Source organism: Cellulomonas rhizosphaerae, assembly GCF_003470205.1.
Lineage (GTDB): Bacteria > Actinomycetota > Actinomycetes > Actinomycetales > Cellulomonadaceae > Cellulomonas > Cellulomonas rhizosphaerae.
The window spans coordinates 1-56946 of sequence record NZ_QWKP01000219.1; the positions used below are offsets into that span (position 1 = coordinate 1).

The following is a 56946-nucleotide window of genomic DNA, read 5'->3' on the forward strand; positions in this document are numbered from 1 at the left end:
AGGTCCGGCGTGATGAGGCCCGCGCCGCCCGCCGACGCGAGGTCGCGGGCGTAGGCCTCGACGCCGTAGCGCAGCACGAGGTTCCAGTACGTCATCACGAGCACGGGTGCGCCCCGGCCGGAGATCTGCTCGACCGCGGCGATCGTGTCGCGCACGCGCGTGCCACCCCGCAGCGCCGCGTCCGCAGCGCGCTGGATGATCGGCCCGTCCATGACGGGGTCGCTGTAGGGCATGCCGAGCTCGACGACGTCCACGCCGGCGTCGATCATCGTGCGGACGGCCGTGATCGAGCCGGGGACGCTCGGGTAGCCGACCGGCAGGTAGCCGATCAGCGCCGCGCGGCCCTGGGCCTTGAGGCCGTCGAGGTGCGCACCGACCTGCGATGCGACGCCCACCGTCATAGTTGCTCTCCCTCGTCGGCCTTCACCACGGGCTCGTCCTCGATGAGGTCGAACCACGCGGCGGCGGTCGCCACGTCCTTGTCCCCGCGTCCCGACAGGTTGACCAGGATGACGGGCTCGTCCGACCACTCCCGTGCCTCGCGGCCCAGCTGGATCGCACCGGCCAGCGCGTGAGCGGACTCGATCGCCGGGATGATGCCTTCCGTGCGGCACAGGATGCGGAACGCCTCCATGGCCTCGTCGTCGCCGACGGGCCGGTACTCGGCGCGCCCGATGTCGTGCAGCCAGGCGTGCTCGGGGCCCACGCTCGGGTAGTCCAGGCCGGCCGAGACCGAGTGGCTGGGCAGCGTCTGCCCGTCCTCGTCCTGCAGCAGGTAGGACCGCGAGCCGTGCAGCACGCCGGGCTCGCCGCCCGAGAACCGTGCGGCGTGCTTGCCCGACGAGATGCCGTGGCCGCCCGCCTCGAAGCCGAACAGGCGCACGGCCGGGTCGTCGAGGAACGCGTTGAAGATGCCCATCGCGTTCGACCCGCCGCCGACGCACGCCACGACCGCGTCCGGGAGCCGGCCGATCTCGGTGGCGAGCTGCGCGCGCGCCTCCTCGCCGATGATCTTGTGGAAGTCGCGCACCATCTCGGGGAACGGGTGCGGACCCGTGACCGTGCCGAGCAGGTAGTGCGTGGTCTCGACGTTGGCGACCCAGTCGCGCAGCGCCTCGTTGATCGCGTCCTTGAGCGTGCGGGTGCCGACCGTGACGGGCACGACCGTGGCGCCGAGGAGCTCCATGCGGGCGACGTTGAGCGCCTGCCGCTGCGTGTCCTCCTCGCCCATGTACACGACGCACTCGAGGTCCATGAGCGCGGCCGCGGTCGCCGTGGCGACGCCGTGCTGGCCGGCGCCGGTCTCGGCGATCAGGCGCGTCTTGCCCATGCGCTTGACCAGCAGCGCCTGGCCCAGCACGTTGTTGATCTTGTGCGAGCCCGTGTGGTTGAGGTCCTCGCGCTTGAGGAACACGCGCACGCCCTCCCCGACGTGCGCGGCGAACCGCGGCACCTCGGTCAGCGGGCTCGGCCGGCCCGTGTACGTGCGGTGCAGGCGGGCGAGCTCGGCGCCGAACGCCGGGTCGGTCTGCGCCCTGTGGTACGCCGTGTCGAGCTCGTCGAGCGCGGCGATCAGCGCCTCGGGCACGAACCGCCCGCCGAAGTCGCCGAAGTACGGGCCGGTGTGCGTGGCGAGCGGGCCGGTCGAGCGCTCGGGCTCCACCTCGGGGCGTCCAGTCACTGCCGCACCGCCCGCAGGGACGGGTGCGCGCCGGCGGCGACGAGGTCCGCGACGGACTCGCGGGGCGCGTCGTCCGTCACGAGCGCCTCGCCGACGAGCACGGTGTCCGCGCCTGCGCGGGCGTAGTCCATGACGTCGTGCGGGCCGCGGACACCCGACTCGGCGATCTTGACGATGTCCGACGGGATCGAGGGGGCGACCCGCGAGAACGTGGTGCGGTCCACCTCGAGCGACTTGAGGTTGCGCGCGTTGACGCCGATCACCCGGGCGCCGGCGTCGACTGCCCGGGCGACCTCCTCGGTGTCGTGCACCTCGACGAGCGCGGTCATGCCGAGCGAGTGGACGCGCTCGACGAGCGACTCCAGCACGGTCTGCTCGAGCGCCGCGACGATGAGCAGGCAGAGGTCGGCGCCGTGCGCCCGCGCCTCCCACACCTGGTAGGGCGTGACGACGAAGTCCTTGCGCAGGACCGGGATGTCGACCTTGGCGCGCACGGCGTCCAGGTCGGCCAGCGAGCCGTGGAACCGGCGCTGCTCGGTGAGCACGGAGATGGCGGTCGCGCCGCCCTTCTCGTACTCGGCGGCGAGCGCGGCCGGGTCGGCGATCTTCGCCAGCGCACCCTTGCTCGGGCTCGACCGCTTGACCTCGGCGATCACCGTGACCGCGTCCTCGACGCGGAGCCGGTTGATGCACTCGATGGCCGAGGGCCGCTTGAGCGCGGCCGCCTTCAGCACGTCGAGCGACGTGGTCGCTTGCCTTGCTGCCAGGTCCTCACGGACACCGGCGACGATGTCGTCCAGCACGGTCATCGAGGCCTCACCCCTTCCCCCGGGTCACGTCTCCCGCTCAGCCGACGACCGGGGCGGGATCCATCGGCCATCGTACGGGGGCGCGCGCGTGACCCCGACCACAGGCCGAAACGTGGGACCGAGGTCCTCAGGGCGCCAGCCAGGGGCCGAGTGCCGGGATGTTCCTGGCGACCCAGAACGCGAGCACGAGGCCGAGGAAGACGTTGATCCAGAGCGCGGGGATCACCCGTTGGCGCGGCGTGCCGCGCCAGCTGCGCACGGTCCACGCGACCCAGAAGGCCAGCAGGACCGGGACGACGAGCACCAGCAGCGGGTTCATTCCCCAGGCGCCGACGACGTCGAGGTGGGTCAGGTCGTGGAGGGCGCGCAGCGAGCCGCAGCCCGGGCAGTACATGCCCGTGAGGAACAGGAACGGGCACGTCGGGTAGTGCCCCGGCTGGTTCGGGTCGACCTTCGCGAGGACGACGAGGGCTCCCCCGGCCGTCAGCGCGACGGCGGCGGGGCCGACGAGAGCGGCCGCGCCGCGACGCCTCGGCGGGCCGGACGAGGGCGTGGTGCCGACCGCGAGCTGCCCGGTCGACACCACGTCACTCATCGGGGCTCAGGAGCTCGGAGCTCAGTAGTTCGAGTTCTCGGAGAACCCGCCCGCGATGCCGGCGATGAACGCGATGACGATGAAGACGCCACCGACGATCGCGCTCCACATCGCGAACTGCTTCGCCTTGTTCGACGAGCTGGCAGCGCCCGCGTAGTCGCCCTGCGCGAACTTCGAGTTCACCTGCGACGAGAACACGATCGACGCGATGCCGAGCGGGAGGCAGCACAGGACCGTCGTGAGGATCGCCCACACGAGGTAGTTCGGCGGCGGCGTCGGGCCGTAGCCGCCCTGGTACGGCGGGGCCGCCGGGTACTGCGGCCCACCCGGGTACTGCGGCGTCCCGGGGTACTGCGGGGCGCCGTACTGGGGCGCCTGGGGAGCACCGTAGCCCGGTGCGCCGTACTGCGGCGCGGCCGGCGGCTCCGGGCTGGGGTCGGCCTTGCGGAACGGGTCTTCGGGGTTCTGCGGCTGCTCGCCGTAGGGGTTCTGGGGCTCGTTCGGCGTCGACATCGGTCCTCCTGGATCGCGGTGCGGCCACCCGGTACCTGGCCGGGTGGTCGTCGTGGGAACGGCGGTGTTACCTCGGTCGTGCGGTCCTGCGGGTGGCGCCCGTCCGTCCGGCCCGGGCACCCAGCGGGTCAGTGCCCGCCGTGCTCCTTCTGGCGCGCGAGCGTCGCCGCGCCGCCCTGGCCGTAGCCCATCGACTTCAGCACCCAACCGGCGACGAGCCCGGCGAGGCAGATGCCGATACCGACCCAGAAGAGCCAGACGACGGCGAACGCGACGGCGAGGCCGGCGATCGTGCCGCCGGCGACGATCACCCAGGAGGTGACCCACGCGGCGAGCGTCTTGCCGTGGTTCGTCGGCGCCGCGGTGGGCGGCAGGTGCACGGCCTCGGTCGTGGTCGCGTGCTGCGCGCGGTGCGCAAGGGTGTTGTCAGCCATCAGGTGGTGCCCTTCGTGCGAAGTTCGGCCTTCACCCTAGCCGACCGCGGGGCGGCGGACCCGCACGTCACGACGGGTCGTCGCCGCGGGAAAGCGCGTCCCACGCGGTGCGCTCGTCCTCGACCTCGGGTCGGGCCTGCGTGGTGCCCGCGGTGGTCCCTTCGTGGCGACGGGACGGCCCGGCCCACGAGCGCGAGGCGCGTGCGAGCCAGAGCGCCACGAGCACGACGACCGCGCCGACCCCCACCGCGAGGTAGGGCCACACGGAGACGGTCACGGGCGAGCGGTCCTCACCCACGCTCGTCGCGTCGACCACCTGCTGGTGCAGGCCCGAGCCCCACGGGTCGCCGATCGCCTGGAGCGCGGCGGCCACGACCAGGACGCCGGCACCCGCGACGACCGCGAGGACGACCCAGCGCGCGACCCTACCGACCAGCGCGATCGCCGCGGCGCAGGCCAGCAGCACGAGTGCGGCCGCCGGGACGGCGGGAGCCACGTCCGCGCCGCTCGCGGTGACCACGACGCTCGGGTCGAGCGCGGTGGCCGCCGTCGTGGTGAACCACGTGGGCAGCGAGACGAGGCCAGTCAGGGCGGCGAGCAGGAGCAGGACGCCGGCGGCCCGGCCTCTGCCTGAGGCTCGGCGCTTCGGGGCCGCTGCGGGCTCGCTCACGCGCCCGCCCGGCGCAGGCGCGAGGCGATCTGCACCGCGCGGACCGCGGCCGCGGCCTTGTTCCGCGACTCCTCGTACTCCAGGGCGGGGACCGAGTCGGCGACGATGCCGCCGCCGGCCTGCACGCTCGCGCGGCCGTCGCGGATCAGGGCCGTGCGGATCGCGATGGCCATGTCCATGTCACCGGCGAAGTCGAAGTAGCCGACCGTTCCGCCGTAGATGCCGCGGCGCGCGGGCTCGACCTCGTCGATCAGGGCGATCGCGCGCGGCTTGGGTGCCCCGGACAGAGTGCCTGCCGGGAACGTCGCGGTGAGCGTCTGCAGTGCCGTGGCGCCCGGACGCAGGCGCCCGACGACGGTCGACGTGATGTGCATGATGTGCGAGTAGCGGCTGATGGCCATGAAGTCGACCACCTCGACGCTGCTCGGCTCGCACACCTTGACCAGGTCGTTGCGCGACAGGTCGACGAGCATGATGTGCTCCGCGCGCTCCTTGGGATCGGCGAGGACCTCGTCGGCCAGGGCGCGGTCCTCCTCCGGGGTCGCTCCGCGCGGGCGCGAGCCGGCGATCGGGAACGTCGTGACGTGCCCGTCGCTCACCTTGACGAGCGTCTCCGGCGACGAGCCGACCACGGCGAAGTCACGGCCGTCCGGGTCCTGCAGCTGCACGTAGTACATGTACGGGCTCGGGTTGATCGTGCGCAGCACGCGGTAGACGTCGAGCGGGTCCGCCGGGCAGTCGAGGTCGAGGCGCTGGGAGATGACGACCTGGAACACCTCGCCGTCGCGGATCGCCTCCTTGCCGAACCGGACCTGCTGCTCGAACTCGTCGCGGGTCGAGCGGAACCGCAGCGCCGGCTCGGCCTCGTCGACCAGGACGGCGACGCCCGGGTCCGTGGGGCGCACGAGCGTGGCCTGCATCGCGTCGAGGCGGCCGACGGCGTCGGCCCGGGCCTCGTCGACGTGCGCGTCGGTGCCGTCGAAGTTGATCGCGTTGGCGATCAGCCACACCGAGCCGTCGTGGTGGTCGACGACGGCCAGGTCGGTCGCGAGCAGCAGGGTCAGCTCGGGGACGTCGAGCTCCTCGGGCGCCTTCTTGGGCAGCGTCGGCTCCCAGTGGTGCACCACGTCCCAGCCGAGCGCACCCACCAGGCCGCCGGTGAGCGGGGGCAGGCCGGGCAGCGCGGGGGTGCGCAGCACGTCGAGCGTCTCGGCGAGCACGTCGAGGACGTCGCCCTCGGCCGGGACGCCCACGGGCACGTCGCCCGACCAGGCGGCCTGACCGTCGCGCACGCTGAGCGTGGCGCGCGACCGGACGCCGACGAACGAGTACCGGCCCCACGTGCCGTCGCTCTCGGCGGACTCGAGGATGAACGTGCCCGGGCGGCCCGCGCACAGCGTGCGGTAAAGCCCGACGGGCGTGGTGTCGTCGGCCAGCAGCCGGCGCACGACAGGGATGACGCGGCGGTCGCGGGCCAGCTCGCGGAACCCGTCGACGGACGGCCAGGTGCCGCCCCAGGTGACCTCGACGTGCGGGGTCTGCTGGGTGGGCGCGGTCATGCCTGTCCTCCGGTGGTGGTGTCGTCTCGATGGCCGACGACGGCGGCGAGGCCACCGCCCGCTTCGAAGCAGGTGTGGGCGCCCGTGTGGCAGGCGGCGCCGATCTGGTCGACCTCGACCAGGAGCGCGTCGCCGTCGCAGTCGATGCTGACCGACTTCACGTACTGACGGTGGCCCGAGGTGTCGCCCTTGCGCCAGTACTCCTGGCGCGAGCGGCTCCAGAACGTCACGCGCCCGGAGGTCAGCGTGCGCCGCAGCGCCTCGTCGTCCATCCAGCCGAGCATGAGCACCTCGCGCGAGTCGTGCTGCTGCACGACGGCGGCGACGAGGCCGTGCTCGTCGCGCTTGAGACGCGCGGCGACGGCGGGGTCCAGTGGGGTGTCGAGCTCAGGCACGTGCCGATCCTGCCACGCGCGCGCGTGCGCCCGGGGCGAGGTCCGCGCCCGGCCTCAGCGCGTCTGCGAGACCCACGCGCGGTGCATCGCCGCGTAGACCCCGTCGAGGGCGACCAGCTCGTGGTGGTGACCGTGCTCGACCACGACGCCGTCCTCGACCACGACGACCGCGTCGGCGGCCTCGGCGGTCGACAGGCGGTGGGCGATCGTCAACGTGCTGCGGCCCTGGGTCAGCGACGCGAGCGCGCGGGCGATCCGCACCTCGGTCGCCGGGTCGACCGCGGAGGTCGCCTCGTCGAGCAGCAGCAGGTCCGGCGACGCGAGGTGTGCGCGGACGAGGGCGACCAGCTGCCGCTCTCCTGCCGAGAGCGACTCGCCGCGCTGGCCGACCGGGGTGTCCAGCCCGGCGGCGAGCTCGTCGACCCAGGTGTCGAGGCCCAGCGCGTCGACGGCCTCGCGGACGCGAAGCTCTTCGTCGTTCTCGCCCTCACTGCCGTCGCGCAGCCCGTAGGCCATGTTCTGCGCGAGCGTGCCGTCGAACAGGAAGCCCTCCTGCGGCACGAGCACGACCCGCTCGCGCAGGGTCGCGAGCTCGACGTCACGCAGGTCCGCGCCGTCGAGCAGCACCGCGCCCGCGGACGGGTCCATGAACCGCGCGACGAGCCGCGCGATCGTCGTCTTGCCGGAGCCGGTCGCGCCGACGACCGCGACCGACGAGCCGGCCGGGACGCTCAGGTGCACGTCCTGCAGCACGGGCGGGCCGTCGGGGTAGGAGAAGTCGACGCCGACGAGCTCGACGCGCGCGGGCCCGCGCGGCGAGGGCACGCCGTCCTTGCCGGGGTCGACCACGGTCACGGGCGTCTCGATGACGCCGAGCACGCGCCGCCAGCCCGCGATCGCGTTCTGCAGCTCGTTGAGCACCTCGGTGGCCATCTGCACCGGGCCGGTGAAGAGCTGGACGAGGAACAGGAACGCGAGCAGCTGGCCCGCGGTCACCTCGCCCGTGACGCCGAGGTGCGTGCCGACCACGACGACCACCGCGAGCACGAGGTTCGCGACCAGCACGCCCGACGCGAACACGGTCGCGACCAGGTTCTGCGCCCGGACCATCGCGCGGCGCGTGCCGCCGATCGAGGCGTCGATCTTGCGCTGCGTGCGGTCCGCGACGCCGTACGCGCGGATCGTCTCGGCGCCGACGACGGCCTCCGACACCGCACCGAGCATCGCGCCGTACCGCTCGCGCACGGCGGTGTACCGGGTGTTGACCCGCTTCTGCAGCGGCTGCAGCACCACGACGAGCGGCACGAAGCACAGCCACACCAGGAGCGTGAGCTGCCACGAGTAGAACGCCATCAGGACCGTCGCGACCAGGATCTGCAGGCCCGAGACGAGCAGCATGATGCCGCCCCACTGGACGAACAGGGAGATCGTGTCGACGTCCGAGGTGACCCGGGAGACGAGGGAGCCGCGCCGCTCGGTGTTCTGCGTGAGGACCGACAGGTCGTGCACGTGCCGGAACGCCCGCGTGCGCAGCGCGAGCAGTCCGGCCTCGCTCGAGCGGAACAGGCGCACGTTGACGTAGGCCGAGCACACCGCTCCGACGAGCAGCACGGCCGTCGCCGCGACGGCCAGCCACACGACGCGCTCCACCTGCGGGCCCTCGGGCGCGAGGATGCCGGTGTCGACGGTCTGCTGCACGGCGATGGGCACCACGATCCGACCGACGGCCGCGACGACGGCCAGCAGAACCGTGATGACGAGGCCGTCGAGCAGCTGAGGCGAGACCTGCGTGCCGCGGCGCAGGGTCGCGAACACGCCGAGCGTGCTCGCGGGAGCCATGCGGTGGTCGGTGTCGCTCATCGGGCCACCTCGATCTCGAGGACGTCCTCGTCGGCCGCCTCGCTGCGCCGACGCTCGGTCTCCTGCTCGTAGGCCGTGGCCAGCTCGCGGTACCCGGGGTCGCGCGCGAGCAGCTCCGTGTGCGTCCCGCGGTCCACCACGCGCCCGCCCTCGACGTGCACCACCTCGTCCGCCAGCAGCACCGAGGACATGCGGTAGGCGACGAGCAGCACGGTGGGCGAACCCGAGGCGCCGCGCAGACCCGTGAGGATCGCCTGCTCGATGCGCGGGTCGACCGCCGACGTCGCGTCGTCGAGCACGAGCACCTTGGGGCGCCGCACGAGCGCGCGGGCGAGCGCGAGCCGCTGCCGCTGGCCCCCGGAGAGGTTGGCACCCCGCTCGCCGAGCGGCGAGTCGAGGCCGTCCGGCAGTGCGTGGACGACGTCGTCGACGCGCGCGAGGCGCAGCGCGTCCCAGACCTCGTCGTCGCTCGCGGCGCCGGGGTCGCCGGGGTCAGCGAGGGCGACGTTGCCGCGGACCGTGTCCTCGAAGACGAACGCCTGCTGGGCGACGAACGCGACGTTGGCGCTGAGGTCCGCCGGGACGACGTCGCGCAGGTCGAGCCCGTCCACCCGCACCGCTCCGGCGCTCGGGTCGGCCAGCCGCGCGACGAGGCCGACGAGGCTCGTCTTTCCCGCGCCGGTCGAGCCGACGATCGCGACCGTCCTGCCGGCGGCGATGTCGAGGTGGACGTCGCGCACCAGGTCGAGGTCGCCCTGGGGGGTCGCGACCGTGCGGGTCACGCCGTCCAGCTCGACACGTGCGCCCGAGGCCGCCGGCCGCCACGGCTGGTCGCCCGGCGGCAGGTCGGCACGCGCGTCGAGCACCCGGGACACCCGGGCGTAGCCGACCAGCGCGCGCGGCATCTCCCCCAGCACCCAGCCGAAGGCCCGGACCGGGAACGCGAGGAGGGTGAGCAGGTACGCCGCGGCGACGACGTCCCCGGTGTCGATGTCGCCGTGCAGCACGCGGGACGTCCCGACGACCAGGACGGCGAGGGTCCCGATGCTCGGCAGCAGGTCGATGACCGGGTCGAAGAACGCCCGCACGGTGCCGACACGCACGTTGGCCGCCGCGAGCTCGGCCGCCTTCGCGGTGAACCGCTCCTCCTCGCGCGCCTCGGTGCCGAGAGACTTGACCAGCACCGCGGCCTCGAAGCTCTCGTGCGCGACGTCGGCGACCTCGGCGCGCAGCTGCTGCGCGCGCGTGATGGCCGGGGACATGTGCTTCTGGAAGACCACGTTGGCGACGAGGGTGAGCGGCAGCGCGGCCAGGGCGGCGATCGCCAGGTAGACGTCGGTGCGGAACAGCTGGACGGCCGCGACCAGGATCATCGCGAGCACGCCGAGCGCGAACGGCAGCGGGTTGAACACCGAGGTCGACGCCTCGACGTCCGATCCGGCGTTGGACAGCAGCTGGCCCGCGGGGTGACGGCGGTGCCACGAGAGCGGCAGGCGCAGGTACTGCCGGGTGACCGCGAGCCGGTGGTCCTCCTGCAGGAGGGCGAAGCCGAGGCCCGCGAAGACCCGGCGCAGCGCGACCGAGACGGCCAGCGTGACGGCCACGGCGACCACGATGAGGCCCGCGAGCCAGATCCGGTCGCGCGCCGCCTCGTCGCCGTCGAGGGCCGGGACGACGACCTCGTCGGTCGCCCAGCCGAGCACCCGGCTGACGGCCACGGTCGCCACACCGAACACCGCGGAGATGCTGATCGCGGCGGTGTAGACCCACGGGTGCGCACGCAGCGCCCGGCCGACGAGGCGCGCGCCACGGGCCGCCGAGGACCCCTGCAACGTGGCAGGTCGGCGGGATGACGGGGCGCTGGAGGGCACGACGATTCCTTCTGTCCTACGGGTTCCTGGGAAGTCCCCATGGTCTCACGCGCCACCGACACGCAGCCGTGCGAGCATGCGGGGATGACCTGGCACCAGATCCTGCGCGAACGCCTCGCCGACGTCCTGCTCGAGGCCGCGCCCGATGCGCCGACACTCTGCGAGGGGTGGGAGGCGCGCCACGTCGCGGCGCACGTCGTGCTGCGGGAGTCCTCGCTCGTCGTCGGCGCCGGCCTCGTCGTCCCCGGCATGTCCGGACGCGCCGACCGCGCCATCGACACCCTGGCCGACACGGCACGGACCGAGGGCGCCTACCGCGACCTCGTCGCGCGCGTGGCCGACCAGCCCGCGCGCTGGCACCCGATGTCCTGGGCCGGTGAGGCCGCCAACGTGGTCGAGCTCTTCGTGCACGCGGAGGACGTGCGCCGCGGCGCGGGTCCGGTGCCGGCGCCCGACATCGACCCCGAGCTCGTCGAGGTGCTGTGGGGACAGACCGTCCGGGCGAGCGGGCTGCAGCTGCGCAAGGCCCCCGTCGGGGTCGTGCTCGTGCGCGACGACGGGATCCGGCACCTGGCCCGCAAGCCGCGCGGGGTGCACGGGACCGTGGTGGTGCGCGGCGCGGTGCCCGAGATCGTGCTGTGGGCGCTCGGCCGGGGCGCGGCTGCCGACGTGCGGCTCGAGGGCGACGCCGTGGACGTCGCGCTGCTCAGCGCGCGACTGCCCGTGGTGTGAGCGTCAGCGGACGGTGATGCCCGACTCGCGCAGCGCGTCCTTGACGTCGGCCACCGTGAGGGTGCCGAAGTGGAAGACGCTCGCTGCCAGGACGGCGTCCGCGCCGGCGCGCGCGGCCTCGACGAAGTGCGCCGGGGTGCCGGCGCCACCGCTCGCGATGAGCGGGACGGCGACCTCGGCACGCACGTCGCGCAGCATCTGCAGGTCGAAGCCGTCCTTGGTGCCGTCGGCGTCCATCGAGTTGAGCAGGATCTCGCCGGCGCCGAGCCGTGCGGCGCGCGCGGCCCACTCGACCGCGTCGATCCCGGTGCCCTGGCGTCCACCGTGCGTCGTGACCTCGTAGCCCGAGTCCGTGCGCGTCTCCCCCGTGACCCGCCGCGCGTCGACCGACAGCACGAGCACCTGGCTGCCGAACCGCTGGGCGATCTCCTCGATGAGATCCGGGCGGGCGATCGCCGCGGTGTTCACACCGACCTTGTCCGCACCCGCGCGCAGCAGCAGGTCCACGTCGTCGGCGGTCCGCACTCCCCCGCCCACCGTGAGCGGGACGAAGACCTCCTCGGCCGTGCGGCGCACGACGTCGTAGGTCGTCGCGCGGTTGCCCGACGAGGCCGACACGTCGAGGAACGTGAGCTCGTCGGCCCCCTCCGCGTCGTAGCGGTGCGCGAGCTCGACGGGGTCGCCCGCGTCGCGCAGGTTCTCGAAGTTGACGCCCTTGACGACGCGCCCGGCGTCGACGTCGAGGCACGGGATGACACGCAGTGCGAGGGTCACGAGTCCGCTCCCTGAGGGGTTCCGGTGGCGAGGATGTCGATGACGAAGACGACCGTCTGCCCCTCGAGCGCCTTGCTCTCGGTCGCGCCGAGCGCGTACGTCGGGGGCACGACGAGCATGACCTGGCTGCCGGCCGGCTGGTCGACCAGGCCCTCGGCCCACGTCGGCACGTCCTGCAGGGAGAAGGAGACGGGGACGCCCTGCGTCCAGGTCGAGTCGAACGCCTCGCCGGTCTTCCAGGAGAACCCGGTGTACTGGACGGTGATCGTGTCCGTCGCCGTGACCTGCTTGCCCGCGCCCCGGATCAGCGCGCGCGTGACCAGGTCTGTCGGCGGGTCCTCGCCGGTCGCCTTGATCGAGGGAGCGCCGTTCGGGGCGAGCGTGACCTTCGGCAGGTTTTTCTGCGGAGGAACCGGCTCGCCCTCGGCGCGGACCGGCAGGACGTCGACGACGGTCACGGTGGGGTCCGACGACGCGCCCTGGTCGGTGCCCGGGCTGACCTGCAGCATCCGGGCGCCGGCCTTCTGGCCCGCGACCGTGCGGTAGAGGTCCTTCCCGAGGTCTGCTTCGGTGAGGAACCGCGCAACGGGGTTGGTCGTGTAGCTCTCCTTGACCAGGGACGCGTCGGTGGCGTCCTCGATCCAGTAGTTGAGCAGGACCGGCTTCTCGTCGACGACCTGCGCGCCGGTACCGGGCCAGATCTGCGTCCGATGGGTCGAGCTGACCGACAACGGCGTGAGGTACGTGATCGTCGGCGCCTCGCCCGGGCTCCCGGAGACCGTGACGTCGGGCGGCAGCTCCGGCTCGTCGGTGCAGCCCGCGAGGACGAGGATGCCGGCCAGCGCGAGCGCGATGGCGCCCTGCAGTCGTCGCACGTCGTCCCTCTCCTGCCGTCCATGCCACTGCCCGTCGATGCTCGGGCGGGCTCCGTCCGCCGGACACTGTACGACGAAGCGCTGGGGCGGTTGCTCAGGGTCCGACGCGGTCCGCCTTCGTTCACGGCCGGCAGAGCTGATGCCAGGTCACATCGACTCGATGAGCCGATCCACGCGGTCGTCGACGCTCCGGAACGGGTCCTTGCACAGCACGGTCCGCTGCGCCTGGTCGTTGAGCTTGAGGTGCACCCAGTCGACCGTGTAGTCGCGGCGCGCCTCCTGGGCCGCCCGCACGAAGTCGCCGCGCAGCTTCGCGCGGGTGGTCTGCGGGGGCACCGCGGTCGCCTCGAAGATCTCGAGGTCCGTGGTGAGCCGCTCCACGAGGCCCTTCGCCGCGAGCAGGTTGTAGAGCCCCTCGGTGCGCGAGATGTCGTGGTACGCCAGGTCGAGACGCTGGACCCGGACGTCGCCGAGCTCGAGGTCGTGCTTCGCGCGGTAGCGCTCGATGAGGCGGTACTTGATCACCCAGTCGAGCTCGCGGTCGACGAGCGACAGGTTGTCGGTCGACAGCGCGAGCAGCCCGCGCTCCCACAGGTCGAGGACCTGCTTCGTCTCGGGCGTCGGGCCGCCGTGCGCGTCGACGAAGTCGACGACCCGGCCGAGGTACTCCTCCTGGAGCTCGATCGCGGTCGCCGTGCGCCCGTTCGCCATCGTGACCGGGTGCTTGCCGGTCATGTCGTGGCTGATCTCGCGGATCGCGCGGATCGGGTTCTCCAGGGTCATGTCCCGCATGGGCACGCCGGCCTCGATCATGCGCAGGAGCAGGTCGGTCGCGCCGACCTTGAGCATCGTGGTCGGCTCGGCCATCGAGGAGTCGCCGACGATCACGTGCAGGCGGCGGTAGTGCTCGGCATCGGCGTGCGGCTCGTCGCGCGTGTTGATGATGGGCCGGGAGCGGGTGGTCGCGCTCGAGACGGCCTCCCAGATGTGGTCCGCGCGCTGCGAGAGGCAGTACACCGCGCCGCGTGGCGTGGTCAGCACCTTGCCCGCACCCGTCAGGATCTGCCGCGTGATGAGGAACGGCACGAGCACGTCCGAGAGGCGCGTGAAATCGCCCTGGCGGCGCACGAGGTAGTTCTCGTGGCAGCCGTAGGAGTTGCCCGCGGAGTCGGTGTTGTTCTTGAACAGGTGGATCTTGCCGGGCAGCCCCTCGTGCTCGAGGCGCTGCTGAGCGTCGGCCACGAGGCCCTCGAGGATCCGCTCGCCCGCGCGGTCGTGCGTGATGAGCTGCCGCACGTCGTCGCACTCCGCGGTCGCGTACTCGGGGTGCGAGCCGACGTCGAGGTACAACCGCGACCCGTTGCGCAGGAACACGTTCGACGAGCGCCCCCACGCCACGACCTTGCGGAACAGGTAGCGCGCGACCTCGTCGGCCGAGAGCCCGCGCCCGTCCTGGGCCGCGCACGTCACGCCGTACTCGGTCTCGAGCCCGAAGATCCGCTTGTCCATGTCCTGCGCCCCGCTTCCCTCGTCGCCCTGCCGGTCGCCCTGCGATCATCAGCCGTCCGTCGGCACGTCCGGTCAGGCCTGCAGCAGGTCCTCCAGCAGCGGACCCGACAGGCGGCGGAACGTGCGCCGCGGGCGGGTCCGGTCGAGCACCGCGACCTCGAGCTGTGACGCGGGGATCTCGCGCTGCGCGCCGCCGTCGTCGGCCGGGGTGCCGAGCGCCCGCGTCGCCAGCGCGAGCACCGCCGGCAGGGTCATCTCCGCCGTCCAGCCCGCGCTCACCACGCTGTCGAGCCGCTCGGCCTGGCCGCCCATGACGACCCAGCCGTGCTCGTCGGTCACCGAGCCGTCGTACGCGAGCCGGTAGATCTGGTCGCCCTCGGGCGCGTGCCCGACCTCGGCGACGACGATCTCCACCTCGAGCGGCTTGGACTCGGTGGTGAACACCGTGCCGAGCGTCTGCGCGTAGGCGTTGGCGAGCCCGCGCGCGGTCACGTCGACCCGGTCGTAGGAGTAGCCCCGCAGGTCGGCGTAGCGCACGCCCGCGACCCGCAGGTTCTCGAACTCGTTGTACTTGCCGACGGCCGCGAACGCGATGCGGTCATAGATCTCGGAGACCTTGTGCAGCGCGCGCGACGCGTTCTCGGTCGCGAACGCGATGCCGTCGTCGTACTGCAGGACGACCACGGACCGGCCCCGGGCGATGCCCTTGCGGGCGTAGTCGGCCCGGTCCTTCATGAGCTGCTCGGGCGAGACGTAGAACGGCATGCTCATCGGGCACCCCCGCGGTCGGCGTGGGTGGCTCGGCGCACCTCGTCGGAGGCTGCGGCCACGGCGGCGAGCTCGTCGTCGGGCACGCGCAGGTAGCCCGCCTCGGTCACGGTGGCCACGACGGGCCAGATGCGCCGGGTGCTGTCGGGCCCGCCGGTCGCCGAGTCGTCGTCGGCCGCGTCGACGAGGGCCTCGACGGCCACCCGCACCGCGTCGGCGGGACCGAGACCCGGCCGCCACAGCTTCTTGAGCGACCCGCGCGCGAACACCGAGCCGGAGCCGACCGCGTGGTGGTCGTGCTCCTCGTAGCGTCCGCCGGTGATGTCGTAGGAGAAGATCCGGCCCACGCGGCGGTCGAGATCGAAGCCGCCGAACAGCGGCACGACCGCGAGGCCCTGCATCGCGAGGCCGAGGTTGCCGCGGATCATCGTCGCGAGCCGGTTGGCCTTGCCGTCGAGCGAGAGCAGGCTGCCCTCGATCTTCTCGTAGTGCTCGAGCTCGAGCTGGAACAGCCGCACCAGCTCGACGGCGAGACCCGCCGTGCCGGCGATGCCGACCGCGGAGTACTCGTCGGCCGGGAAGACCTTCTCGATCTCGCGGCTCGCGATCATCGAGCCCATCGTGGCGCGGCGGTCGCCGGCCATGACGATCCCGCCGTCGAACGCCAGCGAGACGATCGTCGTGCCGTGCGGCGCCGTCACGTCACCGATCGGCAGCGGCCGGTTGCCCGGCAGCAGCGACGGCGCGTGGGCCGCGAGGAAGTCGACGAACGACGAGGAACCGGGCGTGGTGAAGGCCAGCGGGAGCCGCCCCGAAGCACTTAGATCAGCGTGCGTCATCGGCGCTCACTGACCGCCCTTCTGGACGAAGCCGCGCACGAACTGCTCGGCGTTGGACTCCAGCACGTCGTCGATCTCGTCGAGGAGCGCGTCGACCTCGGCGTCGCGGGCCTGGGCCGCCGGCGCGACCGGAGCAGCGGCGTCGTCCCCGGGCTCCTCGTCGTCCCGACGCGAGTGCACACGTTCCTGACCAGCCATCACGACCTCCTGATGTCGCCCACGGACCTGCAGGTCACCACCCTAGGCCTATCTGGTGACAGTCCCGCGTCACGTGCCCGCGAGGCGGACAACCGACCGTCAGGCGCCGAGCGCCTCGAGGAGCGTCGCCGCATCCGGGCTCGCCGCGAGCAGGGCTCCGACGTGCGCGTGCGTCCCGCGCAGGGGGTCGCGCATCGGCACGCGCTGCAGCGTCGCGGCACCGGGCACGTCGAAGACGACCGAGTCCCACGAGGCGGCCGAGATCTCGGACCCGTACCGCGCGACGGCCTCGCCGCGGAAGTACGCGCGCGTGTCCCGGGGCGGGTGCACGACGGCCTCGGCGACCTCCTCGGGCGTGACGAGCAGCTCGACCGCACCGGCTGCCACGAGCCGGTGGTAGAGCCCACGCTCGGGCCGCAGGTCCGACCACTGCAGGTCGACGGCCGCCAGGCGCGGGTGGTCCCACGCGAGGTGGTCGCGCCGCCGCATGCCCTCGAGCAGCCGCAGCTTGGCCAGCCACTCGACCTCGCGCGCGCACGACGCGGGGTCCGACGCGAGCCGGTCGAGCAGCGACTCCCAGCGGTCGAGCACGTCGGTCGTCTGCGCGTCGAGCTCGTCGCCGACGTGCGCCAGCGCGGACCGCACGGCGTCGAGGTACGCGTGCTGGATCTCGAGCGCGGTCAGGAACCGCCCGTCGGCGAGCTCGAGCCGGGTCGTGAGCGTGAGGTCGTGGCTGACCTGCCGCGTCGCCTGCACGGGATCGCGCAGCGTGAGCCGGTCGATGGCACCGAGAGCTCCGCCCGCGCCGCCCTCGGCGACCGCACGCTCGATGAGCCAGAGCACCAGGGACGCCGTGCCGAGCCGCAGGTAGGTCGCGACCTCGAGCATCGTGGCGTCGCCGACGATCACGTGCAGGCGGCGCCAGCGTGCGGGGTCGGCGTGCGGCTCGTCGCGCGTGTTGACCAGCGGCCGGCGCAGCGTGGTCTCCAGGCCGATCTCCGCCTCGACGTAGTCGGCTCGCTGCGAGAGCTGGAACCCGGCGTGCTCGCCGCGCTGCCCGATGCCGACCCGCCCCGCACCCGTGAAGACCTGGCGCGTGACGAAGAACGGGATGATGCGCGCCGCGAGGTCGCCGAACGGCACGGCACGGTCGACGAGGTAGTTCTCGTGCGTGCCGTACGTGGCGCCCTTGCCGTCGACGTTGTTCTTGTACAGCGTCACGTCCGGCAGCGCGGGGTTCGACATGAGCGTGCGCACCGACGCGAGCATGACCTGCTCCCCCGCCCGGTCCCAGCGCACCGCGTCGAGCGGGTTGGTGACCTCCGGCGAGGAGTACTCGGGGTGCGCGTGGTCCACGTAGAGCCGGGCGCCGTTGGTGAGGATCACGTTGGCCGCGCCCGGGTCCTCGTACTCCTCGACCGCGGGACGCTCGAGCTCCTGCGGCCCGTCGCCCGACGGCGCCGGCCTCTCGGGGTCGTCGGTCAGCAGCGACGGGTGCGCCGACGCGCGCTGCAGGTGGAACCCCCGCGCGTCGTGCAGCGGGTCCTCGTCGTCGTAGTCCCAGCGCGCCTTGGCGCGGGCACCCTCGCGCGCGGCGGCGTGCACGGCGACCACGTGGCTCGACAGCAGCATCGGGTTCGCCATGGGCCGCCCGGGCTGGAGGATGCCGTACTCGGTCTCGATCCCCATCACACGGCGCACGGTCACGGGTTCACCCTAGGCCGCGCCGCCGACGCGACGAACGGGCGTCCCGCACTCGGGACGCCCGTTCGCCGGTGGAGTCAGAGGTACTGCCCGGTGCTCGTCACGTTCTCGATCGTGCGCGAGCCCTCCGTGCCCTTCTTGCCCTGGACGATCGTGCGGATGAACACGATGCGCTCCCCCTTCTTGCCGGAGATGCGCGCCCAGTCGTCGGGGTTGGTGGTGTTGGGCAGGTCCTCGTTCTCCTTGAACTCGTCCACGCACGCGGTCAGCAGGTGGTCGACGCGGATGCCGCGCTGGCCGGTGGCGAGCAGGTCCTTGATCGCGGACTTCTTGGCCCGGTCGACGACGTTCTGGATCATGGCGCCCGAGTTGAAGTCCTTGAAGTACAGGACCTCCTTGTCGCCGCTCGCGTAGGTGACCTCGAGGAAGCGGTTCTCCTCGCTCTCGGTGTACATCCGCTCGACGACGCGCGTGACCATCGCCTCGACCGCCGCGACGGCCGAGCCGCCGTTCTCCGCGATGTCGTCGCCGTGGATCGGCAGGTCTGCCGTGAGGTACTTGCCGAAGATCTCGCGCGCGCCCTCGGCGTCCGGGCGCTCGATCTTGATCTTCACGTCCAGGCGGCCCGGGCGCAGGATGGCCGGGTCGATCATGTCCTCGCGGTTCGAGGCGCCGATGACGATGACGTTCTCGAGCCGCTCCACGCCGTCGATCTCAGCGAGCAGCTGCGGCACGATCGTCGTCTCGACGTCGCTCGAGACGCCCGTGCCGCGCGTGCGGAACAGCGACTCCATCTCGTCGAAGAACACCACGACGGGGTGGCCCTGCGACGCCTTCTCGCGCGCCCGGGCAAAGATCAGCCGGATGTGGCGCTCGGTCTCGCCGACGTACTTGTTGAGGAGCTCGGGACCCTTGACGTTGAGGAAGAAGCTGCGCACGTCGGCCGCCTCCTCGCCGCGGGCCGCGGCCGCGGTGGCCGCGAGCGAGTGCGCGACGGCCTTCGCGATGAGCGTCTTGCCGCACCCGGGAGGGCCGTAGAGCAGCACGCCCTTGGGCGGCTTGAGCCCGTGCTCGCGGAACAGCTCGGGGTGCAGGAACGGCAGCTCGACCGCGTCGCGGATCGCCTCGATCTGCGGTCCCAGGCCACCGATGTCCTCGTACTGGATGTCCGGGACCTCTTCGAGCACCAGGTCCTCGACCTCGGCGCGCGGGATGACCTCGAAGACGAACCCGCTGCGCGAGTCGATCGTCAGGGCGTCGCCCACGCGGACGCCGCGGTCGTGCACCTGCCCGGCGAAGCGGACGACCCGCTCCTCGTCCCCGCGCCCGACGACGAGCGCGCGGTCCTGGTCGAGCATCTCCTTGACGGTGACGATCTCGCCGACCTTCTCGTACCCGCCGGCCTCGACGACCGTGAGGGCCTCGTTGAGCATGACCTCCTGGCCGGGCCGCAGCCGCGCGACGTCGAGCGTCGGGCTCGCGCCGACGTGCATCTTGCGGCCCGCGGAGACGATGTCGACTGAGCCGTCGTCGCGCGAGGCGAGGAAGGTCGCGTAGGTCCCCGGCGGCTTGGCGAGGTCGTCGACCTGGCGCTTGAGCTCGACGATCTGCTCACGTGCGGCGAGGAGCGCGTCGCTGAGACGTTCGTTCTTGGCAGCGAGCACCGCGAGCTCGCGGTGCAGCTCTCGTCCGGGCGTGGATTCGGTCATGGATGGCCTCCGTCCCGTCGAGGCGGCTGTCACGGCCGCCAAGGTCTAGCAGGTCTTGCACCCTAACCATGCAAGTCAAACATGGGACCTGTGCCACACGGGTTTGTGTCCGGACCGTGACTCAGAGCTCGGGACGGGCCTCGATGTCGCGACGGACCTTGCGGATCTTCTTGTCGGAGACCTCGCGCTCGCCGAGCGCCTCGGAGGTCCACAGCTCGGCGTCGTCCGCGGGGGCGCCGTCGGGGGCCACCGGGTAGGCGCCCTTGGCGGGACGACGACGGCGCAGCGGCGCGTCGACCCCGTCAGCGAGCCGGCGGGTGGTGAGCAGGAAGCCGGTGTGGCCGATCATCCGGTGCTCGGGGCGCACGGCCAGGCCCTCGAGGTGCCAGCCGCGCACCATCGACTCCCACGCCTGCGGCTCGGTGTAGCGGCCGTCGGCACGCACGTCCTCGGCCAGGCGGGACAGCTGCGTGGTGGTCGCGACGTAGCAGATCAGCACGCCGCCGGGCGCGAGCGCACCCGCGACGACGTCCACGTTCTCCCACGGCGCGAGCATGTCGAGCACGACGCGGTCCACCGTGCCGGGCTCCGCGACGGTCGGCAGCACGTCGGCGAGGTCGCCGATCGACAGCTCCCAGGCCGGGTGCGCACCGCCGAAGAAGTCCTCGACGTTGCCGCGCGCGATCGCCGCAAAGTCCTCGCGCCGCTCGATCGAGTGCACCGACCCGCCGTCGCCGACGGCCCGCAGCAGCGACATCGTCAGCGCGCCGGACCCGACGCCCGCCTCGATGACCCGGGCGCCCGGGTAGATGTCGGCCATCGTGACGATCTGGCCGGCGTCCTTGGGGTAGACCACGGCGGCTCCGCGCGGCATGGACAGCACGTAGTCCGCGAGCAGCGGCCGCAGCGCGAGGTACTCGATCCCGCCGGAGTTGCGCACGACCGTGCCCTCGGGCTGCCCGATGAGGTCGTCGTGGCGGAAGTAGCCGCGGTGGGTGTGGAACGAGTCGCCCTCGGCCAGGGTGATGGTGTTCAGCCGGCCGCGCGGGTCCGTCAGCTGCACGCGGTCGCCCACGCGCAGGAGCCCGCGGCGGCGGGCGGCACCCGTGGGCCCGTGGGGCACGGTGGGGCCGTCGGGCGCAGGCTCGGTGGCGGTGGGCGTCTCGTCGTGGGTCACGGGCGACGAGTCTAGGCGGCGGGCGACCGGGCCGGGTCCCCGCCGGGCGTCACGTGCGGATCGCCGCGATGACGTCGGCCGCGCGGATCAGCCCGACGACGCGCCCGTCGACCATCGCCGCGACGACGGGCGACGTCCGGGTCGCCTCGCTGAGCGCGGCGATCAGCGGGCCGCCGGCGAGCGAGCCGTCGACGACCGCGCCGAACGGCAGCGTCACCGCGACCGAGGTCACCGGCGTGCTGCCCGCCACGTCGGCCGGCACGGCTGCGGCCGCGGCGCGGTCGACGTAGGCCGCGGGCCGCCCGTCGGGCGAGAGGAGCACGACCTCGTGCGCGCCGACGGCCGCGGCCGTCGCGCCCGCGTGCGCGACCGAGTCGGTGTACGGGACGCCGACGGCCGGGCTCGCGACGGCCTGGACCGTGAGCCCGTGCACGGCGCGCTGCGTCCGTCCGCTGCGCACGGAGGCCGTCGCGCCGGCCCAGAGGAACGCCGCGATGAACACGGTCCACACCACGTTGACCAGGTCCGGCTGCGTGCCCTGCACCAGCGGCCACACCAGCGCCCACGCGAACAGCAGCACCGCGACCACGCGCCCGCTCCAGCCGGCGGCGACCGTGCCCGTGTGCCGGTTCTTCGTCACCGCCCAGACGGCGGCCTCGAGCACGCGCCCGCCGTCCAGCGGCAGGCCGGGGATGAGGTTGAACACCGCGACGAAGCCGTTCGAGATGGCGCCCGAGAACAGCAGCAGTCCGCCGATCGACCAGGGGTCCACGACCTGCGCCGCGGCGAGGAAGCCGCCCGCGAGGATGAGGTTGGCGAGCGGTCCGACGGCCGCCACCAGCGCGCTCGTCGCCGGTGTGGGTGCCGCGCCGCCGAACGACGTGTGCCCGCCCCACAGCGTCAGGACGAACTCGTGCGGCTGCTGCCCGCGGGCCCGGGCCATCAGCCCGTGCGCGAGCTCGTGCACGAGCACCGAGCCGAACAGCAGCACGACGAACGCCAGAGCGACCAGGTAGACCGCGGGACCCGACTCCCCCGAGCGCGCCCGCACGCTCGGCGCGAACACGAGCGTCAGGACGAGCGCGGCGACGAGCCAGCTCGGCGCGAGGATGATCGGCGCGCCGACGACGTGGCCGACCACCCAGCCCTTGGTGCGGGGCGACGACGGGCGCGGGGAGCTCATCGGGCCAGCGTAGGTGGCGGTGCTGTGGCCGAGCGCACGGGCGGGTCGGGCGGGTCGTGTCGGCGGGCCCGCCTACTGTTCGTCGTGTGAGCCAGCAGCAGGACGACGCCCTCGTCGCCGAGACCGCGATCGACGACGTCATCGAGGAGGCGGTCGACGACGCGATCGCCGCCCCCGTGCGCCCGCCGTCGAAGCCGGGCCTCTCGCCGTCCCGCGCCAACGACTTCCTGCAGTGCCCCCAGATGTTCCGGTTCCGCGTGATCGACCGCCTGCCCGAGCCGCCGAGCCCGGCCGCGGCCCGCGGCACGCTGGTCCACGCGGTGCTGGAGCGCCTGTTCGACCTTCCCGCCCCGGAGCGCACGCTCGACGCCGCGCACGGTCTGATCCCGAGCCAGTGGGACGAGCTGCGCGAGCGCTCGCCGCAGGTCACCGAGATGTTCCCGGACGCGGAAGCGCTCGCCGAGTGGCTCACGAGCGCCGAGGGCCTGCTGGGGACCTACTTCACGCTTGAGGACCCCACGCGGCTCGAGCCGCGCGAGCGCGAGCTGGCGGTCTCGACCGAGCTCGAGGACGGGCCGCAGCTGCGCGGGATCGTCGACCGGGTCGACGTCGCGCCGAACGGCTGGGTCCGGGTGGTCGACTACAAGACGGGCCGCTCGCCGCGCGCCGGGTTCGAGAGCTCCGCGCTGTTCCAGATGCGGTTCTACGCCTTCGTCATCTGGCGCACGCGCGGCGTCCTGCCCCGCCGCCTGCAGCTCGAGTACCTCGGGGACGGCGTGGTCGTGCAGCACGATCCGACCGAGGCGGAGATGGTGACCTTCGAGGCGCGGATCCGCTCGATCTGGGCCGGCATCCAGGACACCGCGCGCAGCGGCGAGTGGCGCCCGCGCACGTCGAAGCTGTGCGACTGGTGCTCGTTCAAGGCGCTGTGCCCGGCGTTCGGCGGGACGCCCCCCGAGATCCCCGAGGGTGCCGTCGAGCGAGCGACGGGCGTGCAGGTGGCGCACGTCGCCTGACGCGAGGGCGTCAGCGCGCGGGCGACACCAGGTCCGCGCCCGCGGCGATCCGGGCGAGGCGCTCGACGCTCAGCTCCGTCAGGTCTGCGACGCGCACGAGGCCCGGCCGAGGCTCGACGGGCTGGAACACCTCGACGCCCACGGTGCGCGCACCCGAGGCGAGCGCGGACGTGATCCCCGAGCGCGAGTCCTCGACGGCCACGCAGCGCTCGATCGGCACGCCGAGCAGCTCCGCGGCGGCCAGGTACGGCTCGGGGTCGGGCTTGGCGTTCGTCACCGTGTCGCCGCTGACGATCACGTCGAAGCAGCCCGCCACGGCCGCGAACGGCTCCGACAGCACGCGGTACGACGACGTCACGAGCGCCATGGGCACGCCCGCGGCGACCAGCGCGTCGAGCAGCTCGCGTGCACCCGGCTGCCACGGCGTCGACGCCGCGACACCGGCGGCGACCCGAGCGTTGAGGAAGTCGACGATCTCGTCGAGCGGGAGGTCGACGCCGCGATCGGCGAGCGTCTGCGCGGCGACGGCCATCGGGTTGCCGACCAGGCCGAGCCCGTCCTCGTGGGTCCACATGCCGCCGTGCGCGGAGACCAGCGCGGTCTCGCCGGCGATCCACAGCGGCTCGGTGTTGATCAGGGTGCCGTCCATGTCCCACAGGACGGCATCGGGCAGCTCGAGGTTCGCGGGAGGCATCAAGTCATCCTACGAGTCGCCCGGAGCGTTCGGCTCCGACGAGTGTCGCCGCCCGTCGTCCGTCGGCGTCCCGGCCTAGGCTGGCCCGATGAGTGAGACCACCGGCGGTGACCTGCCCGCAGGCGAGACCGTGCTGCTCGCCGCCTTCGAGGGCTGGAACGACGCCGGCTCGGCGGCGACGCACGCCCTGGAGCACCTGCACGACGCGTGGGGTGCGGAGCAGGTCGACGAGCTGGACCCGGAGGAGTACCACGACTTCCAGGTCAACCGCCCGCAGGTCGGGCCCGGGCCGGACGGCACGCGGGGCATCACGTGGCCGACCACGGCGATCGCGGTGGCGACCACCCCGCGCGGACGGACCGTGGTGCTCGTGCACGGGATCGAGCCGTCGATGCGCTGGCGGCACTACTGCGACGAGGTGCTGGGCATCGCGGCGAGCCTCGGCGTCCGCACGGTCGTGACCATCGGCGCGCTCCTGGCCGACGTGCCGCACACGCGCCCCATCCCGGTCACCTCGACGAGCGAGGACGCGGACCTGCGCACCCTGCTCGGCCTCGAGCCCAACACGTACGAGGGGCCGACGGGCATCGTCGGCGTCCTGCAGCACGAGGCCGCGAACCGCGGCATGAACGCGCTGTCGCTGTGGGCCGCGGTCCCGCACTACGTGGCCCACCCGCCGTCGCCGAAGGCGACGCTCGCGGTGCTGCGCCGCCTCGAGCAGCTGCTCGGCGAGCCCGTGCCGTTCGGCGAGCTGCCCGACGAGGCCGCCGCGTGGCAGGCCGGGGTCGACGAGCTCGCGGGCGAGGACGGCGAGATCGGCGACTACGTGCGCCAGCTCGAGGAGGCCAAGGACACCGCGGACCTCCCGGAGGCGAGCGGCGAGGCGATCGCGCAGGAGTTCGAGCGCTACCTGCGCCGCCGCGACCCGGGAACGGGCGGCTGAAGGCTCAGATCCGGATGCCGAGCAGCGCGTCGATGAGGCGCGCGACGATGCCTGGCGCGCCCTCGACGGGCTCGGCGGTGCCCGCGAGGCTCTCGTCGGCCCAGGCGTCGACGAGCGCGAGCGCGCGCGGGGTGTCGAGGTCGTCGGCGACCGCGGCGCGCACGCCCGCGAGCAGCGCGGTCGCGTCGGGTCCGCCGTTGCCGGAGACCGCGGCGCGCCAGTGCTCGAGGCGCGCCTGTGCCGCCTCGAGGCCCGCGGAGGTCCAGTCCCAGTCGTCGCGGTAGCGGTGCGCGATGATCGCGAGCCGGATGGCCATCGGGTCGACGCCCTGCGCGAGCAGGACCGAGACGAGCACCAGGTTGCCCTGGGACTTGCTCATCTTCTCGCCCTCGAGCCCGACCATGCCGGCGTGCAGGTGCACGCGCGCGCCGTGACCCGAGTCGAGCAGCCGCGCGTGCGACGTGCTCATCTCGTGGTGCGGGAAGAGCAGGTCCGAGCCGCCGCCCTCGACGTCGAACGGCAGCCCGAGCGCGTCCCGCGCGATGACCGCGCACTCGATGTGCCAGCCCGGCCGGCCACGTCCGAGGACGCCGCCGTCCCACGCGGGCTCGCCGGCGCGCTCGCGCCGCCAGAGCAGCGGGTCCAGCGGGTCGCGCTTGCCGGGGCGCTCGGGGTCTCCCCCACGCTCGCGCGAGTACGCGAGCATGGTCGCCGCGTCCAGTCCCGCGACGGCGCCGAAGGACGGGTCGACCGAGAGGTCGGCGTAGACGTCGCCGAGCTCCTCGCCCACCTCGTCGGGCGTGGTCACGCGGTACGCGGCGCCCGACGCGAGCAGCTTCTCGACCGCGTCGACCACCGCGGGGATCGACTCGACGACCCCGCTCCACGTGCCGGGCGGGATGACGCCGAGCGCGGTCATGTCCTGCGCGTAGAGCGCCGTCTGGTCCGCCGCGAGGTCGCGCCAGTCGACGCCCGTGGCGGTCGCGCGCTCGAGCAGCGGGTCGTCGACGTCGGTGACGTTGGACGCGTAGTGCACCTCGTGCCCCGCGTCGCGCCACGCCCGGCCCAGCACGTCGAACGCGACGTACGTGGCGGCGTGGCCCATGTGGGTCGCGTCGTAGGGCGTGATGCCGCAGACGTACAGCGTCGCGACGTCGCCCTGGGCCGCGACGACGAGCTCGCCCGACGACGAGTCCCGGACCAGGACCGGCCCGCCACGGCCGGGGAGCGACGGGACATGCGGCAGGGGCCAGGTGAGCACGCCGGAAGCCTAACCGCGGATGACCGGCGGCACGGCTCCCGGGGGTCCATGATTCAACCCGTGGGACGAGAGACGCGTTACAGCCCCGTGGCGGGCACCTGGACCGAGGGCGACGAGGGCAGCCCGACGTGGGTCGTCGTCGACCCCGACGACCTCGTCGACGCCGCGAAGCGGTACGGCGTCAGCGACCAGGCGCTCGTGATCCTCGAGCACCACCGCCCCGGCGCGCACCCCGAGCGCGGCCCCCGCCCGCTGCGCGGTCACGTCGACCGCTCGGCCGACGGCGAGCTCGTCCTGTCGGTACCGACGCTCTCGTACGTCGAGGAGACGCGCGACGTGCTCACGGGGTCGCTCACGTGCATCGTCCGCAAGGACGTGGTGATCACCGCCGAGCTCGGCCAGTCGCGGATCCTGCCGCACGCGCTCGACAAGCTCACGAGCGGCGTCCCGGTGCCCGACGACGGCGTGCACGAGGTCCTCGCCGCGATCATGCTCACGCTGGTCGCGCAGGCGGGCGACGTCGAGGCGTCGCTCGGCGACGCGGTGGCCGACACCGAGGCCGTCGTCTTCACGTCGAACCGGACCACGGGCGACCCGCTGCAGCGCATCTACGACCTCAAGCGCGAGATCGCCGAGGCCCGGCGCGCGCTCGGCCCGATCGCGTCGGTGGTCCCGATGCTGGCCGCCGAGACGGAGCAGCAGCACAGCCGACGGCACGACGCGCGGCCGTGGCTGCGCCGCACGCAGGTGATCGCCGACCGCCTGGACCGCCACCTCGACACGCACGACGAGCTGCTCGACGCGATGCTCTCGGTCCACCTGAGCCAGGTCTCGGTCCGGCAGAACGAGGACATGCGCAAGATCTCCGCGTGGGCCGCGATCGCGGCGGTCCCGACGCTCATCGCGGGGATCTACGGCATGAACTTCCGTCACATGCCCGAGCTCGACTGGACCTACGGCTACCCGATCGTCGTGGTCGCGATGCTCGTCATCTGCGGCGGGCTGTACGCCCGGTTCCGCAAGTCCGGCTGGCTGTAGGACCTACGCCGTCGCCGAGCTCGCGTCGAGCACGCCCGTGAGCAGCAGCACCACCAGCAGCGCGGCGAGGCCCAGCCGGTACCAGACGAACGGCTTGTAGCTGAAGGTCGAGACGATCTTCAGGAACACGATGATCACGAGGTAGCCGACCGCGAACGCGACGAGTGTCGCGATGAGCGTCGCCCCGAAGCTCGGCGTGCCGGCCTTGCCGAACTGGTCGACGCTCTTGGCGAGCTGGAAGAGCCCCGACCCGAACACGGCCGGGATCGCGAGCAGGAACGAGTACCGCGCGGCCGCCTCGCGGGTGTAGCCCATGAGCAGCCCACCCGTGATCGTGCCGCCGGACCGCGACACGCCGGGCACGAGCGCGAGCGCCTGCCAGAACCCGAACTGCACCGCGTCGCGCCCGGTCAGCTCGGTCAGCGCGCGCTTCTTGGTCCCCACCCGGTCCGCCCAGCCCAGCACGAGGCCGAACCCGGCCAGGGTCAGCGCGACGAGCCACAGGTTGCGGAACGTGCTCTCGATCTGGTCCTGGAACGCGAGCCCGAGCACGATGATCGGCAGCGAGCCGAGCGCGATGAACCAGGCCATCAGCGCGTCGTGGTCCGGCTTCTCGCCGCGCGGCATCCCGGCGCGCGCGCGCCAGTCGGTGCCGTAGCCGCCGCGCAGCGCGTGCCACCACGCGCCGACGATCCGCACGATGTCGCGGCGGAAGTAGAGCAGCACCGCGGTCTCGGTGCCGAGCTGGGTGATCGCGGTGAACGCCGCGCCCGGGTCGGAACCCATGAGGTCGCCCACGACGCGCAGGTGCGCGCTCGAGGAGACCGGGAGGAACTCGGTAAGTCCCTGCACCAGTCCGAGGAGGATCGCTTCGCCTGCACCCATGCCTGTCACGAGCCGCCACACTAGTCCGACGCGCGGCCGGGTCCGGGGAGGCGGGCCACCGCCCGTCTAGGGTTGCCGATCATGGAACAGCGCCACCTCGGACGCACCGGCCTGCGCGTGTCGCGGCTGGGGCTGGGAACCATGACCTGGAGCCGGGACACCGACGAGCACGAGGCCACCGAGCAGCTGCGCGACTTCGTCGACGCGGGCGGCACGCTCGTCGACACGTCCGCGTCCTACGCCGACGGCGGCGCCGAGGAGCTGCTGGGCTCGCTGCTCGGGGACGTCGTCGCCCGGGACGAGCTCGTGCTGTGCACGAAGGCGGGCGTGCGTCGCACCGCCACGGGCGCGGTGGTCGACGGCTCGCGCGGCGCGCTGCTCGCGTCGCTCGACGGCTCGCTGCGCCGGCTCGGCACCGACCACGTGGACCTGTTCCTCGTCCAGACCCCGGACCCTCGCACGCCGCTCGAGGAGACCGCCTCGGCGCTGCGCCTCGCGGTCAGCAGCGGGCGCGCCCGGTACGTGGGCCTGGCCAACCACGCGGGCTGGCAGGTCGCGCGCGCCGCGAGCCTGCTCGAGCACGATCCGGGCCTCGCGGCCGTCCAGGCCGAGTACTCGCTCCTGCAGCGCGGCATCGAGCGCGAGGTGCTGCTGGCCGCGCAAGCCCTCGGCACGGGAGTCCTCGCGTGGTCGCCGCTCGGCCGCGGCGTGCTGACCGGCAAGTACCGCCGGACGATCCCGGCCGACTCCCGTGCGGCGTCGCCGCACCTGGCCGGCTTCGTCGAGCCCTACCTCGCGCACGCCGGCGCCGCGGTCGTCGAGGCCGTGGCGACGGCCGCGGCGGGTCTCGACCGCGCGCCGCTCGAGGTCGCGCTCGCGTGGCTCGCCGGCCGGCCCGGCATCGCGTCGGCGATCGTCGGGGCCCGGACGGCGGACCAGCTGCGCGGGTCGCTCGCGGCGGTTGACCTCGAGCTGCCCCGCGAGCTGCGTCACGCGCTCGACGAGGTCAGCGCCCCCGAGCTCGGCTACCCCGAGAGGTTCTGAGCCCGGCCTGCCAGCCCGGTCAGGACGTGCGGGCCTCGCCCGCGAGGTCCTCGACGTCGGCGCCGTCCTCGAAGGCCTCGTCGCCGTCGGCGCCCCACTCGTCGTCCTCGTCGTCCTCGTCGTCGTCCTCCTCGGCGAGGTAGAACGGCAGGGCCTCGCCGTGGGCGGTGCCCAGGGCCTCGTCGTAGACCTCGAACGCGTCCGCGAGGACGTCGTAGGCGTCGTCGACTGCGGGGTCGTCGTCTCCGTGCTTGCCGGCGACGGCGTTGTAGTGGGCCTCGAGGGAAGCGATCAGGCGGTCCAGCGCGGCACGCGGGTCGACGGTCATGCCATGACGGTAGCGCCGAGCGAGGCACAATGGCAGCGCGATAGGTCGAACGGCGCCGGCGACGGAACGGGGTGACGATGGCAATCGGTCAGACGGGGACGAAGCGCAAGGACTGGGTGGCGGTCGGGGGGCAGTACGAGTACCGCGTGCTCACGATCCCGCGCTCGACCAGCAGGGGTGATGCGAGCCGCATGCTCACCGAGCACGCGGAGTACGGACGCTGGGAGCTCGCCCGCTCGGTGATCTACGTGGGGGGCGAGCGGAAGGTGTGGCTGCGCCGCAAGACCCTGCGGGTGCGCAGCACGCTGCAGGAGACGACCTAGCAGGTCCCGAGCAGGCGGTCCAGGACCCGCGTGCCGAACTTGAGGGCGTCGGTGGGCACGCGCTCGTCGACGCCGTGGAACATGCCCGAGAAGTCGAGGTCGGGCGTGAGCCGCAGCGGGGCGAACCCGTAGCCGGTGATGCCCAGGCGCGAGAGCGACTTGTTGTCCGTGCCGCCGGACAGCGTGTAGGGCAGGACGGTCGCGCCCGGGTCCTCCGCGTGCAGGGCGTCGACCATCGCGTCGACCAGCGCGCCGGTCGTCGGCGCCTCGAGCGCGACGTCGTGGTGGATCCGCTCGATGCTCACGTGCGGGCCGGCGAGCTCGGTGATGGTGCGGACGAACTCGTCCTCGTGCCCGGGCAGGAATCGGCCGTCGATCGTGCCCTCGGCGTGGCCGGGGATGACGTTGGCCTTGTAGCCGGCCGTGAGCTGGCTGGGGTTGGACGTGTGCCGCAGGGTCGCGCCGACGAACCGGGACGCCGGGCCGAGCGCGGCGACGAGCCGGTCGATGCCCTCAGGATCCTCCTCGTCGAACGGCAGGCCCGTGAGCTGGGCGACGCCCTCGAGCAGCGCGCGCACGGTCGGCGTGAGCTGCAACGGCCACGGGTGCCGACCGATGCGGGCGACCGCCTCGGCCAGGTGGGTCACCGCGTTGTCGGGGTTGACCTGGCTGCCGTGCCCCGCACGCCCGCCCGAGGCCAGCCGCAGCCACGACAGGCCCTTCTCGGCGGTCTGCAGCAGGTACGCGCGCTGCCCGTCGACCTCGACGGAGAAGCCGCCGACCTCGCTGATCGCCTCGCTCGCGCCCTCGAACAGCTCGGGGCGGTTGTCCACCGCCCAGCGGGCGCCCCACGTGCCGCCGGCCTCCTCGTCGGCGAACATCGCGACCACGACGTCCCGCGCCGGGCGGCGGCCCTCGCGGGCCATCTGCCGCACGACGGACAGGATCATCGCGTCCATGTCCTTCATGTCCACCGCACCGCGGCCCCAGATGAGCCCGTCGCGCTCCTCGGCGCCGAACGGGTCCACGCTCCAGTCGTCGGCGCGCGCGGGCACGACGTCGAGGTGGCCGTGCAGCACGAGCGCGGGGCGCGACGAGTCCACGCCCGGGAGCCGCACCACGACGTTGGCCCGGCCCGGCGAGCTCTCGAACAGCTCGGGGTCGAGGCCCACCTCGGTGAGCAGGCCCATCACGTGCTCGGCCGACGCGCGCTCCCCCGGTCCCTCGTTGTCGCCGTAGTTCGACGTGTCGAACCGGATGAGGTCGCGGCAGATGTCGACGACCTCGTCGGCGGCGGTGGGGCCGGTCGAGGGCGTCACGGGTGCAGGCGTCGCAGCGGGCATGCGGCCCACGCTACCGGGCGTGGCGCGGGCGTCCGTGGGGCGCCGGACCCGTCTCACGACGTGGGCCCGGCACCCCCTCGCGTCAGACGCCGGCGGCGGTCAGCCCCCGGCGCACGAGCAGCGGGGCGATCTCGGGGTCCCGTCCGCGCAGGTCACGGAACGCGGCCATCGGGTCGACGGACCCGCCGCGGGACAGCAGCTTGGCGCGGAACGCGTCGCCGTTCTCGCGCCGCAGGCCGCCGTTCTCCTCGAACCAGGTCACGGTGTCCGCGTCGAGCACCTCGGACCAGATGTACGAGTAGTACCCGGCCGAGTAGCCGCCGCCGAACACGTGGTTGAAGTACGTCGAGCGGTAGCGGGGCGGGACCGGGGCGAAGGCGACCCCGGCGGCCTCGAGCGCGGCCGCCTCGAACGGCTCCACGTGCTCGGGGTCGGTCGGCACGTCGTCGGGAGCGAGCCGGTACCAGGCCTGGTCGAGCAGCGCGGCCGACAGGTACTCGGTCGTCGCGAAGCCCTCGCCGTCCTGGCGCGCCTCGAGCAGCGTCGCGACCCACTCCGCCGGCATCGGGTTGCCGGTCTCGTGGTGCACCGCGTACGCGGCCAGGATCCGCGGCTCCCAGGCCCACATCTCGTTGACCTGGGAGGGGTACTCGACGAAGTCGCGCGGCACCTCGGTGCCGGACTGCGAGGGGTAGCGCACGGCCGAGAACAGGCCGTGCAGCGCGTGCCCGAACTCGTGGAACATCGTGATGACCTCGTCCCACGCCAGCAGCGTCGGCTCGCCCGCGGGCGGCTTGGGGATGTTGAGGTTGTTGACGACCACGGGCTGCTCGTCGAGCAGCGTGGACTGGTCGACGAGGTTGTTCATCCAGGCGCCCCCGCGCTTGGACTCGCGCGTCCAGTAGTCGGCGAGGAAGAGTCCGAGGCCGCTGCCGTCCGCGTCGAAGACCTCGAAGACGCGCACGTCGGGGTGGTAGCCGACGAGGTCGTCACGCTCGGCGAACGTCAGCCCGTAGAGCTCGGTGGCGGCGCGGAACACCCCGTCGGCCATGACGCGCTCGAGCTCGAGGTAGGGCCGCAGGACCGAGTCGTCGAGCGAGCGACGCTCGGAGCGGACACGCTCGGCGTAGTAGGCCCAGTCCCAGGGCTCGAGGTCGGCGCCCGGGACGTCGCGTTCGAGCGCCTCCGCGAGGTCGCGCGCCTCGACGCGTGCGTTCTCGACGGCTGCCGGCGCGAGCCGCTCGAGGATCTCCGCCACGGCCTCGGCGGACCTGGCGGTCGCGTCCGACGCGACGAACGCCGCGTGGTGCTCGAAGCCGAGCAGCTGCGCCCGCTCGGCGCGCAGTCGGGCGAGCGAGAGCAGCGTGGCCCGGGTGTCGTGCTCGCCGCCGATGCCGCGGCGCGCGGAGGCCCGGAACACGCGCTGGCGCAGCGACCGGTCGCGGGCCATCGACAGCGCGTTCTGCTGGGTGGGCAGCGCGAGCTCGACGAGCCACGCGCCCTCGTGCCCGCGGTCCGTGGCCGCCTGGGCTGCTGCCGCACGGGCGTCGTCGGGGAACCCGTCGAGCTGCTCCTCGTCCGTGACCAGCACGGCCGCGGCGTTCTGGGCGGCCAACAGGTCGCGGCCGAACGTGGTCTCGAGCGAGGTGATCTCGGCGTTGAGGGCACGCAGGCGCTCCTGCGACGGCTCGTCGAGGCCGACGCCCGAGCGGACGAACGCGGTGTGCGTGCGGTGCAGCAGCCACGCCGTGTCCGGCTCGAGGTCGAGGTCCGCGTCGTGCAGTGCCTCCACGCGGGCGAACAGGCGCGCGTCGAGGTAGATCGCGTCCATGTGCGCGGCGAGCAGGGGCGCGATCTCCTGCTCGACGGCCTCGAGGCCCGGCGTCGAGTCGGCGCTCGACTGGTTGAAGAACGCGGTCAGCGACCGGTGCAGCAGGCGGCCCGCGCGCTCGAGCGCGACGAGCGTGTTGTCGACCGTCGCGGGCTCGGGGTCGGACGCGATGGCGTCCACCTGAGCGCGGTGCTCGGCCATGCCGGCGAGGATCGCGGGGCGGTAGTGCTCCTCACGGATCCGACGGTAGTCGGGCAGTCCGTAAGGCAGCGAGGAGGGGGTGGCGAACGGGTTGTCGGCGTCGAGCGCTGCAGTCATGCGGGCCATCATCACCCATCGGCCTGCGCTCCGCCGGGTCAGGAGTGCGCCGCCAGGAACGCGTCCTCGGCGGCGTAGTCGAAGAAGTCGCCGTCGCCCTCCATCCGGGCGAAGCCGGGGAAGCGCTGCCGCCAGTCCGCGCCCGCCGCGACGTCGACGAGCCACTCGACGGCCGCCGCGACCGTGTCCCCGTACCCGCCGGGCGCGACGTACCCCAGCAGCTCGTGGGCCCGCGCCATGTCGAGCACGAGCGGGGTGGGCACGGCCCACGGCGTGCTCCCGATGCCCCCGACCGGCTCGCCGGGCAGCCGGACGATGCGGGACGTCGTGCCCATGACGCCGTCGACCAGGGTCGCGATCTCGGCGACCGTGGGCGCGTCCGGATCCACCGCGTTGAGCACGCGGTGCCCCGGCGTCGCCGCGGCGAGTCGGACGAGCTCGCCGAGCACCGCGGTCGACGTGGGGTGGAACCGGCTCTCGCCGTCGTAGGCCAGGAGCCGCACGTCGCGGCCGTCGAGGGCACGCTTGACGAAGACCCACTCGCGCGGCTGGATGCAGCCCGGGCCGTGGATCGCGCCCGGCCGCAGGATCGTCGTCGGGACGTTGGACGCGGCCCACGCCTGCTCGAGCGCGACCTTGCCGGTCGCGTAGGAGTCGCGCCCGGGGGCGACCGTGGCCTGGTCCTCGCCGATCGGCACCGGGAACGTGCCGAAGGTCTCCGACTCGAAGCCGTCACCCTGGTCGTCGACGTACACGGCGGCGCTCGAGACGACGATCGCCGAGCCGATGTCTGCGGAGTGCGCGAGCAGGGCGGAGGCGTCCCGGTCGTCGTACGCCACGACGTCGACGACGACGTCCACGCCGCCGCGCACGGCCGCGGCGAGCGACTCGGCGTCATGACGATCACCGACGACCGGCTCCGCACCCCAGGCCCGCACGCCCTCGACCGAGCGGGTCCCGCGCGTCAGCACGCGCACGTCCCAGCCGTCCGCGACGAGCGCGGGCACAGCCGCTCGGCCGATCTGTCCGCTGCCACCGATCACGAGCGCCGTCGCCATGCTCCCGACCGTAGGGGCCCTTGCGCCCGTGCGCGAGCACTTCTGCTCGCGGCAGACCTCAGGCCAGGACCGCTGCCGGGGAGGTGAACGGGTAGCCGTGCGCGCGAGCGACGGCATCGTTGGTCAGCGCGCCCGCATGCGTCGTGAGCCCGCCGGCGAGCGCCGGGTCGGCCGCGAGTGCCGCACGCCATCCCTGGTCCGCGAGCGCGGACAGGTAGGGCAGCGTCACGTTGGTCAGCGCGTGCGTCGAGGTGACCGGCACGGCGCCGGGCATGTTCGCGACGCAGTAGAACAGCGCGTCGTGGACCCGGAACGTCGGCTCGTCGTGCGTGGTGGGGCGGGTGGACTCGAAGCAGCCGCCCTGGTCGACCGCGACGTCGACGAGCACCGACCCGGGCCGCATGCGCGCGACGAGCTCGTCGGTCACGAGCTTGGGTGCCTTCGCGCCGGGCACGAGCACCGCGCCGATGACCACGTCGGCGTCGGCGACCTCGCGGGCGAGGGTCCAGGCGTTGGAGGCCAAGGTCCGGACGCGGCCCCCGAACTCGGCGTCGACCTCGCGCAGGCGGGGCATCGACAGGTCGAGCATCGTCACGTCGGCCCGCATGCCCACCGCGATCTCGGCGGCGTGCCGCCCGACGACGCCCGCACCGAGCACCACGACGCGCGCGGCGTCGACCCCGGGCACTCCCCCGAGCAGCAGGCCCGCGCCGCCCTCGTTGCGCATGAGGTGGTAGGCGGCGACCTGCGTGGACAGCCGCCCGGCGACCTCGCTCATGGGTGCGAGCAGCGGGAGCGAACCGTCGGCGGCGCGGACGGTCTCGTACGCGATGCCGGTGGTCCCCGCGGCCAGCAGAGCGTCCGTCGTCGGGCGATCGGCGGCGAGGTGCAGGTAGGTGAACAGCACCTGCCCGTCGCGCAGCAGGCTGTGCTCGGGTCCGACGGGCTCCTTGACCTTGCAGACGATGTCGGCGGCCCAGGCCTCCTGCGCGCTCGCGACGATCCGCGCGCCGGCCGCCACGTACTCCTCGTCGCCGATCGCCGAGCCGACGCCCGCACCGCTCTCGACGAGCACCTCGTGGCCCGCGAGCGCCAGGTGGTGGGCACCTGCCGGGGTGAGCGCGACGCGGTACTCGCGGTTCTTGGTCTCCCGGGGGATGCCGATGCTCGTCATCCGCCCAGCATCGCCGGTTTCCCCGTCTCGCGCCCGGGCTGCTGCGGCGGGATGATCGACGCGACGAGGGGGGTCGTCGTGGGGGTCTACCGCAAGTCGCGCCCGGGTGCGCCTGCTGGGTTCTTCGCGTGCGAGGCGGCCGGGCTCCGCTGGCTCGACGACGCGGGCGGGGCGCCGGTCGTGGAGGTTCTGGGCGTCGACGACGACCACCTGGACCTCGTCAGGCTCGAGCCCGTCGCGGCGACGCGCGAGGCGGCCCGAGCTTTCGGGGCCGCCCTCGCCGCGACGCACGCCGCTGGCGCGCCCGCGTTCGGCGCCGGCCCGCCGGGATGGGCTGGTGACGGGTTCTTCGGCCCGCTCGACTCGCCCCAGACGATGCCGGCCGGGCACTTCGCGCGGTGGGGCCCGTTTCTGGCGGCCTGTCGCCTCGCCCCGCTCGACTGCGACCTGCGCCAGGCGGGTATCTCGATGCCCGGCCTGGCGATCCTCGGCGAGCGCCTGCGCGGTGGCGCGCTGGACGACGACGAGCCGCCCGCCCGGCTGCACGGTGACCTGTGGTCGGGGAACGTGGTGTGGACGGCTGGAGGTGCCACCCTCATCGACCCCGCCGCGCACGGGGGGCACCGCGAGAGCGACCTCGCGATGCTCGCGCTGTTCGGGCTCCCCCACCTCGACGACGTCTTCGAGGCGTACGACGAGATCGCGCCGCTCAGGCGCGGGTGGCGCCATCGGGTCGCCCTGCACCAGGTGTACCCGGTCGGCGTGCACGCCCTGCTCTTCGGCGGCGCCTACCTGCACGAGCTGGCGGACGTGATCGACCGTGCGGTCCAGGAAATCGCGCGTTGATCGGATCGTCTTTCGCCTGATTGTCGACATCTTGCGGGCTCCTGTCGGGATATGTACCGTTTGACCGCACCCCGGGCTCGCGCCGCGCGCCCGGCCCTCACTCGCCGGGCGGCCAACGACGGTCGCGCCGGCACGTCGGACAGAGAGGTCCGCATCGTGAGCCGTCACGCCCCCGCACCACCCCCCGCCCCTGGCACCCGGCCGCTGCGCGTCGTCGCGGCGGGAGTCGCCGTCGCCGCACTCGTCGCGAGCACGCTCGTCGCCGTGGGTTCCGGCGCCACCACCGCGGCGGCCGCCGCGCCGCTGACCCTGTCCCCCGTCGGCATCCCCGGGCGGGGCGCCACCGTGCCCTTCGTCGAGCAGGAGGCGGAGGACGCCGTCACCAACGGCACGCTCATCGGCCCGAACAGGCTCTACGGGTCGCTGCCCTCGGAGGCGTCGGGCCGACGAGCCGTCACGCTCGACGCCGTGGGCGAGTACGTCGAGTTCACGCTCACCAAGCCGGCCAACGCCGTCGACTTCCGCTACTCGCTGCCGGACAACGCCGCGGGGACCGGTCGCGACGCGACGGCCGCCGTGCTCGTCAACGGCACCAAGGTCAAGGACCTGCCGGTCACCTCGCGGTACGGCTGGTACTACGGCGGGTACCCGTTCAACAACAACCCGGGCGACACCTTTCCGCACCACTTCTACGACGAGACCCGGATGATGTTCGGCTCGACGCTCGCTGCGGGCACCAAGGTGCGCTTCCAGGTCTCGTCGACCGCCCAGTCCCCCACCTTCACCGTGGACCTCGCTGACTTCGAGCTCGTCGGAGCCCCCATCGGGCAGCCGGCCGGCTCGCTCAACGTCGTCACGGACTTCGGCGCCGACCCCTCCGGCTCGGCGGACGCGACGCAGGCGATCCAGAACGCGGTCAACGCGGGCTCGGCCCAGGGCAGGACGGTCTACGTGCCGCCCGGCCGGTTCAAGGTGACGAGCCACATCATCGTCGACAAGGTCACGCTGACCGGTGCCGGGCAGTGGTACACCGAGCTGACCGGCGCGGGCGTGGGCATCTACGGCAAGTACGTCGGCCAGGGTGGCCCGAGCACCAACGTCACCGTGAGCAACCTCGCGGTGCTCGGCGAGGTCAAGGAGCGCAACGACAACGACCAGGTCAACGCGTTCGGCGGCGCGATGAGCAACTCGACCATCGACTCGGTCTGGATGCAGCACACCAAGGTCGGCGCGTGGATGGACGGCCCCATGGACCGGCTGACCATCAAGAACAGCCGGATCCTCGACCAGACGGCCGACGGCATCAACTTCCACCTGGGCGTGACCAACTCGGTCGCGACCAACAACTTCATCCGGAACACGGGCGACGACGGCATCGCGCAGTGGGCCGAGACGGCCGAGCACGACAACTCGTACACGTTCAACACCGTGATCCTGCCGATCCTGGCCAACAACATCGCGATCTACGGCGGCACCAACATCACCGTGAGCGACAACGTCGTGGCCGACACGATCAGCAACGGCGGCGGCATCCACATCGCCAACCGCTACCCGGGCGTGCAGGGCGCCGCGGCGATCGGCGGCACGATCACCGTCGCCCGCGACACGTTCATCCGCGCCGGCAACTCCGACTACAACTGGCAGTTCGGCGTCGGCGCACTCTGGTTCTCGGCGCTCAACGAGCCGATGAACGCGACGATCAACGTGACCGACGCGAACATCCTCGACAGCTCCTACGCCGCGATCATGTTCATCGAGGGGTCGACCAAGACGGTCAACTTCAAGAACGTGAACATCGACGGTGCCGGGACGTTCGCGATCCAGGCGCAGGCGGCGTTCGTCGCCAACTTCGAGAACGTCGTCGCGAAGAACGTCGGCTACAGCAACCCGCTGTACAGCTGCCAGGGCTCGGTCAACACGGGCATCAACCTCGTCGGCAGCGGCAACTCCGGGTTCTTCCCGGCCACGCCGTACTGCGGCCCGTGGCCCACGCCGGTCTACTCCGGCGGCACGACGAACCCGACGAGCCCGCCGGTCACGACCCCGCCGACGACGCCCACGCCGACTCCCACGGTCACCCCCACCCAGCCGCCCGCGTGCAACGCCGGCACGGGTGACCTGGCGCGGGGCAAGACCGCGACGTCGACGAGCACCAACCAGTCGTACGGTCCTGGCAACGCCGTGGACGGCAACGCATCGAGCTACTGGGAGAGCGCCAACAGCGCGTTCCCGCAGTCGGTGACCGTGGACCTGTGCGCGGCAACCGCCGTCCAGCGGGTCGAGCTCGCGCTGCCGCCGTCGTGGGGTCAGCGCAACCAGACGCTGTCGGTGCTCGGCTCGGCCGACGGCTCGTCGTGGAGCACGCTCGCCGTGTCCAAGTCGTACTCGTTCGACCCGGCGAGTGGGAACCGCGTCAGCGTCCCGGTCAGCGGCAACGCGCGGTACGTGCGCGTCACGGTCACCGCCAACTCCGGCTGGCCCGCCGCGCAGGTCTCGTCGTTCGAGGTCTACGGGACCGGCACCACGCCGACGCCCACGCCGACCCCGACCCCGACCCCGACGCCCACGCCCACGCCCACGCCCACCGTCACGCCGACGACCCCGCCGACCACCGTGAACCTCGCGGCGGGCAAGCAGGTCAGCGGCGCGTACGCGGACGTGTACGGGCCGGGCAACGTGGTGGACGGCAACGCGAACAGCTACTGGGAGAGCCCGAACAACGCGTTCCCCCAGAACCTGACGGTCGACCTCGGCTCGTCGCAGACCGTGGGCCGCGTGGTCCTCAAGCTGCCGCCCGCGGCCGCCTGGGCCACGCGCACGCAGACCTTGTCCGTGCTGGGCAGCACCGACAACGCGACCTGGAGCACGCTCAAGGCGTCTGCCGGGTACGTGTTCAACCCGTCGTCGGGCAACACCGTGACGATCACCGTGACGCCCTCGGCGAAGCGCTACGTGCGGCTGACGTTCACGGGCAACACGGGCTGGCCGGCGGGCCAGCTCTCGGAGTACGAGGTGTACTCCGGCTGACCTGAGACGCACGGCAGGGCCGCCCCCGACTTCGGGGGCGGCCCTGCTGTGCGTGCGGTGTCAGATCTCGGCGTGACGTCCACGGCGGCGGACGACGACCATCCCGAGGCCCGCGAGGCTGACGAGCGAGCCGAGGGCGACGAGGGTGCCCGCCTCGGAGCCGGTCTGCGCGAGGCCGTCGGCCGAGGCCTGGGCCCGCGTGCCCGTCGCGACGGTTGCGGCGGTCGGGACGGTCGGGACCTTGACGCTGACCGCGCCGGACGACGAGCCGAGGTTGGTCGGGTCGGTCGGGGTGACCGGGTCGACGACCGGCGCGACGACCGGGTTGTCCGTCTCGTCGTCGACCGGGGCGACGACCGGGTCAGTGGGCTCGACCGGGTCGGTGGGCTCGGTCGGGTCAGTCGGGCCTTCGGGCTCACCGGGCTCTCCCGGCTCCTCCGGCGTGATGTCGGCGAGGGAGATGCCGATCCAGTCCCACGCGGTCGACGGGCGGTCGAGCTCACCGAGGCCGATCAGCCAGTGCTGCCCGAACTCCTGGGTCCACTCGCCGGTCTCCTCGTCATAGTGGCCCGGGAGGTTGTTCGTGCTGTCCTCGCCCGTGAAGTAGTGCGGGCTGCCCTTCGCGGTGCCCTCGGCCGAGCCCCACAGCTGGAAGGCGGGGAGCGTGGCGGGGTCCATGCCGGCCGGGACGCGGACGTAGACCTTCTGGCCGGGCGTGACCTCGGTGACGACCTTGCCCTGAGCGTCGACCAGCACCACGCCGGCCGGGATCGCGGCACCGTCAGCGGTGCGCAGCTCGACGTGCACCTTGCCGGTGCCCGCGACGAGCGTCACGGTGAAGCCGTAGTCGGTCGACCCGTCCTCGTTGGCCACGTAGCCGTGCGAGACGAAGCCAGGCTGCGGCATGACGTTGTTGCTGGTCAGCGCCTTTTCGATGAGCCACGCCGCGGTGCTCATCGTGGCGAGCCGGTCGCTCGTGTAGTTGTACTCGGCCCAGTTGCGCGTGCCGTCGTACGTGTCCCAGTCGACGTCGTCCGTGATCTCCTGGCGGTTGAACTGGTCCTTGGCCTTCTGGCTCAGGGTCACGTGGCCGGTCGCGTCGACGTCGAAGAACAGGCCCATGACGTCGTGTCCGGTGGAGAAGTACCAGACCGCGAACTGGGTCGCCTCGTAGGCGGTGTAGTCGAGGAACCGCGCACGGTACTCGTCCATCATCGCGAGGTAGTCCGCGTAGTCCGCGTCGGTCCGGTCGCCCTGAGGCTCGATCTCGGCGAGCCACTCGGGGAACGCGACCGTGACGCCGGCCTTGTCGAGCACCGACTGCGCGTCCCGCCCTCGCGCCGACATGTCGGTCCCGCCCTTGTACCCGTTGACCAGGACGCTCTGCTGCGCGTTCGTGTCGGACCAGTGCATGCCGTCCTCGTCGATCGAGGCGTTCGGCGTGAAGATCGGGTTGCCCTCGTCATCCTGGTGCGATCCACCCCAGACGTGGTACCAGGAGTTGGCGATGTCGCGGTCGTAGACCATGTGCGTCGTGCCGTCGGCGTCGACGATCGTGTGGTGAAGGATGTGCAGCTGTGGGCTTCCGTTCCATCCCGACCAGTCGCGCCCGGACGTTGTGTCACCGCGGTCCATGAAGTACCAGTAGTCGCAGCCGAAGCCGTCCTCGCCACCGTCGTGCCAGTGCTCGGTCGGGGTCGCCGACGTGGCGGCCGAGGCGCCGAGGGTCTGGGTAGCGGAGAGCGCCGCACGTGCAGCAGGGGCGGCCTCCTCGGCGGCGGGCTCGGCCTCGTCCGCGGCAGGCTCGGTGGCGTCCACGACGGGCTCGGTCGCCTCGGCGGCCTCGTCCTCCGCCGCTGTCGCAGGCTCCTCCTCGACGGGGGCGACTTCGTCCGCCACCTCGTCCGCGACCTCGTCGGCCGGCTCGTCGGCGACGACCTCCTCGACGACATCCTCCGCGGCAGGCGCCTCGGGCTCAGGGGCGACGACGGGGTCCACCGGAGCGGCGTCCTCGACCGGCGTCTCGTCGGCCGGTGCGCTCTCGTCGGAGGGCGTGCTGTCGGCCGACGAGTCCGCGGCGTCGGTCTCGTCGGAGGACTCGACCGAGCTGAGCTCGACGCCGTCGGCCTCCGGCTCGGCGGCGAGTGCGGCTCCCCCGCCGGCGACCATGAGCGCGGTCGAGACGGCGGTGGTGGTGAGGATGCGGCGGGCGATCATGGGTTCGGCTCCTTGTGGGTTCCTGTGGTGTTCCCTGATGACTCAAAGGTATTTCAGCTGTCACCGCCCACAATGGGTCGTTCGTCCCGACTTTTCCGAGCACGGCAGACTGACGCCGTGCCCGTGATCCCGACGACCCCCGACGCGCTCGTCGACCGGATCGTCGACCTGGTCGTCGCGCGACCCGGCCGGGTCCGGCTGGTGGTCGACGGCGCACCGGCGACCGAGCCGGACCGCCTCGCCGACGCTCTCGTCGACCCACTGCGGGCCGCCGGTCGCGCCGCGCTGCGTGTCCCGGCCGCGGGCTTCTGGCGGCCCGCGTCGATCCGGCTCGAGCACGGCCACCAGGACGCGCTCGCCTACCTCGAGGACTGGCTCGACGAGGGCGCGCTCGCCCGCGAGGTGCTCACACCGCTCGCCGACGGCGGGACCGGCCGGTTCCTGCCGAGCCTGTGGGACCCCGTGCGGGACCGCGCGACACGGGCCGCGTACGAGCAGGCGCCCGAGGCCGCCGTGCTCGTCGTCGACGGCTCGATGCTCCTGGGCCGCGGCCTCCCCTTCGACCTCGCCGTCCACCTCACCGTCCGGCCCGCGACGCTGGCGCGGCGGACTCCCCCGCAGGACGCCTGGACGCTCGAGGCCTTCGAGCTCTACGAGGCCCGGGCTGACCCGACGGGCGTCGCGGACCTCGTCGTCCGGGTCGACGACCCCCGCCACCCCGCGGTCGCCATCTGAGCCCTGTCACCTCCGTCAGGCAGAGTGAGGGGATGGATCCCGAGCGGCTGGCCGACGCGTCGCGCCCGCGCAGCCGCGCGACGGTGCTGCACGCCGACGCCGACTCGTTCTTCGCCGCCGTCGAGCAGCGCGACAAGCCCTCGCTGCGGGGCAGACCGGTGCTCGTCGGCGGCACCGGGCCGCGGGGCGTCGTCTCGACCGCGTCGTACGAGGCCCGACGCGCGGGGGCGCACTCGGCGATGGCGATGGGCCGCGCACGCCGGCTCGTGCCCGCCGCTGCCGTGCTGTTCCCCCGGTTCGAGGCCTACGGCGCCTACTCGCGGATGATCATGGCCGAGCTGGCGACGCTGTCCGAGCTGGTCGAGCCCGTGAGCATCGACGAGGCGTTCGTCGACCTCGAGGCGGGTCCGTACGCCGAGGACCCCGCGACCGCGGCGGCGGACGTGCGTGCGCGCATCCGCGAACGCACCGGTCTGGCGGTCTCGATCGGGCTGGGGCGGACCAAGCTCATCGCCAAGCTCGCCTCGGACGCGGGCAAGCCCGACGGCCTTCTCGTCGTGGACCCGGCCGACGAGGACGCGTTCCTCCTCCCGCTGCCCGCCCGTGCGGTGCCCGGCATCGGACCCGCCACGATGGCCGCGCTCGAGCGGCTCGACGTGCGCACGGTCGGCGACCTGCGCCGCCAGCCTCTCGACGTGCTGACCATGACGATCGGCGAGTCCTCGGGGACCAACCTGTTCCGCCTGGCGCGCGGCATCGACGAGCGGCCCGTCGCCATCTCGGGCGAGCGCAAGTCCGTCGGCTCGGAGCGCACGTTCGCGGAGGACATCTTCGGTACCGAGACGGTCGCCGCGGCCATCGACTCGGTGGCGGACGAGGCGCTGCGCCGGCTGCACGCCCACGGCGGTGGTGCGCGCACCGTCGTCGCCAAGGTGCGATTCGCCGACTTCACCACGGTGACGCGCTCGGTGACGCTCCCCCAGCCCAGCGCCGAGCCCGCCGAGCTCCGCGCGGCCGCACAGCAGGCCGCGCGCGCCGCGGGCATCACGAGCTCGGTGCGGCTGCTCGGCGTCTCGTTCCACAACCTCTCGACGCACGCCCAGCTCACGCTCGCCTGGGACGAGGACCAGGTCGGTGCGCCCGTCGTCGTCCCGGTGCCCGACGTCCCGGCCGGTCCGAGGCTCCTCGACGAGGCCAACGGGCGGCCAGGGCTCGACGTCGAACACCCCGTCCTCGGGCGCGGCTGGCTCGTGCACGTGCGCGCCCGCGAGGCCACCGTCCGGTTCGAGACCGTCGACTCGCCACCCGCACGGTCGCAGGTGGTCGACCTCGACGCCGAGCCGCTGACGCTCGTCGCGCCGCTGGTCGCGGAGATGACCGCGACCGACCGAACCGACTAGCGGCTGCGCTGATCAACGGCTGAGCCCATCAACGGCTGCGCTGATCAACGGCTTTGCCGCTTGTTCTCCGCGTCGATCGCCTCGACCAGCTCCGCCTTCGTCATGCGCGAACGACCGTTGATGTCGAGCTCGCGCGCCAGGTCGACCAGGTGCTGCTTCGTCGCGTTCGCGTTGACGCCGCCGGCGGTCGGAGCCGTCGAGCCGTACCCCTCCTCGGCCCGCCGGTCGGACGGGCCGGGCTCGTCCTTGGGGCGCCAGCTGTCGCCGACCTTCTCGTGCGTGTGCTTGAGCGCCGCGAACGCGACGCGGTGCGCGGCCTCCTCGTCGCCGTCGTACTGCTCGATGGCCGCGTCGTAGGCGTGCGCGAACGTGCGCTGCGCCTTGGCGTCCGAGCGCTGCAGGGTCGCCGGGATCTCGTCCTGCTTCGCTGCGCCGCTGCGCTTCGTCTTGGGCATAGGCCCCTCCCTCGTCGCCTCGATCGTCACGCGCCGACGCGTCCCCCGCACCCGCTGCCATACTCGCGGCGTGACCGTGCCCCATGCGCTGGCCTCCTTCGCGCTGGTCGCCGCCCTGATGACGATCGTGCCCGGCCTCGACACGGCCTATGTCCTGCGGACGGCGATCAGCCGGCGCCGGGGCCACGCGCACGCGGCGGCGCTCGGCATCACCGCAGGCTGCCTCGCCTGGGGTGTCGCCGCAGCGGTCGGGGCGTCGGCGCTGCTCACCGCCTCGGAGGTCGCCTTCCGCGCGCTGACGCTCGCCGGTGCCGCCTACCTGGTGCTGCTGGGCGCGCAGATGATCCGCGCGAGCCTCCGCCCGCACCCGGAGGTCGCCCTCGACGGTGAGCCGCCGACCGGCTCGTCGGCCTGGCGGACGTTCGCGGCAGGGCTGGGCACCAACCTGCTCAGCCCGAAGATCGGCGTGTTCTACCTCGCCACGATCCCGCTGTTCATCCCCGACGGCGTCCCGCCGCCGGCGATGGGCGTCGCGCTGGCCGTGGTGCACAACGTCATCGGGATCGCGTGGTTCACGCTCATCGTCGTCGCGACGGGCTGGGCGGGCAGCTGGCTACGACGGCCGCGGATCGCGCGCGTCACGGATCGCGTCACGGGTGGGGCGCTCGTGCTCGTCGGCGTCCGCCTGGCGGCCGGCGCGCGCTGAGGTCACGGCGTCGAGCCCGACGACGAGCGTTGCGCCGACCGCGTACGAGACGAGGTCGCCCGCGGCGAACGTGGTGCCGAGAACCAGGTGCAGCACCGGGACGGCGTCGACCGCGGCTGCCGGCCACCCGGTCACCTGAGCCAGCTCGACGAGCACGCACCACCCCAAAGCTGCCGCACCGGCCACCCACCCACGTGCGCGGGGCGCGCACACCAGGACCAGGATCACGGCCATCGCCGCGTACAGCGCGTCGCCGGCCGCGTCGAGCCCGGCCCGCCACGCCGCCAGCCCGGCGACGAGCACGACGAGGGCCGCTGCGCCGAGGCGCCACCGAGAACGCGCTCGAGCCATGCCCGGACCGTAGACGTGCTGGTCAGGGCAGATGGTGGAGCCGACGTGAGGGTTGCGTGCCGCCTCAGTGGACCGCGACGGTCGCCACGATCTGGAAGTGGTCGGACGGCGCCCGGCGGGTGTCCATGTGCCGCACCCGGTAGGTCAGCACCTCGGACTGGCGATCGACGATGACGTGGTCGAAGTGGTGGCCGCTGCGCCGGCCCGCCGCGAAGCCGTGGAACGAGGCGAACTCCGCGCCGACCCGCTTGGCAGCCACGAGCTCGGCGCTGACAAGGCCGTTGCGAGCCAGCACGTCGATCGGCGTCACCGCGGCGCGGTTGGGGTAGGTGTTGAGGTCCCCGACCAGGATCACGGGCGAATCTGTCGTGTTGCGGGCCGCGATCTCGCGCGCCAACCGCTGGGTCTGCTGGACTCGGATGCGCTGCACCTTCTGTGACGTCGACGATGCCGTGTCGAGGTGGGCGAGCAGGTGCGCGTTGGCGACGAAGACCTTGCGTCCCGTCTTCGTCTCCCGCACGAGCGCCCAGGTGACCCACTTCTTGGGGCCTTTGTCGGCGAGTTGCTTGCGGCCGCAGTCCACGACCGTGAACCGCGACCTCTTGTAGAGGATCGGCTGGCTCGCGGTTGTGCACGGCTTCTTCGAGCCGGCGTGGCGGGCGAGCGCCAGGTGCGCCTTGGCCGCGACGCGCAGCACGGGCCGCTTGCCGTCGGTCTTGTTCCACGGCGTCTCCTGCAGCCCCACGAGATCGAGCCCGCGCAGCTGCTTCGCGGCGGCGGCGTACCGCTTCTCCCAGCTGCGGTGCCCGGCGTCGGTCTCGCTCGGCTTGAGCAGGTTGTACGACGAGACCTGGGCGGTGAACGACGTCGCGCGCTTGGTCGAGCCAGGGAGCAGCGTGGAGGCGACGGTCTTGGACGACGTGTGCCGCAGTCCGTACCGGTTCGCGACGACCTTGACGTAGAACACGGGCCGCAGCTGGGCCTTGCTCGGCTTGAGTCCCTCGATCATCGCGGACGGCTTGGTGGTCGTCGTCGTCCAGGACGGCTTCGCGCCGGGCTTGCGCAGGAGCTGGACCGTGTAGCCCGTCGCGTTGGTCGCGGCGGGCCACGCGACGCGCAGGGACGACGACGACATTGGCTCGGCGAACACGCGCCCGGGCTTGCCCAGCTTCTTGAGCGGGGTCTTGAGCGTCGTGTCTACCGTCGCGGCGGTCAGGCCCTTGCGCAGCGGCGTGACCTTGACGTAGTACCGGCGCCCGTCGCGGACCTTCACCGACAGGCTGGTGTCCGTGACGGTCTTCTCCTGCACGTTCTCGGTGAAGTCCGGGTCGGTGGCGACGAACGCGACGTACTGCTCGGCCCGGGCCGCGGGTGACCACTGCACCGTGAACCCGCTCGTGCTGACCTTGGTCGCCCGCGGCTCGCCCGGCTTGCCCGGTGCCTGCCACGGCGTGTGCACCGAGACGACCGAGGTCGGCAGGCTCACGTTCTGGTCGGCGACCGCGCTCACGCGCGCATAGTACGTCGAGTCCTCGTCGATGCCCGGCCCGTGCACGGACATCGACGTCTCGCGCGTAGGGCCCCACCGCCAGACCACGTGCGCGAACCCGGGGTCCGCGGCGACCTCGACCCGGTAGCCCGTCGCCCTCGGCACCGCGGCCCAGGCGAGGTCGAACGTGTGGTGGCTGACCGCGCCGGCGCCGATCGTCGCGGGCGTGGCGAGCGCCGGACCGGCCGACGAGCTCGCGACCGCGACCGTGCCCATCACCCCGAGGGCCACCACCGTCGCCACCAGCCTCCGCCCGAGGCGGCCGACGCGCGAGCGCGCGGGGGGCTGGTGCGGCATGGTCGGTTACCTCGGGTGGCGTCGGCGGTCGGCGTCGCCCAGCGACCAGTCCTCCCGGGGTCGTGGCGTCCGGAGGGACCAGCCCGTTGCGGGGCTTGCGGACGTGCAGCGTAAACATGACCCCCCACCTGCTCGTCGCACGTCAGCCGCCGTGTCGCCGATCGGCCCGATCACCTGCGCACGAGCGCGCCCCCGGCGTGTCGCGCGTGCGTGCGGCATGTCCGACCCTGGGTCTAGGTTCTGGTGCGACCCGTTCCGCTGATCTTCCGGAGGACCCCGATGGCGACGATCGTCTCCAGCCTGTTCATCTCGCTCGACGGCGTCGTCGAGATCGACCCGGCCTGGCACTTCCCGTACTTCGACGCCACCATGGGCGCCGCCGTGGGCGAGGACTACGAGGGCGTCGACGTCATGCTGCTCGGGCGCGTCACGTACGACAGCTTCGCGGGCGCCTGGCCCGAGCGCGAGGCCGCGGGCGGTGAGGACGCCACCTTCGCCGCCCAGCTCGGCGACACCCGCAAGGTTGTCGCGACCCGCGGCACGCAGGACCTCGGCTGGCGCAGCGTCGAGCGGGTCGAGGGTGACCTCGTCGAGGCCGTCACCGCGCTCAAGGAGCAGCCGGGGATCGGCAAGATCCTCGTGGCCGGTTCCGTCTCGATCGTCCGGCAGCTGCTCGCCGCCGGGCTGATCGACGAGCTGCGCCTGCTCGTGCACCCGGTCGCGGCACGCAAGGGCGAGAGGCTCTTCGACGAGGGCGAGCCGATCTACCCCCTGCAGCTGCTGCGCTCCGACGTGTTCCCGACCGGCGTCGTCCGGCTGATCTACGCACCCGCGGCCCTGCCGGCGGCCAAGGACTACGAGGACGTCACCGACAAGGTGCCCGGCGCGGGCACCGACTGAGCAGCCGAGGTCCGCTCAGGGCGCCGCCGCAACCCCCGCGACGGGCTTGGTCCGGGACAGGCCGGCGGCGTCCTTGAGGACCACGTACTTCACGTCGACGTGCGGCTCGAGCGCCCCGAACTTGTCGTTCGGCGCACCGATCACGAGCTGGAAGCCCAGCCCGCGCCAGGCACCGACGGCCCGGCCCGTGAACCGCGCGTCGGCCTTGATCAGCGCCTCGTCGAGGAACACCGGCGCGTAGCGCGGGCGCTCTGCCCCGGCGTCGCCGAGCTGGTAGCGCAGGGCCGCGCCGACGATGAACGCGACGAGCTCCTGCGACTCGCCGCCGGACTTCTCGCCGATGTGGTCGTAGAGCGCCACGTGGCGGCCGTCGAGGTCGACCTTCTCCGCACTGAGCCGCACGTGCCGGCGCACGTCGACCAGGTCGGCGTAGTCGGGCGCAGTGCGGCGGATGCGGTCGATGACCCTCGCCATCCGGACGTAGCGGCGCTCACGCTCGGCGTCGGTCGCCTCGGTGGACAGCAGCTCGCGCAGGTCGCGCAGCTCCTTGCGGAACCGCGCCACCACGGTGGACTGCGTGTCGCGTGCGTCGATCCGCAGGCGGTGGTCGTCGTCGGCGAACGGCAGGTCCGCGAGGATCTCGTTGACCGGGCCGATCCGCTCCTTGATCTCGCGCACGGACCGGCTCAGCGCACTGTGCAGATCGGTGAGGTCGTTGCCCGAGAGCCGGAGCAGGCTCTTGCGCCACTCGGCCTCCAGGTCGTGCAGGCCGTTGGACTCGAGCTCGGTCAGGACCCGCTCGAAGTCCGCGTAGGAGGCGTCCGGGTCGGTGCCCAGGTTCGGGTCCGGCCAGCGCTCGACGAACGTCTCGAACGTGCGCCGCAGGGCCTCGCGCGCCGAGCCGATCACCTGCTGCGCGGCGTTCCGGTCGGTCGTGAGCACGTCCCCCGCACGGGCCAGGACGGCGTCGACGCGCGCCAGCACGTCGGCAGGGGTGTCCGCGCTGCGCGGCTCGGTCTCGCCGAGGAGCCCGTCGAGATAGGCGCGCTGGGCGTCCCCGACGGTGGCCTCCGCGTCGTCGACGGCCCGCTGCGCGACGTCCACGTCATCGGTCGTCGCCGACCAGGCCGCGTCCAGGCGGACGGCCTCGTCCTTCGTCCGGCCGAGGTCCTGCGTGAGCCGGTCGACCGTGGCCTCGAGCTCGCGCGCGCGCTGCTGCAGGCGCGTGACCTCGGGGTTGCCCGCCGTGACGTCGTCGATGACCTGCTCCCAGCGGGCCACCTCGGCCTCGACGGACGCGACGTCGACGTCGGCCCAGGCGACGTCGAGCAGCGCCTCGTACGCGCGCCGCTCGGCGTCGTTCCGGTCGAGGCCGGCCTCCGCCCCGAGCACGCGCTGCTCGGCGAGCGCGCGACGCTCCTGCGCCCGGGCGATCTGCTGGTCCACGTGCGCGAGCCGCCGCGAGTTGGTGAAGCCGAGCACGTTCGCGCGGCCCTGCCCGCCGTGGGCGCCCTGGGTGCCCTCGGAGACCTGCCCCGAGCGGCTGAGCGCCTTGGAGTGCTGCGAGAGCTCGCCGGGTGTGTCGACGCAGACGTAGGCGAACCGCCGGGCGAGCTCGCTGCGGAGCCAGCCGGCGAACGGCCCGCCGCGGAAGTCGAGGCGGCCGGGCAGCGTGCGTGCATCGAGGCCGACGTCCTCGCGCAGCCCCGTCGGCACACCCTCGAACCGGATCCGGCGCGCGGTCGGGACCGCATCGATCGCCTTGCGGAACGCGCCGAGGTGCGCCACGTCGATGAGGATCAGCGTCGCGAAGCCGCCGAGCGCGAGGTTGAACGCGTCGCGCCACGGCTCGTGCTCGGTGCGGACCTCGATCAGCTCGGCGACGAACGGCAGGTCGTCGGGCGTCAGGCCGGCGGCCTCCGCCAGGGCGGCCCTCGCGGCGTGCAGGTCACCGGGGATGTTGTCCCGGCGCCGTACGACCGCCGCGCGCTCGGCGCTGAAGGCGGCCAGGTCCGCGCCCGCCTCCTTCTTCTCGGACATGGCGTCGAACAGCGCCTGGCGGGCGCTCGCCTTCGCGTCCGGGTCCTGCAGCGCGGTGCGCGCCCGGCCGACGAGCGCCGTGAGGTCCGCCTCGTGGCGCACCTGAGCGCCGTCGAGGGCGCCGAGGAGGTCGTCGAGGCGGGCCCGCGCGCGGCGGGCCTCGTCCAGCCGGGACCGCACGCCGCTCACCTCGCGCTGGGCGCGCGCGAGACGGTCACCGCCCGACGACCACAGCGTCTCCTTGACCCCGTCGAGGTCGGACTTCGCCGCCTCGATCCGGGCCGTCGTCTCCGCCGTGAGGCGCTGCGCCTGCTGGTGGCGTCGCTGCTGGTCGCCCTCGACCGCGCGCAGCAGGCCCAGGCGGCGCTCGTGCCGCCACAGCGCCGCCGGCGACGCCGCGTCGTCGAACGTGCCGATCTGGTCGATGACCCGCAGCCGGTCAGCCGCCTCGGTGATCGCCGCCCTGCTCTCGCGGATCGGCTCGAGCGCCTTGACCTGCTGGCGCGCGGTGATCATCTGCTCGCGGGTCCCCGTGAGCTTGTCGAACTGCTCGACGACGGCGTCGGCCGTCGCGAAGGTGTCCGGCTCCTCGAGCACCATCGACTTGTACAGCGCGTCGACCGTGGTGATCTGCTGCCCTGCCTGGATCCGGCCGAGCAGCGCGACGGCCTTGCTGCCGTCACCCGAGGCGCCGATGCCGAGCGTCGAGTACAGCCGCGCGGTGAAGTCGCGGTCGGTGTCGAACGGCGTGAGCCCGGCGGCGGCGATCGCCGCGCGGCCGAACCGGTGCCCGGCGGCGGCCTCGAGCTCGCGCAGGTCGAACGCGCCGTCGGTCGTCGCCCGCACCGCGACCACATCGTCCAGCGTCCGGGCGGCCGACGGGACGTACCAGGCGCGCACGCCCGTGAACGACGTCCCGGACTGGTCGACCCAGGTCATCGCGATCGCCGACCACGTGTCCTCGCCGTCGCCCCGCAGCACCCGCTGCCGGGTGCCGTCCTCGGTGCGCGACTCGTCGAGCTTGCCGCGCGCGTAGGACAGGATGTTGCGCTGGTCCTTGCCGCGCGGGCGCCCGACGACTCCTCCGTTCGAGGCGCCGTTGAACGGCGTCGTGTGCGGCATGAGCAGCGCGATGTACGCGTCCATGAGCGTGGACTTGCCCGAGCCCGAGCCGCCCGAGAGCAAGGTCGCGGTCGAGGCGAGCCGCACGCGGTGGTGCTGGTGGTAGCCGCCCCAGTTGACGAGCTGGAGCTCGCTGGCGATCCACTGCTGCCCGGTCGAGGTGGACGGGACCAGCCCGAAGAGGGTGTCGACCATAGTCATCGGGCGACCTCCTGCTCTGTGCTGTTCTGCTCGCTCAGCCACTCGCGGAGCTCGCCGAGTCGCTCGTTGCTCAGCACGATCTCGACCAGCGGCGTCACGCGGTAGCGCCCCTCGGACTCCTCCTCGACGAGGCCCTCCTTGGCGAGCCGCGTCACCGCGGCCCGGATCTCCCGCTGGGTGCCCGCGACGTTCGTGTCGTCCGGGTCGAAGTACGTCAGCGCCGTGCGCTCGAGGTCCTCGACGTCGACGCGGACCGACATCTCGCCCGCGCCATGCTCGCGCTGGTAGACCGTGCGCAGGTGGACCAGCACGAGCGTCTCCGCGCGCGAGTACGCCTCGTCGCGCAGCAGCACCGGGACGTCGAGCTCGGCCGAGCGCACCTGCTTCTTGTACGCCACGCCGCGCTCGTGGTCGACGACCAGGTGCACGAACAGGTCGTGCAGCCGGGACTCGATCACGTGCTGGTTCTCCAGCAGCGTCCGCCACTGCGCCCGGTTGCGGTCCGCGAGCAGGAAGCGGCGCTGCAGCAGCCGGACGAGCACGCGCCGGACCTCCGCGTCGAGCGTGCCGGAGTCGCCGGCAAACAGCTCGGCGGGGTTCTCCTCCATCGGGACGGGGTCGACGAACCCGGTCTCGGGGTCGAGCACGCCAGTGGTCTCAGTCATCGTCATGGTCCTTCATCGCCGTGGTCCTTCATCGCCGTGGTCCTTCGTCGTGAGGGTGGTGACGCCGCCGAACGCGAACCTGCGGCGCGACCCGTCGGGGCGGACCGCGTCGACGAACGCGAGCTCGCCCGTCTCGGTCATGCCACGGCTGTCGGCGAGCTCGAGCAGGCCGAGCAGGTCCACCGGTCGGCGCAGGCCCGGGGGTGCCGCGTTGAACACCGCGGCGACGTCGATCTCGTCCGACCCGACGACGGAGCCCCGCAGGAGCTCGGCCAGGTCGGCGTAGTGGGGCCCGCCCCACGCGCGCGCCTCGTCGTGCGAGACGTCGACGTCGGCGGAGTCGTCCCAGTCGGTCAGCGGGGCCGGCTGGCGCGGCGGGCGCAGGTCGCCGGCCGTCTGGCGCAGGTGGTCGACCTCCGCGACGGGTAGCCGGCGCAGTGGCTCGACCGCCTGGCCCCGACGCGCGTCGGGCATCCAGGTCTGCAGCCCCGTCATCACGTCGCGCAGGAGCTCGTCGACCTGGCGGTCGCGCAGCGGGTCGTGGTTGCGAACCTGCGCGGTGATCACGTAGGACGCCTCGCGCTGCGCGGTGAAGACGAGGTCGAGGCCCTGCTCGATGCGGCGGCCGATCTCCCGCAGCTCGGTGCGCTGCGTGGCAGGCAGGCGCTGGGTGAACCGGTGCCGCAGCACGGCGTCGAGCTGCGTGGCGAGCTCGTCGAGCCGCTGCGGGTCGCCGATCAGGCGCAACGCCCCCGCGAACGCGCGTCCCTCGGACGTCGACTCCATGACGTGCTCGGCGCGCTCGAGGTACTCGCGCAGCACGTCGCCCGTGGGTCGTTCGTCCTGGCGCAGCGCCGTGACCACGTCGCGCTGCATCGCCTTGATCGACTCGGCGACGCGCGCGAAGTCGGCGGGCAGCTCGCGCGCGAGGTGGAGGACGTTCTCCGCCTCCTCGAGCAGCTGCTCGTCGTCGACCTCCTCGACCGTGCCGGTCCGCTGAATCCGCGCGAGCTCCTCCTGCAGCCGCCTGATCTCGGCGTCGAGCCGCGCCATGCGCACGAGCGCGTCCGGGTCGGCGTCCTGCGCGAGGCGCTCGACGGCGTCCAGCATCGTCCGTACCCGCGACCCGGAGACGCGCGCCCGGGCTCCGCCGGCTCGCCCGGCGATCTCCAGGGCGCCGACGGCGTGGGCCGAGAGCCGGTAGACCTCGACGTCGTCGTCGAGCACCTGACGCACGAGCCATCCGGCATCGGCCCACTGCCGGCACAGCTCGCGCGCCGAGCCGCTCGGGAGCGAGTCGTCGTAGCCCGCTGCGCGCAGCTGCTCGAGCGCGTCACCGATCTCGGTGTGCGCGTCGGCGACGGGCACGGTGGGACGCTCGGCGGTGAACGTGACGGACAGCAGGGACACGACGAGGGGCGCGTGCCGCTTGTGGAGCAGGTCCAACATCGGGTTCTGGAACGCCCGGAGGGCGCCGGCGTACGCCGCTTCGGCACGAGTGATCATCGCCGGACAGCGTAGGTGGGTCAGGCGCTGCTTCCGTGCAGCGCCACCCCCGCCAGGAGCTGCGGGGGTGCGTCAGGCGTCGTCGGCGCCTTCGGCGGGGTCGCTCGAGTGCTCGCGGGTGTCGGTCGACCCGGGCTCGCCAGCTGCTGCGGCACCCTCCGCGGGGGCCTCGGCGTGCACGCGGTCGTCCTCGGCGGGGGTCGAGGTCTGCTCTGAGGTCATGGTGGGTCTCCTTCGTCGGATCGGCTCCTTCGATGATGCGCCTCGACGAACCGATCGGCACCCCCACCAGCCCGAACGTCCCTGGTGGAAGGCCCGGGTCCCTTGCTAGCGTCCGGCTCGCCGGTCCGCACGGGACGGCGTCACCGCCCAGCCACGACGACGAGGACGAGCCATGAGCACCGGTGGGAAGAAGCACGGCTGGTCGTTGCACGGCAACGGCCGCACGATCGGCGTCGGCGAGGTCGTCGCGCCCCACGAGCGGCTCAGCTGGCCGCGGACCATCGGCATCGGCATGCAGCACGTCGTGGCGATGTTCGGCGCGACGTTCCTGGTCCCGCTGCTGACGGGCTTCTCCCCCGCCACGACGCTCTTCTTCTCGGCCGTCGGCACCGCGCTCTTCCTGCTCGTCACGCGCAACCAGCTGCCGAGCTACCTGGGTTCGTCGTTCGCGTTCATCGCGCCGATCGCCGCGGCGACCGCGTCGGGCGGCCAGTCGGCGGCGCTCGGCGGGATCGTCGTGGTGGGTCTGCTGCTGGCCGTGGTGGGCGTCGTCGTGCACGTCGCCGGAGCGGGCTGGATCAACGCGCTCATGCCCCCGGTCGTCACGGGCACGATCGTCGCGCTGATCGGGCTGAACCTCGCGCCGACCGCGTGGGGCACCTGCCAGCAGTCGGTCGTCGACGGCGCGATCGTCGAGTCCTGCACGAGCGGGTTCCGCGCGGCGCCGGTCACCGCGCTGGTCACGCTGCTGTCGATCATCCTGTGCACCGTGCTCTTCCGGGGAATCCTCGGGCGGCTGTCCATCCTCGTCGGCGTCCTGGTCGGCTACGGCGTGGCCGCGCTGCGCGGCGAGGTCAGCTTCGCGGCCGTGCGCAAGGCCGACTGGGTCGGATTCCCCCACTTCGTCACCCCGAGCTTCGACGTCTCGCTCCTCGGCCTGTTCGTCCCCGTCGTGCTGGTCCTCATCGCCGAGAACATCGGGCACGTGAAGTCCGTCGCGGCGATGACGGGCCGCGACCTCGACCCCCTGGCCGGGCGTGCCCTGCTGTCCGACGGGATCGCCACCACCCTGGCCGGCCTCGGCGGTGGCTCGGGCACGACCACGTACGCGGAGAACATCGGCGTCATGGCCGCCACCAAGGTCTACTCGACCGCGGCCTACTGGGTCGCGGCCGCGACGGCGCTGGTGCTGTCGCTGTCGCCGAAGTTCGGCGAGGTCGTCGCCTCCATCCCTGCGGGAGTGCTCGGCGGCGCGACCACGGTGCTCTACGGGATGATCGGCATCCTCGGCGCCCGGATCTGGGTGCAGAACAAGGTCGACTTCTCCGACCCGAAGAACCTGACGACCGCCGCCGTCGCGCTCGTCGTCGGCATCGCGAACTTCACCTGGAAGCCCGGCGACCTGGTCTTCGAGGGCATCGCGCTCGGGACCGCGGCCGCGCTGGTGATCTACCACCTCATGCGCGTGCTCGAGGACTGGCGTGGCACCGGTCAGGAGCCTGCCTCACCCTCGTCGGTCCCCGACGTCCGCGCACCGCAGCCGTAGGCAGCTCGGACGCGAGCGACGGGCGAGGGGAGCAGGTCAGTCGTGCAGCAGCACCCAGGAGCGCACGTAGGACGTCGTGACCCGCTCGCGCGGGTAGGGCGTGACCTCGTCGAAGAACACGAACTCGCCCTCGCCCGAGTTCTTCCATCGGAGCGTGACGGTCTTCCACCCCGTCCTCGAGGACGTCGTCTTCACGGCCATGACCTTCTCGCCGACCTGCACGTTGAACGTGCCGCACGCCGGGCACGTGCGCACCTGCAACCGGATCCCCGTCGAACCGGAGTGGAAGACGTTCGCGCTCCAGTACCCCCCGGACCCGTGCCGGACGCCGTTCTTGAGCGCGACGACCTTGACACCGCCGACGGTCGAGACCTTGTCGGCGTCCATCGGCTTCGACGTCGGCCCGGCGGCGACGCTCGTGCAGCGCTCCTTCGACCAGCTGCTGACGTTGCCGACAGCGTCGCGGGCCCGCACGCGGAAGCACGCCTCCTCGCCCGCCCGCAGCGTGCGTGTCACGGACGTCTTCGTCGTGCGTGCAGCGACCGTCGTCCGCAGTCCGCGTGGGCCGTCGACCGGCGCGACCCGCACCTGCACGTCGTACGACGTCACGCCGCGATCGTCCGTGCCGGCGTACGTGAAGGTGATCTTCGCCTTGCCGCTGCTCGGCACGGGCAGCCAGCGCGGCGCAGCGGTCCGGGTGATCCGCGGTGCGGCGGCGTCGGTGCCCATGCAGCGCTCCGTGGACCACGCCGAGACGTGCTCGAGCCCGTCGCGCGCGCGGACCGCGAGGCACAGGCGCTGGCCGTCGCTGATGGACACAGCGGTCGTCGTGCTCGTCGTCCCCTGGAAAGCGGTGCGGTAGACCCACGCGCCGTAGGCGGCGGCCCCCTTGGCCTTGACCCGGTACCGCACGTCGTAGCTGAGGACGCCGCTCGGGTCGTCGGCTGCGTACGTCAGCGTGCCGACCGCCTTGCCCTTGACCACGCGGACCACCGACGGAGCGCTCACCTTGGTGAACCGCGGCGCTGACGTGTCGGTGCGCGAGCACACCGACTCCGACCACGACGTGTAGTTGCCGTTGGCGTCGTGGGCCCTGGCGGTGAAGCAGGTCGTGACGCCGTCCGCGGCGCGGGCGGTCAGGGTCGTCGTCGGCCTGCTCGCCGCCCAGGCCCCGAACGGTCGTCCGAACGGCGCCTGCCGGTAGGTCATCTCGATGACCGCTCCGCCGCTGGCACGGAAGGAGCCTGTCGTGTAGTCATACACGCCCGACGACCTGGCCGTGACCGTCGTGCCGCTCGTCACCGACCCCTGCTCGAGCGCGAGGTAGGGCTGGGAGGGAGGCGCCGTCTCGCCGTTCGTCGTGGCCGCGACCGGGGCACCCCGCAGGTCGACGAGGCGCACGCGCCCGTCACTTCCGACGTAGGCCACGCTCTGGGCTGCGTCGTCGAGATCAGGGCGGGCGTTCATGGCCGGGCCGTAGCGCGTGACTCGCTGCTCACCTGCCAGCTCGACGACGGTGAGGGTCGGGCTGTCCGTGTCGCGGCCGATCCCGACGGCGACGTCTCGGCCGAGGTCGACGGTGTCGGCGTCGAACTCCCAGCGCAGACCGAACGAGGAGTAGATCCCGGGGACGTCCAGGATGAAGGGCAGCGTCGCCGACCCGGTGAGCGTCCAGCGCCCCCGGGGCGCGTAGAACGTGTACCCGGTCGGCACGCCACGTCTGCTCACGACGGCGTGGCTCGCGAGGTCGATCTCCACCACGGAGGCGGGCGCCACCTCGAGCGCCCAGAGAGTCCCACCGTCGATCGACACGCCTCGGTCCGCGGGCGCCTCGTAGCTCCACGACGAGGCGGTCCGCACGTCCTCGATCCGCCACGTGACGCGCGCGGTCCCGGCAGGTTGGGCGGGCAGCAGCACGTACCGGCCACCGCGGCCCAGCACGGACCCCGACGGGACCGAGCGCGCGTGCCAGACGCCGAGCTCGTCCTTCCACACCACAGAGTCCGCAGCCGCGTCGTCGTCGGCGACGAGCAGCACCTCGGAGTCCGAC

General features: G+C 73.0%; 51 protein-coding genes (1 of these 51 only partly in view). 13 read left to right on the plus strand and 38 right to left on the minus strand.

Going from position 1 to position 56946, the window contains the following annotated elements; translation table 11 throughout:
- From D1825_RS15660 to D1825_RS15710, 11 genes are all read right to left on the minus strand, one after another.
- The coding region (locus tag D1825_RS15660) for a tryptophan synthase subunit alpha (RefSeq protein ID WP_199721621.1) at positions 1 to 401 on the minus strand (401 nt) is incomplete at its 3' end.
- On the minus strand, positions 398 to 1681 hold the full coding sequence (gene trpB, locus D1825_RS15665; protein ID WP_118768351.1) for a tryptophan synthase subunit beta: 1284 nt from the start codon (positions 1679 to 1681) through the stop codon (positions 398 to 400). The genes trpB and D1825_RS15660, both read right to left, overlap by 4 nt.
- Entirely contained in the window at positions 1678 to 2490 is an 813-nt protein-coding gene (gene trpC, locus D1825_RS15670; RefSeq protein ID WP_118768352.1) for an indole-3-glycerol phosphate synthase TrpC, read from the minus strand. The genes trpB and trpC overlap by 4 nt, the downstream gene beginning before the upstream one ends.
- A gap of 127 nt (positions 2491 to 2617) precedes the next feature.
- A complete protein-coding gene (locus D1825_RS15675; RefSeq protein ID WP_118768353.1) occupies positions 2618 to 3085 on the minus strand; it encodes a DUF2752 domain-containing protein in 468 nt (155 codons plus the stop codon).
- Between the two features lie 21 nt (positions 3086 to 3106).
- Positions 3107 to 3598, minus strand: a complete 492-nt coding sequence (locus D1825_RS15680) for a CD225/dispanin family protein (protein WP_118768354.1) — start codon at positions 3596 to 3598, stop codon at positions 3107 to 3109.
- Between the two features lie 128 nt (positions 3599 to 3726).
- Positions 3727 to 4032 carry an HGxxPAAW family protein gene (locus D1825_RS15685; RefSeq protein WP_118768355.1) on the minus strand — a complete coding sequence of 102 codons (306 nt, stop codon included), beginning with the start codon at positions 4030 to 4032 and terminating at the stop codon, positions 3727 to 3729.
- A gap of 67 nt (positions 4033 to 4099) precedes the next feature.
- The gene (locus tag D1825_RS15690) at positions 4100 to 4702 is read right to left on the minus strand and encodes a Trp biosynthesis-associated membrane protein (protein WP_118768356.1); all 603 of its coding nucleotides are present in this window, start codon (positions 4700 to 4702) and stop codon (positions 4100 to 4102) included.
- Positions 4699 to 6261 (minus strand): anthranilate synthase component I, encoded by a 1563-nt coding sequence (locus D1825_RS15695; RefSeq protein WP_118768357.1) that lies wholly within the window; start codon positions 6259 to 6261, stop codon positions 4699 to 4701. Before D1825_RS15695 ends, D1825_RS15690 begins: the two co-directional genes overlap by 4 nt.
- Positions 6258 to 6656 carry a phosphoribosyl-AMP cyclohydrolase gene (gene hisI / locus D1825_RS15700; protein WP_118768358.1) on the minus strand — a complete coding sequence of 133 codons (399 nt, stop codon included), beginning with the start codon at positions 6654 to 6656 and terminating at the stop codon, positions 6258 to 6260. Before hisI ends, D1825_RS15695 begins: the two co-directional genes overlap by 4 nt.
- Positions 6657 to 6710: 54 nt before the next feature.
- Complete coding sequence (locus D1825_RS15705; RefSeq protein ID WP_118768359.1) at positions 6711 to 8516, minus strand: ABC transporter ATP-binding protein; 1806 nt, start codon at positions 8514 to 8516, stop codon at positions 6711 to 6713.
- Positions 8513 to 10393: an ABC transporter ATP-binding protein gene (locus D1825_RS15710; RefSeq protein ID WP_407643341.1), complete on the minus strand. Its 1881-nt coding sequence runs from the start codon at positions 10391 to 10393 to the stop codon at positions 8513 to 8515. The genes D1825_RS15705 and D1825_RS15710 overlap by 4 nt, the downstream gene beginning before the upstream one ends.
- A gap of 78 nt (positions 10394 to 10471) precedes the next feature.
- On the opposite strand from D1825_RS15710, the gene D1825_RS15715 reads away from it, so the two are divergent.
- Complete coding sequence (locus D1825_RS15715) at positions 10472 to 11119, plus strand: TIGR03085 family metal-binding protein (RefSeq protein WP_118768408.1); 648 nt, start codon at positions 10472 to 10474, stop codon at positions 11117 to 11119.
- Between the two features lie 3 nt (positions 11120 to 11122).
- Here the strand turns inward: D1825_RS15715 and hisF are convergent, their stop codons facing one another.
- The 10 genes from hisF to D1825_RS15765 all read right to left on the minus strand — a co-directional run bounded on the left by hisF (position 11123) and on the right by D1825_RS15765 (position 21855).
- Positions 11123 to 11893, minus strand: coding sequence for an imidazole glycerol phosphate synthase subunit HisF (gene hisF, locus D1825_RS15720; RefSeq protein ID WP_118768361.1), 771 nt, complete (start codon positions 11891 to 11893; stop codon positions 11123 to 11125).
- Positions 11890 to 12768 carry an FKBP-type peptidyl-prolyl cis-trans isomerase gene (locus D1825_RS15725; RefSeq protein ID WP_118768362.1) on the minus strand — a complete coding sequence of 293 codons (879 nt, stop codon included), beginning with the start codon at positions 12766 to 12768 and terminating at the stop codon, positions 11890 to 11892. Before D1825_RS15725 ends, hisF begins: the two co-directional genes overlap by 4 nt.
- Before the next feature lie 147 nt (positions 12769 to 12915).
- On the minus strand, positions 12916 to 14277 hold the full coding sequence (pafA, locus tag D1825_RS15730; RefSeq protein ID WP_118768363.1) for a Pup--protein ligase: 1362 nt from the start codon (positions 14275 to 14277) through the stop codon (positions 12916 to 12918).
- Positions 14278 to 14349: 72 nt separating this feature from the next.
- Positions 14350 to 15048: a proteasome subunit alpha gene (gene prcA / locus D1825_RS15735; RefSeq protein ID WP_118768364.1), complete on the minus strand. Its 699-nt coding sequence runs from the start codon at positions 15046 to 15048 to the stop codon at positions 14350 to 14352.
- On the minus strand, positions 15045 to 15884 hold the full coding sequence (gene prcB / locus D1825_RS15740) for a proteasome subunit beta (protein ID WP_118768365.1): 840 nt from the start codon (positions 15882 to 15884) through the stop codon (positions 15045 to 15047). The genes prcA and prcB overlap by 4 nt, the downstream gene beginning before the upstream one ends.
- Positions 15885 to 15890: 6 nt before the next feature.
- Positions 15891 to 16082: a ubiquitin-like protein Pup gene (locus D1825_RS15745; RefSeq protein ID WP_118768366.1), complete on the minus strand. Its 192-nt coding sequence runs from the start codon at positions 16080 to 16082 to the stop codon at positions 15891 to 15893.
- Positions 16083 to 16181: 99 nt separating this feature from the next.
- The gene (gene dop / locus D1825_RS15750; RefSeq protein WP_118768367.1) at positions 16182 to 17789 is read right to left on the minus strand and encodes a depupylase/deamidase Dop; all 1608 of its coding nucleotides are present in this window, start codon (positions 17787 to 17789) and stop codon (positions 16182 to 16184) included.
- A gap of 74 nt (positions 17790 to 17863) precedes the next feature.
- Positions 17864 to 19495, minus strand: coding sequence for a proteasome ATPase (gene arc / locus D1825_RS15755; RefSeq protein ID WP_118768368.1), 1632 nt, complete (start codon positions 19493 to 19495; stop codon positions 17864 to 17866).
- A 121-nt stretch (positions 19496 to 19616) separates the two neighbouring features.
- Positions 19617 to 20672: a tRNA (adenine-N1)-methyltransferase gene (locus D1825_RS15760; protein ID WP_118768369.1), complete on the minus strand. Its 1056-nt coding sequence runs from the start codon at positions 20670 to 20672 to the stop codon at positions 19617 to 19619.
- A 49-nt stretch (positions 20673 to 20721) separates the two neighbouring features.
- Positions 20722 to 21855: a site-2 protease family protein gene (locus D1825_RS15765; RefSeq protein ID WP_118768370.1), complete on the minus strand. Its 1134-nt coding sequence runs from the start codon at positions 21853 to 21855 to the stop codon at positions 20722 to 20724.
- An 86-nt stretch (positions 21856 to 21941) separates the two neighbouring features.
- Here D1825_RS15765 and D1825_RS15770 point away from each other — a divergent pair, with 86 nt between their 5' ends.
- Positions 21942 to 22871, plus strand: coding sequence for a RecB family exonuclease (locus tag D1825_RS15770; protein WP_118768371.1), 930 nt, complete (start codon positions 21942 to 21944; stop codon positions 22869 to 22871).
- A 10-nt stretch (positions 22872 to 22881) separates the two neighbouring features.
- Here D1825_RS15770 and D1825_RS15775 read toward each other — a convergent pair whose 3' ends face one another.
- Positions 22882 to 23565 (minus strand): HAD family hydrolase, encoded by a 684-nt coding sequence (locus D1825_RS15775; protein ID WP_118768372.1) that lies wholly within the window; start codon positions 23563 to 23565, stop codon positions 22882 to 22884.
- Positions 23566 to 23653: 88 nt separating this feature from the next.
- Between D1825_RS15775 and D1825_RS15780 the strand changes: the two genes are divergently transcribed.
- Positions 23654 to 24508: a PAC2 family protein gene (locus tag D1825_RS15780; RefSeq protein WP_118768373.1), complete on the plus strand. Its 855-nt coding sequence runs from the start codon at positions 23654 to 23656 to the stop codon at positions 24506 to 24508.
- 4 nt (positions 24509 to 24512) lie between these two features.
- On the opposite strand, the gene mshC is transcribed toward D1825_RS15780, so the two are convergent.
- On the minus strand, positions 24513 to 25769 hold the full coding sequence (mshC, locus tag D1825_RS15785) for a cysteine--1-D-myo-inosityl 2-amino-2-deoxy-alpha-D-glucopyranoside ligase (RefSeq protein WP_118768374.1): 1257 nt from the start codon (positions 25767 to 25769) through the stop codon (positions 24513 to 24515).
- 60 nt (positions 25770 to 25829) lie between these two features.
- Between mshC and D1825_RS15790 the strand changes: the two genes are divergently transcribed.
- Entirely contained in the window at positions 25830 to 26807 is a 978-nt protein-coding gene (locus D1825_RS15790; protein WP_233549942.1) for a magnesium and cobalt transport protein CorA, read from the plus strand.
- Between the two features lie 3 nt (positions 26808 to 26810).
- Here D1825_RS15790 and D1825_RS15795 read toward each other — a convergent pair whose 3' ends face one another.
- On the minus strand, positions 26811 to 27692 hold the full coding sequence (locus tag D1825_RS15795) for an undecaprenyl-diphosphate phosphatase (protein ID WP_118768376.1): 882 nt from the start codon (positions 27690 to 27692) through the stop codon (positions 26811 to 26813).
- Positions 27693 to 27773: 81 nt separating this feature from the next.
- On the opposite strand from D1825_RS15795, the gene D1825_RS15800 reads away from it, so the two are divergent.
- Positions 27774 to 28736: an aldo/keto reductase gene (locus D1825_RS15800; protein WP_118768377.1), complete on the plus strand. Its 963-nt coding sequence runs from the start codon at positions 27774 to 27776 to the stop codon at positions 28734 to 28736.
- A gap of 19 nt (positions 28737 to 28755) precedes the next feature.
- Here the strand turns inward: D1825_RS15800 and D1825_RS15805 are convergent, their stop codons facing one another.
- On the minus strand, positions 28756 to 29064 hold the full coding sequence (locus D1825_RS15805) for a primosomal protein (protein ID WP_118768378.1): 309 nt from the start codon (positions 29062 to 29064) through the stop codon (positions 28756 to 28758).
- Positions 29065 to 29141: 77 nt separating this feature from the next.
- Between D1825_RS15805 and D1825_RS15810 the strand changes: the two genes are divergently transcribed.
- Positions 29142 to 29387: a DUF5703 family protein gene (locus D1825_RS15810; protein ID WP_118768409.1), complete on the plus strand. Its 246-nt coding sequence runs from the start codon at positions 29142 to 29144 to the stop codon at positions 29385 to 29387.
- Here the strand turns inward: D1825_RS15810 and D1825_RS15815 are convergent.
- From D1825_RS15815 to ald, 4 genes are all read right to left on the minus strand, one after another.
- Complete coding sequence (locus tag D1825_RS15815; RefSeq protein WP_118768379.1) at positions 29384 to 30730, minus strand: M20/M25/M40 family metallo-hydrolase; 1347 nt, start codon at positions 30728 to 30730, stop codon at positions 29384 to 29386. The two genes, D1825_RS15810 and D1825_RS15815, sit on opposite strands and share 4 nt — an antisense overlap.
- Positions 30731 to 30812: 82 nt before the next feature.
- Complete coding sequence (locus tag D1825_RS15820) at positions 30813 to 32888, minus strand: M3 family metallopeptidase (protein WP_118768410.1); 2076 nt, start codon at positions 32886 to 32888, stop codon at positions 30813 to 30815.
- 29 nt (positions 32889 to 32917) lie between these two features.
- Positions 32918 to 33937 (minus strand): NAD-dependent epimerase/dehydratase family protein, encoded by a 1020-nt coding sequence (locus D1825_RS15825; RefSeq protein ID WP_118768380.1) that lies wholly within the window; start codon positions 33935 to 33937, stop codon positions 32918 to 32920.
- Between the two features lie 58 nt (positions 33938 to 33995).
- Positions 33996 to 35111: an alanine dehydrogenase gene (ald, locus tag D1825_RS15830; RefSeq protein ID WP_118768381.1), complete on the minus strand. Its 1116-nt coding sequence runs from the start codon at positions 35109 to 35111 to the stop codon at positions 33996 to 33998.
- A gap of 51 nt (positions 35112 to 35162) precedes the next feature.
- On the opposite strand from ald, the gene D1825_RS15835 reads away from it, so the two are divergent.
- On the plus strand, positions 35163 to 35957 hold the full coding sequence (locus D1825_RS15835; protein WP_118768382.1) for a fructosamine kinase family protein: 795 nt from the start codon (positions 35163 to 35165) through the stop codon (positions 35955 to 35957).
- 156 nt (positions 35958 to 36113) lie between these two features.
- On the plus strand, positions 36114 to 38984 hold the full coding sequence (locus D1825_RS15840; protein ID WP_199721622.1) for a galactose-binding domain-containing protein: 2871 nt from the start codon (positions 36114 to 36116) through the stop codon (positions 38982 to 38984).
- 60 nt (positions 38985 to 39044) lie between these two features.
- Here the strand turns inward: D1825_RS15840 and D1825_RS15845 are convergent, their stop codons facing one another.
- Positions 39045 to 41201 (minus strand): LPXTG cell wall anchor domain-containing protein, encoded by a 2157-nt coding sequence (locus D1825_RS15845; protein WP_118768384.1) that lies wholly within the window; start codon positions 41199 to 41201, stop codon positions 39045 to 39047.
- Positions 41202 to 41318: 117 nt separating this feature from the next.
- Between D1825_RS15845 and D1825_RS15850 the strand changes: the two genes are divergently transcribed.
- On the plus strand, positions 41319 to 41936 hold the full coding sequence (locus tag D1825_RS15850) for a nucleoside/nucleotide kinase family protein (protein ID WP_325051494.1): 618 nt from the start codon (positions 41319 to 41321) through the stop codon (positions 41934 to 41936).
- A gap of 32 nt (positions 41937 to 41968) precedes the next feature.
- Complete coding sequence (locus D1825_RS15855; RefSeq protein WP_118768385.1) at positions 41969 to 43336, plus strand: DNA polymerase IV; 1368 nt, start codon at positions 41969 to 41971, stop codon at positions 43334 to 43336.
- A 44-nt stretch (positions 43337 to 43380) separates the two neighbouring features.
- On the opposite strand, the gene D1825_RS15860 is transcribed toward D1825_RS15855, so the two are convergent.
- Positions 43381 to 43791: a ChaB family protein gene (locus D1825_RS15860; protein WP_118768386.1), complete on the minus strand. Its 411-nt coding sequence runs from the start codon at positions 43789 to 43791 to the stop codon at positions 43381 to 43383.
- 70 nt (positions 43792 to 43861) lie between these two features.
- Here D1825_RS15860 and D1825_RS15865 point away from each other — a divergent pair, with 70 nt between their 5' ends.
- Positions 43862 to 44497 carry a LysE family translocator gene (locus D1825_RS15865; protein ID WP_118768387.1) on the plus strand — a complete coding sequence of 212 codons (636 nt, stop codon included), beginning with the start codon at positions 43862 to 43864 and terminating at the stop codon, positions 44495 to 44497.
- Here the strand turns inward: D1825_RS15865 and D1825_RS15870 are convergent.
- Together D1825_RS15870 and D1825_RS15875 are read right to left on the minus strand one after the other, a co-directional pair.
- Positions 44405 to 44848, minus strand: a complete 444-nt coding sequence (locus tag D1825_RS15870; protein ID WP_118768388.1) for a ribosomal maturation YjgA family protein — start codon at positions 44846 to 44848, stop codon at positions 44405 to 44407. The genes D1825_RS15865 and D1825_RS15870 overlap by 93 nt on opposite strands.
- A 64-nt stretch (positions 44849 to 44912) precedes the next feature.
- Positions 44913 to 46694 carry an endonuclease/exonuclease/phosphatase family protein gene (locus tag D1825_RS15875; protein ID WP_118768389.1) on the minus strand — a complete coding sequence of 594 codons (1782 nt, stop codon included), beginning with the start codon at positions 46692 to 46694 and terminating at the stop codon, positions 44913 to 44915.
- A 279-nt stretch (positions 46695 to 46973) separates the two neighbouring features.
- On the opposite strand from D1825_RS15875, the gene D1825_RS15880 reads away from it, so the two are divergent.
- Complete coding sequence (locus tag D1825_RS15880) at positions 46974 to 47594, plus strand: dihydrofolate reductase family protein (RefSeq protein WP_118768390.1); 621 nt, start codon at positions 46974 to 46976, stop codon at positions 47592 to 47594.
- A 15-nt stretch (positions 47595 to 47609) separates the two neighbouring features.
- On the opposite strand, the gene D1825_RS15885 is transcribed toward D1825_RS15880, so the two are convergent.
- From D1825_RS15885 to D1825_RS18480, 4 genes are all read right to left on the minus strand, one after another.
- Entirely contained in the window at positions 47610 to 50957 is a 3348-nt protein-coding gene (locus D1825_RS15885) for an ATP-binding protein (RefSeq protein WP_118768391.1), read from the minus strand.
- Entirely contained in the window at positions 50954 to 51622 is a 669-nt protein-coding gene (locus tag D1825_RS15890; protein WP_118768412.1) for a DUF4194 domain-containing protein, read from the minus strand. Before D1825_RS15890 ends, D1825_RS15885 begins: the two co-directional genes overlap by 4 nt.
- 12 nt (positions 51623 to 51634) lie before the next feature.
- Positions 51635 to 53128, minus strand: a complete 1494-nt coding sequence (locus tag D1825_RS15895) for a DUF3375 domain-containing protein (RefSeq protein ID WP_118768392.1) — start codon at positions 53126 to 53128, stop codon at positions 51635 to 51637.
- 72 nt (positions 53129 to 53200) lie between these two features.
- Positions 53201 to 53350, minus strand: a complete 150-nt coding sequence (locus D1825_RS18480) for a hypothetical protein (RefSeq protein WP_199721623.1) — start codon at positions 53348 to 53350, stop codon at positions 53201 to 53203.
- A gap of 172 nt (positions 53351 to 53522) precedes the next feature.
- On the opposite strand from D1825_RS18480, the gene D1825_RS15900 reads away from it, so the two are divergent.
- Positions 53523 to 54896, plus strand: a complete 1374-nt coding sequence (locus D1825_RS15900) for a uracil-xanthine permease family protein (protein ID WP_118768393.1) — start codon at positions 53523 to 53525, stop codon at positions 54894 to 54896.
- Positions 54897 to 54932: 36 nt separating this feature from the next.
- Here the strand turns inward: D1825_RS15900 and D1825_RS15905 are convergent, their stop codons facing one another.
- Positions 54933 to 56946: the 3' portion of a fibronectin type III domain-containing protein gene (locus D1825_RS15905; protein ID WP_118768394.1), read on the minus strand. The gene runs 299 nt beyond the window's last position; the window shows 2014 of its 2313 coding nt (coding positions 300-2313); its start codon lies off the right edge, out of view; its stop codon occupies positions 54933 to 54935.

What these genes read in the sequence shown, in the direction of transcription:
- trpC (WP_118768352.1), bottom strand. Translation starts at nt 2,490, where the DNA reads ATGACCGTGCTGGACGACATCGTCGCCGGTGTCCGTGAGGACCTGGCA.
- D1825_RS15675 (WP_118768353.1), bottom strand. Translation starts at nt 3,085, where the DNA reads ATGAGTGACGTGGTGTCGACCGGGCAGCTCGCGGTCGGCACCACGCCC.
- D1825_RS15680 (WP_118768354.1), bottom strand. Translation starts at nt 3,598, where the DNA reads ATGTCGACGCCGAACGAGCCCCAGAACCCCTACGGCGAGCAGCCGCAG.
- D1825_RS15685 (WP_118768355.1), bottom strand. Translation starts at nt 4,032, where the DNA reads ATGGCTGACAACACCCTTGCGCACCGCGCGCAGCACGCGACCACGACC.
- D1825_RS15695 (WP_118768357.1), bottom strand. Translation starts at nt 6,261, where the DNA reads ATGACCGCGCCCACCCAGCAGACCCCGCACGTCGAGGTCACCTGGGGC.
- D1825_RS15705 (WP_118768359.1), bottom strand. Translation starts at nt 8,516, where the DNA reads ATGAGCGACACCGACCACCGCATGGCTCCCGCGAGCACGCTCGGCGTG.
- D1825_RS15715 (WP_118768408.1), top strand. Translation starts at nt 10,472, where the DNA reads ATGACCTGGCACCAGATCCTGCGCGAACGCCTCGCCGACGTCCTGCTC.
- pafA (WP_118768363.1), bottom strand. Translation starts at nt 14,277, where the DNA reads ATGGACAAGCGGATCTTCGGGCTCGAGACCGAGTACGGCGTGACGTGC.
- prcA (WP_118768364.1), bottom strand. Translation starts at nt 15,048, where the DNA reads ATGAGCATGCCGTTCTACGTCTCGCCCGAGCAGCTCATGAAGGACCGG.
- prcB (WP_118768365.1), bottom strand. Translation starts at nt 15,884, where the DNA reads ATGACGCACGCTGATCTAAGTGCTTCGGGGCGGCTCCCGCTGGCCTTC.
- D1825_RS15745 (WP_118768366.1), bottom strand. Translation starts at nt 16,082, where the DNA reads ATGGCTGGTCAGGAACGTGTGCACTCGCGTCGGGACGACGAGGAGCCC.
- arc (WP_118768368.1), bottom strand. Translation starts at nt 19,495, where the DNA reads ATGACCGAATCCACGCCCGGACGAGAGCTGCACCGCGAGCTCGCGGTG.
- D1825_RS15765 (WP_118768370.1), bottom strand. Translation starts at nt 21,855, where the DNA reads ATGAGCTCCCCGCGCCCGTCGTCGCCCCGCACCAAGGGCTGGGTGGTC.
- D1825_RS15775 (WP_118768372.1), bottom strand. Translation starts at nt 23,565, where the DNA reads ATGCCTCCCGCGAACCTCGAGCTGCCCGATGCCGTCCTGTGGGACATG.
- D1825_RS15780 (WP_118768373.1), top strand. Translation starts at nt 23,654, where the DNA reads ATGAGTGAGACCACCGGCGGTGACCTGCCCGCAGGCGAGACCGTGCTG.
- D1825_RS15795 (WP_118768376.1), bottom strand. Translation starts at nt 27,692, where the DNA reads ATGGGTGCAGGCGAAGCGATCCTCCTCGGACTGGTGCAGGGACTTACC.
- D1825_RS15800 (WP_118768377.1), top strand. Translation starts at nt 27,774, where the DNA reads ATGGAACAGCGCCACCTCGGACGCACCGGCCTGCGCGTGTCGCGGCTG.
- D1825_RS15805 (WP_118768378.1), bottom strand. Translation starts at nt 29,064, where the DNA reads ATGACCGTCGACCCGCGTGCCGCGCTGGACCGCCTGATCGCTTCCCTC.
- D1825_RS15810 (WP_118768409.1), top strand. Translation starts at nt 29,142, where the DNA reads ATGGCAATCGGTCAGACGGGGACGAAGCGCAAGGACTGGGTGGCGGTC.
- D1825_RS15815 (WP_118768379.1), bottom strand. Translation starts at nt 30,730, where the DNA reads ATGCCCGCTGCGACGCCTGCACCCGTGACGCCCTCGACCGGCCCCACC.
- D1825_RS15820 (WP_118768410.1), bottom strand. Translation starts at nt 32,888, where the DNA reads ATGGCCCGCATGACTGCAGCGCTCGACGCCGACAACCCGTTCGCCACC.
- D1825_RS15825 (WP_118768380.1), bottom strand. Translation starts at nt 33,937, where the DNA reads ATGGCGACGGCGCTCGTGATCGGTGGCAGCGGACAGATCGGCCGAGCG.
- ald (WP_118768381.1), bottom strand. Translation starts at nt 35,111, where the DNA reads ATGACGAGCATCGGCATCCCCCGGGAGACCAAGAACCGCGAGTACCGC.
- D1825_RS15835 (WP_118768382.1), top strand. Translation starts at nt 35,163, where the DNA reads ATGATCGACGCGACGAGGGGGGTCGTCGTGGGGGTCTACCGCAAGTCG.
- D1825_RS15845 (WP_118768384.1), bottom strand. Translation starts at nt 41,201, where the DNA reads ATGATCGCCCGCCGCATCCTCACCACCACCGCCGTCTCGACCGCGCTC.
- D1825_RS15855 (WP_118768385.1), top strand. Translation starts at nt 41,969, where the DNA reads ATGGATCCCGAGCGGCTGGCCGACGCGTCGCGCCCGCGCAGCCGCGCG.
- D1825_RS15860 (WP_118768386.1), bottom strand. Translation starts at nt 43,791, where the DNA reads ATGCCCAAGACGAAGCGCAGCGGCGCAGCGAAGCAGGACGAGATCCCG.
- D1825_RS15870 (WP_118768388.1), bottom strand. Translation starts at nt 44,848, where the DNA reads ATGGCTCGAGCGCGTTCTCGGTGGCGCCTCGGCGCAGCGGCCCTCGTC.
- D1825_RS15875 (WP_118768389.1), bottom strand. Translation starts at nt 46,694, where the DNA reads ATGCCGCACCAGCCCCCCGCGCGCTCGCGCGTCGGCCGCCTCGGGCGG.
- D1825_RS15880 (WP_118768390.1), top strand. Translation starts at nt 46,974, where the DNA reads ATGGCGACGATCGTCTCCAGCCTGTTCATCTCGCTCGACGGCGTCGTC.
- D1825_RS15885 (WP_118768391.1), bottom strand. Translation starts at nt 50,957, where the DNA reads ATGACTATGGTCGACACCCTCTTCGGGCTGGTCCCGTCCACCTCGACC.
- D1825_RS15890 (WP_118768412.1), bottom strand. Translation starts at nt 51,622, where the DNA reads ATGACTGAGACCACTGGCGTGCTCGACCCCGAGACCGGGTTCGTCGAC.
- D1825_RS15895 (WP_118768392.1), bottom strand. Translation starts at nt 53,128, where the DNA reads ATGATCACTCGTGCCGAAGCGGCGTACGCCGGCGCCCTCCGGGCGTTC.
- D1825_RS18480 (WP_199721623.1), bottom strand. Translation starts at nt 53,350, where the DNA reads ATGACCTCAGAGCAGACCTCGACCCCCGCCGAGGACGACCGCGTGCAC.
- D1825_RS15900 (WP_118768393.1), top strand. Translation starts at nt 53,523, where the DNA reads ATGAGCACCGGTGGGAAGAAGCACGGCTGGTCGTTGCACGGCAACGGC.